General features: G+C 47.0%; 53 protein-coding genes, 1 pseudogene and 1 riboswitch (2 of these 55 only partly in view). Of the genes and pseudogenes, 42 read left to right on the top strand and 12 right to left on the bottom strand.

Translation table 11 applies throughout. The features are described 5' to 3' along the window. The 11 genes from secA to ACXAD6_RS14335 all read left to right on the top strand — a co-directional run. Positions 1–1,318, top strand: partial view of a preprotein translocase subunit SecA gene (gene secA, locus ACXAD6_RS14385; protein WP_474969446.1) — the 3' portion only. 1,196 nt of this gene lie to the left of the window's left edge; only the last 1,318 of its 2,514 coding nucleotides appear in the window; its start codon lies beyond the left edge, outside the window; the stop codon is at positions 1,316–1,318. Positions 1,319–1,388: 70 nt separating this feature from the next. After that, a protein-coding gene (gene prfB / locus ACXAD6_RS14380; RefSeq protein WP_474969445.1) for a peptide chain release factor 2 occupies positions 1,389–2,493 on the top strand; the annotation gives its coding sequence in 2 pieces (ribosomal slippage) (positions 1,389–1,460 and positions 1,462–2,493; 1,104 coding nt in all). 117 nt (positions 2,494–2,610) lie between these two features. Further along, the gene (gene galU / locus ACXAD6_RS14375) at positions 2,611–3,486 is read left to right on the top strand and encodes a UTP--glucose-1-phosphate uridylyltransferase GalU (RefSeq protein ID WP_474969444.1); all 876 of its coding nucleotides are present in this window, start codon (positions 2,611–2,613) and stop codon (positions 3,484–3,486) included. Positions 3,487–3,745: 259 nt separating this feature from the next. After that, on the top strand, positions 3,746–4,561 hold the full coding sequence (locus ACXAD6_RS14370; RefSeq protein WP_474970433.1) for a YitT family protein: 816 nt from the start codon (positions 3,746–3,748) through the stop codon (positions 4,559–4,561). Between the two features lie 50 nt (positions 4,562–4,611). Further along, on the top strand, positions 4,612–4,974 hold the full coding sequence (gene cccB / locus ACXAD6_RS14365; protein WP_474969443.1) for a cytochrome c551: 363 nt from the start codon (positions 4,612–4,614) through the stop codon (positions 4,972–4,974). A gap of 152 nt (positions 4,975–5,126) precedes the next feature. Beyond that, a complete protein-coding gene (gene ftsE / locus ACXAD6_RS14360) occupies positions 5,127–5,813 on the top strand; it encodes a cell division ATP-binding protein FtsE (protein ID WP_474969442.1) in 687 nt (228 codons plus the stop codon). Between the two features lie 198 nt (positions 5,814–6,011). Next, positions 6,012–7,511, top strand: coding sequence for a S41 family peptidase (locus tag ACXAD6_RS14355; RefSeq protein ID WP_474969441.1), 1,500 nt, complete (start codon positions 6,012–6,014; stop codon positions 7,509–7,511). 181 nt (positions 7,512–7,692) lie between these two features. Beyond that, positions 7,693–8,802 carry a PDZ domain-containing protein gene (locus ACXAD6_RS14350; RefSeq protein WP_474969440.1) on the top strand — a complete coding sequence of 370 codons (1,110 nt, stop codon included), beginning with the start codon at positions 7,693–7,695 and terminating at the stop codon, positions 8,800–8,802. 361 nt (positions 8,803–9,163) lie between these two features. After that, on the top strand, positions 9,164–10,642 hold the full coding sequence (locus tag ACXAD6_RS14345) for an Lsa family ABC-F type ribosomal protection protein (RefSeq protein WP_474969439.1): 1,479 nt from the start codon (positions 9,164–9,166) through the stop codon (positions 10,640–10,642). A 101-nt stretch (positions 10,643–10,743) separates the two neighbouring features. Next, positions 10,744–11,265, top strand: a complete 522-nt coding sequence (locus ACXAD6_RS14340; protein WP_474969437.1) for a hypothetical protein — start codon at positions 10,744–10,746, stop codon at positions 11,263–11,265. A 69-nt stretch (positions 11,266–11,334) separates the two neighbouring features. Beyond that, complete coding sequence (locus tag ACXAD6_RS14335; RefSeq protein ID WP_474969436.1) at positions 11,335–11,508, top strand: hypothetical protein; 174 nt, start codon at positions 11,335–11,337, stop codon at positions 11,506–11,508. Between the two features lie 469 nt (positions 11,509–11,977). Here the strand turns inward: ACXAD6_RS14335 and ACXAD6_RS14330 are convergent, their stop codons facing one another. Together ACXAD6_RS14330 and ACXAD6_RS14325 are read right to left on the bottom strand one after the other, a co-directional pair. Continuing rightward, positions 11,978–13,123: a hypothetical protein gene (locus tag ACXAD6_RS14330; protein ID WP_474969434.1), complete on the bottom strand. Its 1,146-nt coding sequence runs from the start codon at positions 13,121–13,123 to the stop codon at positions 11,978–11,980. After that, complete coding sequence (locus tag ACXAD6_RS14325; RefSeq protein WP_474969433.1) at positions 13,116–13,652, bottom strand: sigma-70 family RNA polymerase sigma factor; 537 nt, start codon at positions 13,650–13,652, stop codon at positions 13,116–13,118. The genes ACXAD6_RS14330 and ACXAD6_RS14325 overlap by 8 nt, the downstream gene beginning before the upstream one ends. A gap of 455 nt (positions 13,653–14,107) precedes the next feature. Between ACXAD6_RS14325 and ACXAD6_RS14320 the strand changes: the two genes are divergently transcribed. Beyond that, positions 14,108–15,259 (top strand): S1C family serine protease, encoded by a 1,152-nt coding sequence (locus ACXAD6_RS14320; RefSeq protein ID WP_474969432.1) that lies wholly within the window; start codon positions 14,108–14,110, stop codon positions 15,257–15,259. A gap of 18 nt (positions 15,260–15,277) precedes the next feature. Next, positions 15,278–16,147, top strand: a complete 870-nt coding sequence (locus ACXAD6_RS14315) for a peptidylprolyl isomerase (RefSeq protein ID WP_474969431.1) — start codon at positions 15,278–15,280, stop codon at positions 16,145–16,147. Between the two features lie 19 nt (positions 16,148–16,166). Here ACXAD6_RS14315 and ACXAD6_RS14310 read toward each other — a convergent pair whose 3' ends face one another. Then, positions 16,167–16,940: an alpha/beta hydrolase gene (locus tag ACXAD6_RS14310; RefSeq protein ID WP_474969430.1), complete on the bottom strand. Its 774-nt coding sequence runs from the start codon at positions 16,938–16,940 to the stop codon at positions 16,167–16,169. A gap of 199 nt (positions 16,941–17,139) precedes the next feature. Here ACXAD6_RS14310 and ACXAD6_RS14305 point away from each other — a divergent pair, with 199 nt between their 5' ends. Together ACXAD6_RS14305 and ACXAD6_RS14300 are read left to right on the top strand one after the other, a co-directional pair. Next, positions 17,140–17,556 carry a hypothetical protein gene (locus ACXAD6_RS14305; RefSeq protein WP_474969429.1) on the top strand — a complete coding sequence of 139 codons (417 nt, stop codon included), beginning with the start codon at positions 17,140–17,142 and terminating at the stop codon, positions 17,554–17,556. A gap of 209 nt (positions 17,557–17,765) precedes the next feature. Next, on the top strand, positions 17,766–18,191 hold the full coding sequence (locus ACXAD6_RS14300; RefSeq protein ID WP_474969428.1) for a hypothetical protein: 426 nt from the start codon (positions 17,766–17,768) through the stop codon (positions 18,189–18,191). Here ACXAD6_RS14300 and ACXAD6_RS14295 read toward each other — a convergent pair. Next, complete coding sequence (locus ACXAD6_RS14295; protein WP_474969427.1) at positions 18,147–18,641, bottom strand: GNAT family N-acetyltransferase; 495 nt, start codon at positions 18,639–18,641, stop codon at positions 18,147–18,149. The two genes, ACXAD6_RS14300 and ACXAD6_RS14295, sit on opposite strands and share 45 nt — an antisense overlap. A gap of 103 nt (positions 18,642–18,744) precedes the next feature. Then, a riboswitch (TPP riboswitch) is annotated at positions 18,745–18,851 on the top strand. Between the two features lie 79 nt (positions 18,852–18,930). On the opposite strand from ACXAD6_RS14295, the gene ACXAD6_RS14290 reads away from it, so the two are divergent. From ACXAD6_RS14290 to ACXAD6_RS14275, 4 genes are all read left to right on the top strand, one after another. Then, positions 18,931–20,217, top strand: a complete 1,287-nt coding sequence (locus ACXAD6_RS14290) for an acetylornithine deacetylase (RefSeq protein ID WP_474969426.1) — start codon at positions 18,931–18,933, stop codon at positions 20,215–20,217. Continuing rightward, entirely contained in the window at positions 20,217–20,903 is a 687-nt protein-coding gene (gene tenA / locus ACXAD6_RS14285) for a thiaminase II (protein WP_474969425.1), read from the top strand. Before ACXAD6_RS14290 ends, tenA begins: the two co-directional genes overlap by 1 nt. 554 nt (positions 20,904–21,457) lie before the next feature. Continuing rightward, positions 21,458–23,401, top strand: coding sequence for a BglG family transcription antiterminator (locus tag ACXAD6_RS14280; protein WP_474969424.1), 1,944 nt, complete (start codon positions 21,458–21,460; stop codon positions 23,399–23,401). 87 nt (positions 23,402–23,488) lie between these two features. Then, the gene (locus ACXAD6_RS14275) at positions 23,489–25,447 is read left to right on the top strand and encodes a fructose-specific PTS transporter subunit EIIC (RefSeq protein ID WP_474969422.1); all 1,959 of its coding nucleotides are present in this window, start codon (positions 23,489–23,491) and stop codon (positions 25,445–25,447) included. Between the two features lie 29 nt (positions 25,448–25,476). Here the strand turns inward: ACXAD6_RS14275 and manA are convergent, their stop codons facing one another. Next, on the bottom strand, positions 25,477–26,436 hold the full coding sequence (manA, locus tag ACXAD6_RS14270; RefSeq protein ID WP_474969421.1) for a mannose-6-phosphate isomerase, class I: 960 nt from the start codon (positions 26,434–26,436) through the stop codon (positions 25,477–25,479). 164 nt (positions 26,437–26,600) lie between these two features. Here manA and ACXAD6_RS14265 point away from each other — a divergent pair, with 164 nt between their 5' ends. Beyond that, positions 26,601–27,095 carry a PH domain-containing protein gene (locus tag ACXAD6_RS14265; RefSeq protein ID WP_474969420.1) on the top strand — a complete coding sequence of 165 codons (495 nt, stop codon included), beginning with the start codon at positions 26,601–26,603 and terminating at the stop codon, positions 27,093–27,095. Then, positions 27,092–28,642 (top strand): PH domain-containing protein, encoded by a 1,551-nt coding sequence (locus ACXAD6_RS14260; RefSeq protein ID WP_474969419.1) that lies wholly within the window; start codon positions 27,092–27,094, stop codon positions 28,640–28,642. Before ACXAD6_RS14265 ends, ACXAD6_RS14260 begins: the two co-directional genes overlap by 4 nt. 36 nt (positions 28,643–28,678) lie before the next feature. Here the strand turns inward: ACXAD6_RS14260 and ACXAD6_RS14255 are convergent, their stop codons facing one another. Beyond that, the gene (locus ACXAD6_RS14255) at positions 28,679–29,440 is read right to left on the bottom strand and encodes an SDR family NAD(P)-dependent oxidoreductase (RefSeq protein ID WP_474969418.1); all 762 of its coding nucleotides are present in this window, start codon (positions 29,438–29,440) and stop codon (positions 28,679–28,681) included. Positions 29,441–29,532: 92 nt separating this feature from the next. Between ACXAD6_RS14255 and ACXAD6_RS14250 the strand changes: the two genes are divergently transcribed. The 7 genes from ACXAD6_RS14250 (at position 29,533) to ACXAD6_RS14220 (ending at position 32,488) form a co-directional block, all read left to right on the top strand. Next, entirely contained in the window at positions 29,533–29,898 is a 366-nt protein-coding gene (locus ACXAD6_RS14250; protein ID WP_474969417.1) for a MerR family transcriptional regulator, read from the top strand. A 108-nt stretch (positions 29,899–30,006) separates the two neighbouring features. Beyond that, a complete protein-coding gene (locus ACXAD6_RS14245; protein WP_027956271.1) occupies positions 30,007–30,213 on the top strand; it encodes a helix-turn-helix transcriptional regulator in 207 nt (68 codons plus the stop codon). Next, complete coding sequence (locus ACXAD6_RS14240) at positions 30,213–30,590, top strand: permease (RefSeq protein ID WP_474969416.1); 378 nt, start codon at positions 30,213–30,215, stop codon at positions 30,588–30,590. The genes ACXAD6_RS14245 and ACXAD6_RS14240 overlap by 1 nt, the downstream gene beginning before the upstream one ends. 19 nt (positions 30,591–30,609) lie before the next feature. Then, positions 30,610–30,780 carry a hypothetical protein gene (locus ACXAD6_RS14235; protein WP_474969415.1) on the top strand — a complete coding sequence of 57 codons (171 nt, stop codon included), beginning with the start codon at positions 30,610–30,612 and terminating at the stop codon, positions 30,778–30,780. A gap of 150 nt (positions 30,781–30,930) precedes the next feature. Continuing rightward, positions 30,931–31,086 carry a hypothetical protein gene (locus tag ACXAD6_RS14230; protein WP_474969414.1) on the top strand — a complete coding sequence of 52 codons (156 nt, stop codon included), beginning with the start codon at positions 30,931–30,933 and terminating at the stop codon, positions 31,084–31,086. A gap of 140 nt (positions 31,087–31,226) precedes the next feature. Beyond that, complete coding sequence (locus ACXAD6_RS14225; protein ID WP_206933477.1) at positions 31,227–31,664, top strand: OsmC family protein; 438 nt, start codon at positions 31,227–31,229, stop codon at positions 31,662–31,664. A 206-nt stretch (positions 31,665–31,870) separates the two neighbouring features. After that, positions 31,871–32,488, top strand: a complete 618-nt coding sequence (locus ACXAD6_RS14220; RefSeq protein WP_474969413.1) for a YczE/YyaS/YitT family protein — start codon at positions 31,871–31,873, stop codon at positions 32,486–32,488. A 357-nt stretch (positions 32,489–32,845) separates the two neighbouring features. On the opposite strand, the gene ACXAD6_RS14215 is transcribed toward ACXAD6_RS14220, so the two are convergent. Together ACXAD6_RS14215 and ACXAD6_RS14210 are read right to left on the bottom strand one after the other, a co-directional pair. Then, positions 32,846–33,928 (bottom strand): MFS transporter, encoded by a 1,083-nt coding sequence (locus ACXAD6_RS14215; RefSeq protein ID WP_474969412.1) that lies wholly within the window; start codon positions 33,926–33,928, stop codon positions 32,846–32,848. Positions 33,929–34,122: 194 nt separating this feature from the next. Next, a complete protein-coding gene (locus tag ACXAD6_RS14210) occupies positions 34,123–34,674 on the bottom strand; it encodes a TetR/AcrR family transcriptional regulator (protein ID WP_474969411.1) in 552 nt (183 codons plus the stop codon). Between the two features lie 444 nt (positions 34,675–35,118). Here ACXAD6_RS14210 and ACXAD6_RS14205 point away from each other — a divergent pair. Then, a pseudogene (locus ACXAD6_RS14205) lies at positions 35,119–35,256 on the top strand (transposase); the annotation flags it as partial. 252 nt (positions 35,257–35,508) lie between these two features. On the opposite strand, the gene ACXAD6_RS14200 reads toward ACXAD6_RS14205, so the two are convergent. Next, the gene (locus tag ACXAD6_RS14200; RefSeq protein ID WP_474969410.1) at positions 35,509–36,972 is read right to left on the bottom strand and encodes an alkaline phosphatase; all 1,464 of its coding nucleotides are present in this window, start codon (positions 36,970–36,972) and stop codon (positions 35,509–35,511) included. A gap of 729 nt (positions 36,973–37,701) precedes the next feature. Between ACXAD6_RS14200 and ACXAD6_RS14195 the strand changes: the two genes are divergently transcribed. After that, positions 37,702–37,986, top strand: a complete 285-nt coding sequence (locus ACXAD6_RS14195) for a hypothetical protein (RefSeq protein ID WP_474969409.1) — start codon at positions 37,702–37,704, stop codon at positions 37,984–37,986. A 143-nt stretch (positions 37,987–38,129) separates the two neighbouring features. On the opposite strand, the gene ACXAD6_RS14190 is transcribed toward ACXAD6_RS14195, so the two are convergent. Beyond that, on the bottom strand, positions 38,130–38,813 hold the full coding sequence (locus ACXAD6_RS14190; protein WP_474969408.1) for a Crp/Fnr family transcriptional regulator: 684 nt from the start codon (positions 38,811–38,813) through the stop codon (positions 38,130–38,132). 186 nt (positions 38,814–38,999) lie between these two features. On the opposite strand from ACXAD6_RS14190, the gene ACXAD6_RS14185 reads away from it, so the two are divergent. The 3 genes from ACXAD6_RS14185 (at position 39,000) to ACXAD6_RS14175 (ending at position 42,923) form a co-directional block, all read left to right on the top strand. After that, a complete protein-coding gene (locus ACXAD6_RS14185) occupies positions 39,000–39,563 on the top strand; it encodes a TetR/AcrR family transcriptional regulator (protein WP_474969407.1) in 564 nt (187 codons plus the stop codon). 293 nt (positions 39,564–39,856) lie between these two features. Next, positions 39,857–40,696, top strand: a complete 840-nt coding sequence (locus ACXAD6_RS14180; protein WP_027956280.1) for an ABC transporter ATP-binding protein — start codon at positions 39,857–39,859, stop codon at positions 40,694–40,696. Between the two features lie 154 nt (positions 40,697–40,850). Beyond that, complete coding sequence (locus ACXAD6_RS14175) at positions 40,851–42,923, top strand: PAS domain S-box protein (protein WP_474969406.1); 2,073 nt, start codon at positions 40,851–40,853, stop codon at positions 42,921–42,923. Between the two features lie 25 nt (positions 42,924–42,948). On the opposite strand, the gene ACXAD6_RS14170 is transcribed toward ACXAD6_RS14175, so the two are convergent. Continuing rightward, positions 42,949–43,596, bottom strand: a complete 648-nt coding sequence (locus ACXAD6_RS14170; RefSeq protein ID WP_027956282.1) for a haloacid dehalogenase type II — start codon at positions 43,594–43,596, stop codon at positions 42,949–42,951. Between the two features lie 85 nt (positions 43,597–43,681). Here ACXAD6_RS14170 and ACXAD6_RS14165 point away from each other — a divergent pair, with 85 nt between their 5' ends. Both ACXAD6_RS14165 and ACXAD6_RS14160 read left to right on the top strand, forming a co-directional pair. Continuing rightward, positions 43,682–44,236, top strand: coding sequence for a metal-dependent hydrolase (locus ACXAD6_RS14165; RefSeq protein ID WP_474969405.1), 555 nt, complete (start codon positions 43,682–43,684; stop codon positions 44,234–44,236). Between the two features lie 104 nt (positions 44,237–44,340). Beyond that, positions 44,341–45,231 carry a COX15/CtaA family protein gene (locus ACXAD6_RS14160; RefSeq protein ID WP_027956284.1) on the top strand — a complete coding sequence of 297 codons (891 nt, stop codon included), beginning with the start codon at positions 44,341–44,343 and terminating at the stop codon, positions 45,229–45,231. A 42-nt stretch (positions 45,232–45,273) separates the two neighbouring features. Here the strand turns inward: ACXAD6_RS14160 and ACXAD6_RS14155 are convergent, their stop codons facing one another. After that, complete coding sequence (locus ACXAD6_RS14155; protein WP_474969404.1) at positions 45,274–48,477, bottom strand: DEAD/DEAH box helicase; 3,204 nt, start codon at positions 48,475–48,477, stop codon at positions 45,274–45,276. A 261-nt stretch (positions 48,478–48,738) separates the two neighbouring features. Here ACXAD6_RS14155 and ACXAD6_RS14150 point away from each other — a divergent pair, with 261 nt between their 5' ends. The 7 genes from ACXAD6_RS14150 to ACXAD6_RS14120 all read left to right on the top strand — a co-directional run. Continuing rightward, positions 48,739–50,328 carry a peptide chain release factor 3 gene (locus ACXAD6_RS14150; RefSeq protein ID WP_474969403.1) on the top strand — a complete coding sequence of 530 codons (1,590 nt, stop codon included), beginning with the start codon at positions 48,739–48,741 and terminating at the stop codon, positions 50,326–50,328. Positions 50,329–50,503: 175 nt separating this feature from the next. Then, positions 50,504–52,483, top strand: coding sequence for an excinuclease ABC subunit UvrB (uvrB, locus tag ACXAD6_RS14145; protein WP_474969402.1), 1,980 nt, complete (start codon positions 50,504–50,506; stop codon positions 52,481–52,483). 6 nt (positions 52,484–52,489) lie between these two features. Further along, positions 52,490–55,366 (top strand): excinuclease ABC subunit UvrA, encoded by a 2,877-nt coding sequence (uvrA, locus tag ACXAD6_RS14140; protein ID WP_474969401.1) that lies wholly within the window; start codon positions 52,490–52,492, stop codon positions 55,364–55,366. Positions 55,367–55,432: 66 nt separating this feature from the next. Beyond that, on the top strand, positions 55,433–55,804 hold the full coding sequence (locus tag ACXAD6_RS14135; protein WP_027956289.1) for a YojF family protein: 372 nt from the start codon (positions 55,433–55,435) through the stop codon (positions 55,802–55,804). After that, positions 55,797–56,450, top strand: a complete 654-nt coding sequence (gene bshB2, locus ACXAD6_RS14130; protein WP_474969400.1) for a bacillithiol biosynthesis deacetylase BshB2 — start codon at positions 55,797–55,799, stop codon at positions 56,448–56,450. Before ACXAD6_RS14135 ends, bshB2 begins: the two co-directional genes overlap by 8 nt. Before the next feature lie 104 nt (positions 56,451–56,554). Further along, the gene (locus ACXAD6_RS14125; protein ID WP_474969399.1) at positions 56,555–57,583 is read left to right on the top strand and encodes a DUF4097 family beta strand repeat-containing protein; all 1,029 of its coding nucleotides are present in this window, start codon (positions 56,555–56,557) and stop codon (positions 57,581–57,583) included. A gap of 26 nt (positions 57,584–57,609) precedes the next feature. Continuing rightward, a protein-coding gene (locus ACXAD6_RS14120) for a phage holin family protein (protein ID WP_474969398.1) crosses the window boundary here: on the top strand, positions 57,610–57,671 show its 5' end (the start). It continues 295 nt past the right edge of the window; only the first 62 of its 357 coding nucleotides appear in the window; the start codon lies at positions 57,610–57,612; its stop codon lies off the right edge, out of view.

Below are 57,671 nucleotides of genomic sequence, written 5' to 3'. Positions count from 1 at the left end.
TCAGCGCGATGATAAAGCCGACCTCGTTTACAAAACGATGGACGGGAAGTTCAAGGCGGTTGTTGAGGATATCAAAAACCGTCATGAAAACGGCCAGCCCGTGCTTGTCGGTACGGTAGCAGTGGAAACGTCTGAAATCATCTCCCGCTATCTGACAAAAGCAGGCGTGCCGCATAATGTCCTGAACGCGAAAAACCACTTCCGTGAAGCGGAAATCATCGAAAACGCCGGACAGAAGGGTGCCGTAACGATTGCGACCAACATGGCCGGTCGTGGTACAGATATCAAGCTCGGTGACGGCGTAACAGAAGTCGGCGGCCTGGCGGTCATTGGTACCGAGCGTCACGAATCACGCCGGATCGATAACCAGCTGCGTGGTCGTGCCGGACGTCAGGGGGATCCGGGGATGTCCCAGTTCTACCTGGCGACAGATGATGAACTGATGCGCCGCTTCGCCTCCGACAACATCCGTAACATGATGGACCGTCTCGGTATGGACGATTCCCAGCCGATTGAGAGTAAAATGATCTCCCGTGCAGTGGAATCGGCGCAGAAACGTGTAGAAGGGAACAACTTCGATGCTCGTAAGACGATCCTTTCCTACGATGATGTGCTCCGTCAGCAGCGTGAAGTAATCTACAAGCAGCGTTATGAAGTGCTCACATCTGAAAATCTTCGTGAAATCATCGAAGGGATGATCGATCGTACGGTGGCTCAAACCGTTGATGTCCATACGAGTGAAGAGGAAGATGAAAACTGGGAGCTTGAGAGCGTTGTCGATTATCTTCGTGCCAACCTGCTCTTTGAAGGTGACGTCACCGTTGAAGACTTGAAAGGAAAAGATCCGGAAGAAATGAAGGAGCTTATCCTGGCTAAAGTGAAGGAACGTTATGACGAGAAGGAAGAAGAGCTGACACCGGAGCAGATGCGTGAGTTCGAAAAAGTCATCCTGCTTCGCACGGTCGACCAGAAATGGATGGACCACATCGATCAGATGGACCAGCTCCGGCAGGGGATTCACCTGCGTGCATACGGGCAGAACGATCCGCTTCGGGAATATAACTTCGAAGGCTTCCGTATGTTTGAACAGATGGTGGCAAGCATCGATGAGGAAGTGGCCCGTTATGTCATGAAGGCGCAGATCCGCAGCAACCTGCAGCGCCAGGAAGTGGCGAAAGGTGCAACAGCCGTTTCCGGCGGGGAAGAAAGCAAGGAATCGAAAAAGAAAAATCCTTACGTAAGAAAAGACACCGTCGGCCGCAATGACCCTTGTCCTTGCGGAAGCGGCAAGAAGTATAAAAATTGCCATGGTAAATAACCAGTGGGACACTCTCTTTTTACAGAGAGTGTCTTCCCTTGTGTTTAGAATAATAGAGGAGTGATTCAACATGGATATGGCAGAAATCCGTCATGAATTAGATAAAACAGCTGAGAAATTAGCGGACTTCAGGGGGTCTCTTTGACGTCGATCAAAGAAAAACCCGCATTGCTGAACTAGAAGAACAGATGACAGAGCCGGGCTTCTGGGATGACCAGAGTACCGCGCAGAAGGTCATTGATGAAGTGAACGGCCTGAAAGGTCTCGTTCACACATTGGAAGAGCATGAGGAAACACATGAGAATCTGGAAGTTTCCTATGAGCTTGTCAAAGAAGAAGAGGACGAAGAGCTTCTGGAGGACCTCGTTCAGGAAGTGCAGAAGCTGTCGAACGACTTGAACCAGTTTGAGCTGAACATCCTGCTCAGTGAGCCGTACGACAAGAACAACGCGATTCTCGAACTGCACCCGGGTGCCGGTGGTACAGAGTCTCAGGACTGGGCGAGCATGCTGCTTCGTATGTATACACGCTGGGCAGAGAAGAAAGGTTTCTCTGTGCAGACGATGGATTACCTACCCGGCGATGAAGCGGGCGTGAAGAGTGTGACCCTGCTTATTAAAGGTCACAACGCCTACGGCTACCTGAAAGCGGAAAAAGGCGTGCACCGTCTCGTCCGTATTTCCCCGTTCGACTCTTCCGGCCGTCGTCACACGTCATTCGTATCGTGTGAAGTGATGCCGGAGTTCAACGATGAAATCGAGATTGATGTACGCACAGAAGATCTGAAAATCGATACGTATCGTGCCAGTGGTGCCGGTGGTCAGCACGTCAACACCACAGACTCTGCGGTTCGTATTACGCACACACCGACAAACACGGTTGTAACGTGTCAGTCGGAGCGTTCTCAGATTAAGAACCGTGACCAGGCGATGAAGATGTTGAAGGCGAAGCTGTACCAGCTTGAAATCGAGCGTCAGCAGCAGGAACTTGACGACATCCGCGGCGAGCAGAAGGAAATCGGCTGGGGAAGCCAGATCCGCTCCTATGTGTTCCACCCGTACTCCATGGTCAAAGACCACCGTACGAATGAAGAAGTCGGAAACACGCAGGGCGTCATGGACGGCGGCCTTGATAAATTTATCGATGCCTACCTGCGCTCGCAGATGGACGGTTAATAACAAAGACTCTCACTTTGCTGTGAGGGTCTTTTTTTGTGTGGGGAACAGCTGTCCAATCGATGCCGTTTCTGCTAGTATAAAAGGGCATACATAATTTGGAGGAGGCGTCACGACATGAAGGTGAAAAAAGCGATCATTCCCGCCGCCGGTCTTGGAACGAGGTTCCTTCCGGCTACAAAGGCGATGCCGAAGGAAATGCTTCCGATTGTTGATAAGCCGACCATACAGTACATTGTCGAAGAAGCGATCCAGTCGGGGATCGAAGATATTATCATCGTTACCGGGAAAGGGAAAAGGGCGATTGAAGACCATTTTGACCATGCTTTTGAGCTGGAGGATAACCTTTATAAAAAAGGGAAGATCGATCTGCTTGAAGAAGTACAGCAGTCCGCAGAAGTGGATATCCACTACATCCGTCAGAAAGAGCCGAAGGGCCTCGGCCATGCCGTCTGGTGTGCCCGGAAGTTTATCGGGCATGAACCTTTTGCGGTCCTCCTCGGGGATGATATTGTCCGCTCCGATGAACCGTGTCTGAAACAGCTGATCGATCAGTATGAAGAGACGCAGTCGTCTGTGATCGGTGTGAAGCAGGTGCCGGAAGATGAGACAGACCGCTACGGCATTATCGCTCCGAAGGATCAGCAGGGCCGCCGCTATGAAGTCGAACATTTTGTCGAAAAGCCGGCGGTAGAGGACGCTCCGTCCAACCTGGCCATCATCGGCCGCTACGTATTCACGCCGGAAATTATGGACCTGTTGGAAACACAGGAGACAGGAGCCGGTGGGGAAATCCAGCTGACTGATGCGATAGAACGCCTCAACCTCGATCAGCCGGTGTACGGCTATGAGTTCAAGGGAGACCGCTATGATGTCGGAGATCAGCTTGGATTCATAAAAACGACGCTTGCCATTGCGATGGAAAGAGACAACATGCGCGAGGATGTGCTCGAACTGCTTGCGGAAGTGATGGAAAAGCAGGAATCCAGATAAGAGATATGAAGAGAGCCTAATCCAGGGCTCTCTTCTTTTCTGCTCCTGCATAGATCGTATCATCAGGTGAACACTAAAAAGGGCGTCAGGCCGCTCCTTTACCGTGTTAATACGTTATTCCGCTCTTATTTACACCCTCTGAATGGAATGGTATACTCCATACGGTTTTAGAAGTACGTATACATAGGGAGAGTTGAACATCATGATGATGGCTAAAAAATACCGCAGGGAGCCGGTGCCGCCGGCCCTTCGTCATACGATGGATTACGGTCTCGTCATTCTCGGGTCCTTTTTTGTAGCAATCGCTTTTAACTTGTTTTTACTTCCCAATAACGTTGCTTCCGGAGGCGTTGCGGGGATCAGTACGATCACCAAAGGCGTCTTCGGCTGGGAGCCGGGCGTCGTCCAGTGGGTGCTGAACATTCCCCTGTTTATTATGGGCTGGCTGATCCTTGGGAAAAATTTCGGCTTCAAATCGTTAGTGGGGACGGTCGTTCTTCCGTTTTTCGTTCTTTTAACGAGCTCGATGGATGCGGCAACCCCTGATCCGCTTCTCGGGGCTATTTTTGGAGGGATGGGTGTCGGCCTCGGTCTCGGCATTGTATTCCGTGGACGGGCGTCTACGGGGGGCATCGATCTTGCCGCTCAGGTCATCCATAAGTTCACGCATCTTCCGCTCGGCATCTGCGTGGCGATGCTGGACGGACTGATTGTGATCACGTCCGCGTTCGTATTTTCGCTTGAGGAAGGGTTGTATGCCTTGATCGGTCTTTTCGTCACAAGCCGTACCATCGATTTTGTCCAGGTCGGATTGAATACATCGAAAAACGTGATGATCATCACAGAAGAAGTGGACGAGGTCCGTGATGAGATCTTCCGGCAGATTGACCGCGGCGTAACCGTTCTTAGCGGTGCCGGCGGGTACACTGAACGCGAGCGGCGCGTCGTAATGTGTGTCGTTCAGCAGAATGAATTCATCAAATTGACACAAACGGTCAAGACCGTCGACCCGGGGGCTTTTGTCGTCGCAATGAATGCCACAGAGGTGCTCGGAGAGGGTTTCAAAACGACTTGACTCGGTTATACTTACATTATATTTCTATAAAATACCAGGGGGGATGACATGTGAAAAAACTTTGGCTGGCTATGATGCTGGGACTTATCCTTATTCTCGCTGCCTGCGGAGGCGGGGAAGAATCATCCGATGAAGGTACGAACGAAGAAACGACAGAAGAATCATCCGACAGCAGCTCGGAAGATACGGTCGATGCAGCAGCGGCAGAGGAAGTTTACCAGAGTAACTGTGCGACCTGCCATGGCGGAGATCTTGAAGGTGCAATGGGGCCCGCGTTAACGGAAGTCGGCGGTAAATATTCTGCAGATGAAATCGTAAATATCATCAAAAACGGGAAAGGCCAGATGCCTTCCCAAGGCGTCTCTGATGAAGACGCCCAGCTTGTTGCCGGTTGGCTGGCAGCTAAAAAATAATCCAAGAAACGTCCGGTGTATTCAGCCGGGCGTTTTGTTTTGATAAAGAAATGTAATAATTTCTTAGCTAAAAAGACGGCTGTTTAATGTTATAATGATGGTGTTTGTAACAAGATCTGGCTAATAATAATAAAGATTAAGGTGATACATGTATGATACAGATGCAAGGGGTTTATAAAACCTATCGGAACGGAGTGACCGCACTGAACGGTCTTGACGTGCAGATTGATCAGGGTGAATTCGTTTATATCGTCGGGCCGAGCGGAGCAGGAAAATCGACGTTCACCAAATTGATTTACCGTGAGGAAAAACCGACGAACGGAACGGTTTTGATCAACGATATCAACACGTCCACGATGAAGCAGCGCCGCATTCCGATGCTGCGCCGGAAGATTGGTGTCGTTTATCAGGACTTCCGCCTGCTTCCGACCTTGACCGTATATGAAAATGTGGCCTTTGCGCTCGAGGTCATCGAAGAAGATACGGCCAACATCCGCCGCCGTGTTATGGACGTTCTTGACCAGGTGCATTTGAAAAATAAAGCCCGTTTTCTTCCGGATGAGCTTTCCGGCGGGGAGCAGCAGCGTGTTTCCATCGCACGGGCGATGGTGAACCATCCGAAAATTCTGATCGCTGACGAGCCGACCGGTAACCTTGACCCGGATACGTCATGGGAGATCATGCACATTCTTGAGGAAATCAATACAGGCGGTACGACCGTCCTGATGGCAACGCACAGCAGAGAGATTGTCAACACGATTCGTAAGCGTGTCATTGCCATTGAAGACGGCATGATTGTCCGCGATCAGGCGCAGGGCGACTACGGCTACGAAATGTAATGAAAAGAGACTGTCTCACGAGCGGGGCAGTCTTTTGTTTTTCTATTCTGATAGACCGATAGATTTCCCACCATGAAATAGACATGCAGAAAGATTGGCGTGCATACGTTAATATCAGGCTGTATGACATTTACGTTGCAGGAGCTTTTTTGCTAGTATAGAAGCAATAAGGAAATCCATTATAGAAGGGTGAATGCGATGAATATAAAACCGCGGTACGTAGTGCTTTTTCTAGCGCTTGCGGTACTTTTGGGAGCTGCCGGCTCTTATATCGGCCTAGAGTATTTCGGAAGCGGCTCCAAGGAACAATCGCAGTCGGAGCAGTACGCCAATACCGAAGCGGAGAACTTTGGTAGTTTAACAGAGGAACAGCAGAAAGAAGTCATAGAAAACATGGGTGGCGACGCTGACCTGAAGAAGGTCGAACAGGCGTATTCTGTCATTGAGGAGAACTACTTGGAGGACGTGGACAAGCAGACCCTCGTGGAAGGCGCCATTCAAGGCATGCTGGATACACTGGAAGATCCGTACAGTGTCTACATGGACCAGGAAACGATGGAGCAGTTCAACCAGACCATTGAATCCAGCTTCCAGGGCATCGGAGCTGAAGTGAGCATGGTGAACGATAAAGTGACCATCGTAGCGCCGATTAAGGGCTCACCTGCCGAGGAGGCTGGCTTGAAGCCGAACGATCAGATTTTAACCGTTGATGGGGAAAGTGTCGAAGGGCTTGACTTGTACGAAGCTGTCCTGAAAATCCGCGGTGAGAAAGGGACGGAAGTGACACTTGAAGTGGAACGTCCCGGCGTCAGCGAACCGCTCAACATCGACATCACCCGTGATGATATTCCGCTGGAGACCGTCTATTCTGATATGAAAACGGTCGACGGTAAAAAAGCAGGCGTGATTGAAATTACATCCTTCTCAGAGAAGACCTCTGATGAATTCCATAATGCGCTTGAGAAACTGGAAAGTGACGGCATGGAAGGACTCGTCATTGATGTCCGCGGAAACCCGGGCGGATTGTTTACCGACGTCCAGGAAATCCTGAAGGAATTCATTCCGAAGGACAAGCCGATCGTGCAGGTGGAAGACCGCAGCGGTGAGAAAACGGAGTATTATTCAGAAATTACCGAGAAAAAAGAGTATCCGGTCACGGTCTTGATGGATGAAGGAAGTGCATCAGCTTCTGAAATTCTGGCCGCTACGATGAATGAAGCCGGCGGTTATGATCTTGTCGGAACGAAAAGTTTCGGAAAAGGAACCGTCCAGCAGGCCATCCCGATGGGCGATGGCAGCACGATCAAGCTGACGCTGTTCAAGTGGCTCACACCGGAAGGCAACTGGATTCATGAAAAAGGGATAGAGCCGACGGTTGAAGTGAAGCAGCCGCAGTACTTCTATACGAACCCTGTGGATATTGAAGATACGCTCACTTATAACGACAACAATGAAAAAGTGAAAAACGTACAGGAAATGCTGAAAGGTCTTGGACATGATCCCGGCCGTACGGATGGCTACTTCAGTAAAGAGACCGAAAAAGCTGTGAAAGCTTTCCAGAAAGATGCCGACCTTGAATCCACGGGAGAAGTGGATGAAAAAACCGGTGGGAAGCTGGAAGAAGCAATCATTGAACAAGTGAGAGACGAAGCCAACGATAAGCAGATGGACAAAGCGGTGGAGGTCTTGTTTGAATAAGCAGGATTCTGCCGATTCATGACGAAATATATCCGTAGTCGATGACTGCGGATTTTTTCGTACGATCAGACCTGTTGGTGAAGTGTTGGAAAGGAGAATCGTGTTGGGCGCTTGGTTTATGGAAATTCTTCAAGGAACGGGCAGACTGTTTTTGCTGCCTTTTTTATACATTGCTCTCATCATGAGTGTGATAGTATCAGCAAATCGAATCAAAAAAGAGAGGCGCATGTTCGGAACACGGGTATTCGACCGTTTTTCTGAATGGAAAGGGACGTGGAGTGTGTCGCTTCTCACAGGACTCGTCATCAGTATCATCGGTGTAGGGGCTGGGCTGACCGTCTCCTACCCGTTTCTTTTTCTCACAGCAGCCATTCTGCTGTTTGTGAGTCTGACTGGACGGCTGTTGTGGTATTCTCCCGCCTACACGCTGGGGGTACCAGGGCTTGTCCTTTTACTGCTGCCGTTGCTGCCGGAAAACTGGAAATCCCACCCTTGGATGGAGACAATGTTCGATACCTCCCTACCGATGGTGGCGCTGCTGTTGAGCCTCCTGCTGGTCAGAGAGGGGTTACTGCTGCTGAAAACTTCCCCTTCTCATACGTACCCGGAGCGGACAAAAGGACGGAGGGGCCTGTGGATCGGGCAGCATAGAGGAAAACGAATGACCGTTGTTCCGTTCTTTTCCCTTATTCCGGGAGGCTTGATTGAACCGTTCGCTTCCTGGTGGCCGGTCATTCCTGTCGGTGGCGACACGTACGGCGTTATTCTCATTCCTTTCGTTCTCGGGGCGGAGTGGCTCGTACGCGGCCAGTCCCCGGAAATGGCGTCCAAAACGATCGGTCGTCATACGTTCTTATTGGCTTTCTTCCTTACTATGCTGGCTGTAGGGAGCTTTTTCTTAGAAATTCTTTCGATTGTCGTATTTGCGCTTGCCTTGATCGGGCGGGAATGGATTTATCTCCGCCACCGGTCAAGAGAGGGTAAGCCCCCGTTCTTCACATCGACGCCAAAAGGGGTTCGGATCCTTGGCGTGATTCCTGAGAGCCCGGCTGATCAGATGGGCCTGTTCCCTGGTGAGCTTATTGAACGGGTGAACAGCATCCCGGTCCGTACCGAGAATCAATTTTATGAAGCCCTTCAAAACACAGGCGCGTTCACGAAAATTGAAGTGCGCGATGAATGGGGCGAAAACCGTTATGTGCAGCGGGCGATGTATGAAGGAGAGCATTATGAGCTCGGTCTTGTATTCGTAGAACCGCCCACACATGAAAGTTCGGTCGGGTTCTTTTGATACGAAATAAGAAACATTGGTATGATTGATTGTGTTTGAAAAAAAGAAGTGGTACGATGGAAAAACAGAAAGGACTGATGATGCCAAATGATTAACTAATCTATATTTTATTAAAGTGTATGATTTCGAATACCACTAAAATATAGGATTAGTCTATTCATTTATAAAAATCAGTCGTGACCTCCATGTGCTGTTTTCTATTGGCATATTTGTTGGTTTATCATGATGTACGTTGACTAATCCTTCCAATTATTATTGGGAGGATTTTTTATTCCTCTCATAGTTGGTTACCTTTCATCATCTATTTCCCTCGTCTGTACGGAAGTAGATGTGTGTTTGAATATGTAAAGGAGGAATAAAGATGTCGATGATTCAAGTGCAGCACCTGACCTTTTCCTATCCAAGCAGCTTTGACAATATTTTTGAGAATGTAAGCTTTCAAATCGATACCGATTGGAAACTCGGCTTTATTGGTCGCAACGGAAGAGGGAAGACAACCTTCATGAACCTCCTGTTAGGAAATTACGAGTATAGCGGTCAAATCATTTCCTCTGTGGAATTTAATTATTTTCCTACGCCGGTTCCTGATAAAAGGAAAGCCACCCATGAAGTATTGGAAGAGATTTGTCCACAAGCAGAAGACTGGGAGTTCTTTCGCGAAATCTCGTTGTTGGATGTGGACGCCGGGGTTATGTACCGTTCGTTTGATACGTTATCCAATGGGGAGCAGACAAAGGTGCTGCTTGCGGCGCTTTTCCTGAATGAGGGGCAGTTTTTATTAATTGATGAGCCGACCAACCACTTGGATATAGAGGGAAGAAAAATGGTTGCTCATTATCTGAATAAGAAAAAAGGCTTTATTTTAATTTCCCATGATCGAAACTTTGTCGATGGATGTGTGGATCATATCTTATCGATCAACAAAGCGGACATCGAGGTTCAGAACGGGAATTACTCTTCATGGAAGCTGAACTTTGACCGTCAGCAGGAACTGGAGGACGCGGTCAATGAACGGCTTAAGAAAGATATAAGCAGGCTGAGAAAATCATCAAAGCGCTCAGCCGGCTGGTCTCATAAAAAAGAAGCTTCCAAAAATGGCACGACCAACTCTGGTTCTAAAATTGATAAAGGATATGTCGGCCATAAAGCAGCTAAAATGATGAAGCGTTCAAAAAACATAGAAGCCAGGCAGCAGAAAGCCTTGGAAGAGAAGGAAACACTCCTGAAAAATGTGGAGTCCAGCGAGTCATTAAAATTAGAGCCGTTGAAATTTAAGTCGAAGGAACTTCTTCGTGTTGAAGAGCTAACCGTGATGTATAACGATGCCAAAGTCAATCAACCGGTTAGTTTCACTGTTGAGCAGGGGGACCGAGTCGTGTTCGATGGTAAAAATGGTACAGGGAAAAGCAGTATTTTAAAGCTGATCTTAGGAGAACCCATCCATCACTCGGGAACCATCACATCAAATGCAGGACTGATCATCTCCTATGTGAAGCAGGATGCTTCTGATTTAAAGGGGAGTTTATCCAGTTTTATAGAAGAAAACCATATCAACGAGCCGTTATTTAAGGCCATTTTACGTAAGATGGATTTTGAACGGGTGCAATTTGAAAAAGATCTATCCACTTATTCGGAAGGTCAAAAAAAGAAACTGCTCGTAGCCAGAAGTTTGTGTGAAAGAGCTCATGTATACATCTGGGATGAGCCCTTGAATTTTATTGATATGTATTCCCGTATGCAGATTGAAGATCTTATTGAAAGGTTTCAACCTACCATGCTTTTTGTGGAGCATGATCAAGCATTTAAGGAGAGAGTGGCGACAAAAACCATCTCTTTATAGCCGTGCTCAACAGCCGGAATTCCATTGTGGATCAGTCAGGCGGTTACTCTATCAAAGTAACCGCCATATCATTGAGTTTTAGAGATTTCAGAGGTGTTACCATGATAAAAGTATTAAAAAAACTTTCTGTCGTCCTGATTTCAGCAGGGGCGGTATTTTATATGGGAACTGTTGCGAAGTACAATATAGGACATAGTGAGGAAGACGTTCAAAAAGTTCTGTCACACAAATGGAAAGAGAAGGAACATTATCATTCCAGTGGAACTCCGGAGCAGGTGAAAATAACCAAGCTTGGTGACAGTAATAAGTCGATCGTTACGTTTATGCTGAATGGAAACATGGATTATGCTCTTCTTGAAGAAGGTTGGACCGGCAGCTACCATTTGGAAAAGCTGGAGCTTGGAACAGAATTCATTGCGTATAAAGGTATCGAAACGAATGAGGGTTCTTATGGGGTGGTATTTGGGAAGCTGTTTGGAAGAGATATTGGTGAAATCCACGCCCATATCAAAAAAACAGGGCACCAGTTTTCTATGGATATATCGGGGGTTGAATCATTTGTCCGTTATGAAAAACTGCCTGGCAGAAAGGCGTATCGTTATCCTGCGCACTTAACTTATTAGGAACATCAACAGGAGCAGACGGAGTTGTATTAGCTTTAATTGCTCCGGGTTTCTTTTCCTTTAGCTTAGTTGAGCAGAGCAAGCGGATTTGAAAGCATTGGGTTCCTTGCTGGTTGGGAAGAATTGAGGGATGTAAATGTAATTATGGAGATGGTATCCAGGTTCTGTGATCTGCCAGTTTTTATCGGGGTGTGTGGAACAAGTTTCTTTGGAAGAGAAGTTCAAAGAGACCATGAACAATAATGAAAATACTCCGTAAACCTTGTTCATTGGTCAACTCATAATCAGCCACTTTAAAAAATCAATTGAAATGGGGAATGAGGAAATGAAGCAATCATTACATACATTAGGTTCCATCATTCTTTTTGTCGGAGTAGTGCTGTTCATTCTAAGGCTTCAATCAGGCATACATCTCCTTTACACCCCTTATCTCTTTTGTATTACAGGGGCGGGGTTCCTGGCTTTTTCTGCGGTTGCAGCGAAAGAAGAAGCGAGTCTTTTGTGCAGGGTAGGCTTGCACAAGTATGAGAAAATCGGCTGGGATGATGAAATAAAGTCCAGGACAGTGTATCAGTGCCAGAGATGTGGAAGGAAGAAGAAAGTGTTCAGGGCTGTCTAAATCTGTGTTACGTCAGTATATTATAATAACACCTGCCTCATCATGAACTGAGACAGGTGTTATTGTTTTCGTTTAACGTGTTCTTTTAATTTCTTACCAACGCACGTCAATTCCTTCAAACTGCAGCTCTTCATATTCCGGAACTACGGCGGGATCGACCCTGACGATGGTCAGTGATGGTAGCTTCAGGATATCTTCAGCTGTCCCCCGGAAGGAAGAATTAATTAAGTTTAAATACTGCACATGCTGCATGCCTTCAGAGACCTGGCTCAAATCAGTGACTGTAGAACCGATGAAAGTGACTTGTTCCAGGGTCGGTACCTCCTTTAACAATTCACCTGGGATAAGAGCCTGATTCAATTTTAGTACTTTCAAGGATTTCATGGCCTTGAAGTCATCAGGATCAGCATCGACACGAAATGTTTCGGTCAAATGGGAGGCATTGATAGTTAATTCTTCAAGATCCATTAAGTCGCCTTTGGTAAGAGTGTCTGGTTCTTTATCTAAAGAACGAGCAATGGACCGTAACAGGAGACCCTGCATAGAAACAGGTTCATCAGCCCCCACGACTTTTACAAATTCTCTTTGGTTTCTATTTATGTTGTATTTTTCTTTCGTCAGGGATTTCCCGTCCGTGGACAGGTAAGTCAATTCAGCTGATAGGAAGACATTGTATTCATCATTCCATTGAACAACCAGAAACAAATCGAATTCACTGTTTCGGTACGCTTCCTTGGGAGGGGGCAAATGACTCGAATAGGATGTATCCGGCGCCTCAGCATCTGGTGAGAAAACGAAGGATATTCTTTCTGCTCCTTCTTCTTGAGATACTTTTATTTCCTTCCCGTTGAGTTTTTGGACGATTTCTCTTATCTGTTTTTCTTTCGTCTGACTAATGACAACCTCTTTTATTCTTTCAATCTTTGTATCAAGATCCGGAGTTGTTTCTTCGATTATTTTTTCTTCCTTTTCCTCTTCCGTCTCCGGCCCTTCTATGAATCTTTCTTCATCAGGAGAAGCCGGAGACTGCAGCGGGTTTCCTGAAGTGAAAAAGTAAAGGGATCCGGCCAGCATTAGTAATGCTGTCATCACTGTCAACAACTTGGGGAAGACCTGCTGCAACCAAGGTGAACGGCTTTTTTGTTTGTTGGCGTAAAAGCGGCGCCGATCTTTACTCGTGAATAGTGGTTTTTCACTGATTTGATCATCTATCGCTTTTTTTATCCTCTTTTTATTCAAGAGTCAGTCCCTCCTCGTTGACTTGTTGTTTTAACAATTGACGAGCCCGCTGCATGCGTGTTTTAACTGTGGACAAGGCCGTATCGGTAACATCCGCGATTTCCCTCTGCGTCATATTCTGTTGGAAGGTTAAAATCATCACTTCCCGATATTTCACGGGCAGATTCAGGATAGCTTCCGCAATTTCGTCCCATTCTTCTCTTTGTATAACCGTCTCTTCCAGATGTTCAGGATCTTTTTTATCCAGCCATTGATCTTTTACAATTTTGATCCGGTGTATAGGAGAGCGTAAATAGTCTTTGCACCGATTGATAGTAATCCTCATGACCCAGGTCTTTAACTGGGACTGCCCGTGGAATTGATCCCACTTCCGATAAATGAGAATGAGCACGTCTTGAAAAATGTCGTCGGTGGTGTGGTGATTTTTCACATAGGTATAAATGGTTCGTTTCATCACTTCTCCATAGTGAGTCATAATGTATTCGATGACTTCATCACGTGAGAAGTGTACTTGTGTCTGACCGGTCACTAGCCTCTCTCCCTTCTCATAGATTAGACGTTCGGTAATCTGTGAGGGTCTCACAATACAGGAATATTTTTGCAGGGTAAATCTATGGAAGAAAGGAAGGAAATCAAATCATGAATTTAGACATACCAAATTGGACAATCATTCTCTCCGTCGTGTTCCTCTGCCTCTGTTTTTACTTCACTCTATCATTTATTGAAAGCATACAGGACGGGGAGAATCGTGTAGTCAAACAATCAAAATCAGCGGCTGTCCTTTGTTTTGCTGCAGCATTTTTAATCCCTGTATGTGTGAGTTTTATTAACGGGTGATATTTTCCTCGTCAGAATTGAAACCAAGCCCTCACTTCTCCCAAAGGTGAGGGCTGTTTTTTTATGTCCAATGATTTACACTCTGACATCCTCCTGACACATTCAAGACTTATAGTGTAATCAGTTCAAAGGAAATGAGGGAGCGGAATGAGTGAACCGAAGACATCACTTTTAAAAGTAACCGGCATCGCCTTATCCTCAGGGATTTTAGGGGCAGCACTTACATTAGGAACCGTGTCTCAAATGGAAGAACTGCCGAATACATCTGAAACGGCCAGCGCGCCTCAAGAGGCAGTGGAGGCTGAGACAGAACCATTATCCACAACGTCTGCGTCTACAGCGGATGTTGCAGAACAGGCCTCGGAAGCGATTGTCGGTGTCGTAAACTTGACGAACCAGCAGACGCCGTTTGCTTCGGGAGAGGATGTGACAGAGGCGGGTACAGGCTCCGGTGTCATTTATAAGGTGGAGGACGATGCCGCCTATATTGTGACGAACAACCATGTGATTGAAGGGGCATCGGAAGTGGACATCTCCCTTTTTGACGGGGAGACCACCTCCGCGGAAGTCATTGGCGCCGATGCGCTTACGGATATTGCCGTTTTGAAAATAGAAGGAAGCTTTGATATCGAACCACTGGCCTTCGGCGACTCCGATTCCATCCGTGCAGGCGAGGATGTCCTTGCAATCGGGAACCCGCTCGGCCTGGACTTATCCCGGACGGTCACCCAGGGGATTGTCAGTGCGGTCGACCGGACGATTTCTGTAACGACGTCTGCTGGAGAGTGGGATCTTGATGTCATACAGACCGATGCCGCCATCAGTCCAGGGAACAGCGGGGGTGCGTTAATCAATGCCTCAGGTGAGTTGATCGGAATCAACAGCTTGAAAATGGCGGATGCCGATGCGGAAGGGCTTGGCTTTGCAATTCCAAGTAATGATGTGGAAACACTGATTGCGGACATGAGTGAAGATGGTCAGGTGGACCGCTCCTACCTCGGCGTGGGTGTCGTCGGCGTCAATGAGGCGCCTGCCCAGTACCGGACGTCACTGCCGGAAGGAACCGAAGAAGGCGTCATTGTCGCCTCTGTCGATGAAACATCAGCCGCTGCTAAAGCAGGCCTGCAGGTTGACGATGTGATGACTTCTATCGATGGAGTGGCAGTCTCAGACAGCACGGACCTGAGAAAATATTTATATACAGAAACAAACGCAGGCGACACCGTCGTCGTGGAATTTTACCGAAATGGAACTTCGCAGACGGTGAAGGTGACCCTTACGGAACAAATCAATGAGTAGAATAGGAGTTTTGAAAAGATGAATAAAAAAATGCTGCTGGGAGGAGTGGTGGCGGTTTCCGCTGTCCTCCTGATTATTTTGAGCCTGAGTATGGATCCGAAGGAAAGTGTAGCTTCCGTGAACGGAGAAGTAATTGAAAAGGAGGAGCTGTACGATACGCTGGTGGAACAGTACGGTCAGGAAACGCTGGATACGCTGATTACCAACAAAATCGTTGAACTGGAAACAGAAGACAATGACATTACGGTGAGCCAGGAAGCTGTGGAGGAAGAACTGGCTATGTACTATGATCAGTACGGTGGTGAGGAAGCCTTCCAGTCCACTCTTGAAGCAAGCGGGATGACGATTGCGGACGTAGAGAAGGATATTGAAGATTACTTAGCTGTTGATCTGCTGCTTGCTGAGAGAATTTCCATCACTGATGAAGAGAAGGAAACGTATTTTGAAGAGAACAAGAAAAGCTACAATCAACCTGAGCAGGTAAGTGCTAGACACATCCTGACTGAGACCGAGGAAGAAGCGGAGGAGGTATTATCAAAACTGGACGAGGGCGAGGCGTTTGAGGATCTGGTGGCCGAATATTCCATCGATGATACGACAGTGGCCTCCGGAGGCGATCTAGGGGCGTTCAGTGAAGGTGAAATGGTCGAAGCCTTTGAGGAGGCCGCTTTTTCCATGGAAGTTGGGGACATCAGTGATATCGTTGAGACGGAGTACGGCTATCACATCATTGAAGTGACCGACCATACCGAAGCGCAGGATGCAGTTTATGATGAAGTCGAAGAGGAAATTGGTGAGACGTTATACCAATCCAAAGTCAGTGAAGAGTACGACCTTTGGATGCAGGAAAAAATGGAGGAGTACGATATTGAAAACACTCTGGAGTAAATAAGAAAAGGCCAGCCATTTACGGGCTGACCTTTTTTCGATGATTGATGGAGGAGCGCGTCTCCAGATAGGAAAGCAGCGCTTCGATGATTTGATCCTTATCGTAGTCCATCGAGGCGACGTGGTAGGAATTCTCCAAGACGTATTTCGATACATTGTGGGAAGAGACTTTTCTAAGGATGTAATCGGTATTCTCCGGTGGAACGACGTTGTCAACGCTGGACACCAAACAGGTGAGTGGACATCGAATGCCGGATAATTTTCTTCTGACGACCTTCATATACTTCAACAGTTCCTGGTAAGCGGTCAACGGTGTCTGGGTATAGGTGATCTCCACCGCACCGGGGTCTTTGATGTCAGGCTTTCCTTCCTCTATATAAAAGGGCTCGGACGCTTGTTCCAGATGGGAGAACGCCGGGATATACATAGCTGGGTTGATTAACGCTATGCCGGAAATGCCGGGGTATTGAGCAGCGAGGTCCAGAGTCAGCGTGCCTCCCATTGACTGTCCGATGACGAACACTTCCCTGCACCGGGAGTACAACTGCAGATAAGCGGCTTCGATTTCCATATACCAATCGGAGAACGAGCAGGAAGCCAGATCTTTATAGTGCGTTCCGTGACCTGGAAGTCGTGGCACCGATACGGTATAACCTTGATCCGCCAGCCCTTCTGCCACCTCTCTCAGACTCTGGGGCGTTCCTAAAAAGCCATGACAGAGCAGTACCCCTGTATCATTTCCTTCAAAAAACAACGATTCCGCACCATCAATAACCGGATAGGCTTCCTTCATCATGTTTCCCTCCATCTTCATTCACTGGTCGTTCGATAAAAATCTATTAGTGCTATTAAAATACAATAATTCCGATAAGTCAACTATGTTATATAAGCTGATCCATTCGATCAACGCTTTCCTTCCATGTGAAATGGATTTTTCAAGGGCCATCCAGGAATGCTAGAATAGCAGAGAAAGTGTAAAAGGGGGCTTGTTATTGAAGGGAATCCTATTGGTGCTTTTATCTGTTTTAATCCTGACAGCGTGTCAAAGTGAAAGGGAATGGTCCTTCTCTGAAATTGGGAAAAAGGATCTTCCAGGGGACGCGTTGTCCTATTTTCAAACGGTAAAAAATAGACATGGAAATCATATGTTCCAAGACGGAGATCAGAATACGGTGTATATCTATTTGAACGGAACAAAACAGGGCGAAGGGGCGGAATATTATACATCCTTCGAGGTCCGGGCAGAAGAAGATACGCTGAACCTGTTATACAAGACAGAGGCCGGCGCTGGTGGTTCGGTTAAATCCGAACGCTTCTACAGAGTCGACGGTTATCAAAGTTATGAGATCCTGAGGATTTATGAAAACGGAAAAGAAGCCGCCTTTGAGACCATATCTCTGGGTGGATAATTTTCTCTATCCCTATAGAAAAAGGACTCTCCTCCTCTCATTGCCTTACCCTGATCCATAGGCGTCGCCAACGCCTATACTGCAATCTGGTCATGTGGTGAGGTCTTGAGGAAGTTGAAGCCTGCGGGAACAGAACAGACCCACCCATAACCGGAACCTGCGCTTCTTTTACCTACATAAATAAAACAACATGAAAGTGAGCTTGTACGATGCGGAAAATTTTTGCTGCCTTAATCAGCAGTTTTGTAACAGCTTTATTGGTTTCTATTTATCTCACATCGGATTACAGCAATCTGGTAGGAAACTTATATTTTAATTTAGTCAACATCTATTTGGGGCATGCTGTGTTTGCCCTCCCCCTATCCTTGATAGCCGATCGTTTAAGCAGTCAGCTGTCGTTGGGACGCTTTTTTATTGAGTGGGGCCTGTATCTTTTAATTGGACCACTTCTAGCTGTGTTATTGGCTGTCTTTACGATGTTCTTAAGCTTGTATCTCATACCGATCAGTTTCATTTTTCCAATCACCTACACGCTCGTTAAAAAAATTCCTGCTGCTTTCCTGAAGAGGAGTCTGACAGCGGCTGTCCTCTTATCCGTTGCGGTCATCATGGCTATGTATTACAGTATCCGTTAGTTTCAGGGTCATAAATAAGCTGTTCGGGTCTTCCTTGTAGCCGGCGAAAGGACCACAGAAAACAAACCCGAAGTTCTTATACAGCTGGACAGCCGGATGGAACGCCTCTTGAGACCCGGTTTCTATAAAGAGCTGTGTATACCCTCGGGCGCTGGGTTCATTTATGATGTGTTGGAGCAATCTGTGGGCGACGCCTCGTCTTAAATGGGAAGAGGCCGTTCTCATCGACTTGATTTCTCCGTGCGCCGGATGGAGTTCTTTCAACGCTCCCATTCCTGCCAGCTCTCCCTTTTCCCAGGCTGTCCAAAAGGTCACGCCGGGCTGCTTTAATTTTTCTATATCCAATGCGTGGATGCTTTCTGGCGGGGAGTGCAGGGTCATATTGAAAAGGTGTTCCTTTATGAATGCTTGTACTTCATCGCTTGTTAAATCATCGTTTTTGATGTCCATCCATTGCCTCCTGTTTTATACGTCCTCCATCTACATTTCGCGTTTAAACGGGACTTGTCCTTTCCGGCCCCCTGTGTTGTAATGAAAATAACAGTTTTATAGCATGTTTCACTAGGGGAGCCCTGATGACGGGGCTGAGAAAAGCAGAAGCTTTGACCCTTACAACCTGATCTGGCTCATACCAGCGGAGGGAAGTGAAGCGGTCGATGATTGATCTTTTCTTACATGATGATCAAGCCCGCTCCTTCTCTCGAAGGGGCGGGCTTTTTATATGGAAGGAGAGAGTACGATGATTCAGTTAGAGGAATTGCTGCAGAGAGTGGAGGAAAAGGAAGAGGAGATGCACCAGCTTCTAGGGGACTTGGTCGCCTTTCCGACGTTAAGCCCTCCAGCCCGAAATGCGTCGGAAGCACAACAGTACATAGAAAAGTATTTAAGCCGGATGGATTTTGAAATAGACACGTGGGAACTGTACCCCGGCGATCCGATTGTCGTCGGAACGAAAAAAGGAACCGACCGGGAACACAGCAGAAGTCTCATCTTAAACGGTCATATTGATGTGGCCGCTCTGGATGACGGCGAAAAGTGGGAGCATGATCCTTTCACGCTCACGATTCAAGGCGACCGGCTTTATGGCCGAGGGACAGCGGATATGAAAGGTGGAATGGCGGCTGTTCTGTTTGCACTCAAACTGCTCCATGAAGCGGGAATCGAGCCGACCGGCGATCTTCATGTGCAGTCCGTCGTCGGTGAAGAGGTCGGAGAAGCAGGAACAAAATCCTGTGGAGAAAGAGGGTATTATGCCGATTTAGCCATCGTATCCGATACAAGTAACTGCGCCATTCAAGGGCAGGGGGGCGTTATTACCGGATGGGTAATGGTTGAAAGCCCGGAAAACTTCCACGATGCGGAACGCCGTTCGCTCATTCACGCCGGTGGAGGAAGATACGGAGCGGGGGCGATTGAAAAAATGATGAAAATCATCCAGTCGCTGCAGGAATTGGAGCAGCACTGGGCGGTGACGAAATCGAGTCCAGGCTTTCCACCTGGATCGACGACAATCAATCCGGCTGTGATTGAAGGTGGAAGGCATGCCGCTTTTATCGCCGACCGCTGTGCTTTATGGATTACCGTGCACTATTATCCAGAAGAGCATTATGAAGATGTGATCGAAGAAATTGAAGCACATGTCCGTGCTGCCGCCCAGGCCGATCCATGGCTGAAAAACCATGCCCCTCAATTCAAATGGGGAGGAACGTCCATGATCGAGGAGCGCGGAGAAATCTTCCCCGCCTTTTCTGTCGATCCTGCCCATCCAGGGGTACAGCAGCTTCAACAGGCCCATAAAATCATCCATGGTACGCCGGCGGAAATGTCCATGTCTCCGACTGTGACGGATGGAGGGTGGCTCTCAGAAGCAGGGATCCCGACCATTCTCTACGGCCCCGGCACGCTGGATCAGGCGCATGCGGTGAATGAGTCGCTGGACCGGGGACAGCTGTTGGATTATACGAAAACAATGATGGCTTTTTTATACAATTGGTTTCAACAAGCAGATGACAAGGAGGAAGCGTAATGTTTACAGACCGTTTATACGAAAGTGCCCGTCCGATTTGGGAGGCCTACCTCGATCATCCATTCGTCAAAGGGATTGGGGACGGCACGCTCGAGCTTGAGAAATTCCAATTTTTCATGCGCCAGGATTATTTGTACTTGATTGATTACTGCCGCGTGTTTGCTTTTGGTTCCGTTAAGGCGAAAAGCCTGGATACGATGACGATGTTCTCTGAACTGCTTCATTCCACTTTAAGTGAGGAAATGGAGCTGCACCGGAACTATGCGGAACGGATCGGCATCAGTCGGGAGGAGCTGGAGGAAACGAAACCTTCTGCCACCCTCCTCGCCTATACGAGCTATATGCTGAACAAGGCAAATCAAGGATCAGAGGCTGAGGTGGCGGCCTGTGTGCTGGCCTGCACATGGAGCTACAACGTGATCGGCCTTCACCTTGCCGAACAAAATCAAGGAGAAAAGCACGAGTTTTACGGCGATTGGATTGAGATGTATGCGTCCGAAGAATTTTCTGAGCTTGCTTCCACACTGAAAAAATTAATCAACGAGCTGGCTGACGGACTTCCGGAAAGGGAAAAAGCTCACCTCGAAGAGATCTTTATTCATACGAGTAAGCTGGAGTATATGTTCTGGGAGATGGCGTGGAAACAAAAAATGTGGGTCGAGGAAGAGAGCTTTTTGAATACCTGAACACCCCTCTCCTCTTTTGAAAAGAGTTTAGACGCACTCAACTGCCTATCTGCCATGTGGATGACCACGATCCGCTTATCGGTGGATGCTTGCCGTGGGCCCGGCCTTAGCTAACTTGGACAGGAAGATCACCTGTCCAAGTGGATCTTCGGCTCGTGCTGATCCCACAGGCGTCACCACCGAACGCTCCTCGTGACATCCGCAGATTTCCTCTGACAAGATAAGTTATCCAACTTGGAATAAGGTTAATCAAGAGTAAAACGTTCCAGGACTTAAAGAGGTATATGATAACGCTGTTCTTTGGATAAAAGGCTGTTCACTAAGTATTTGTCTTCAAATCCCCTATGGATTTTCAATGGAACAAGATAAATGGTTACCTTTCATACATCCATTAAAAAAATGCGGATAATCTTTTCCGAAGACCACCCTCTCCTAAATGGAGAGGGTTTTGTCATTAATGTCGAAAGTAGTCAAAATGTCACGAACGAGGTAGAATGAAAGGTAGACGATCCCTTTCAATCCATTTGAAAAAAGAGGCAAAGGAGAACATACCTATGAAGGAAATCCAACAGCAGATCCTCCACTATTTTACCGGGATGCCGAACACGTTCATCCCGACAGGTAAGATTGCGGAGTCTCTCGGATACTCAGATAAAGCCATTCGGAATCATCTGCCGGCCGTTCAGGATTATTTGGACGAGCAGGGACGGACGGGTGTCATTGAGAAAAAAGCCGGCCGCGGGGTGCGGCTTGCGATTAAAGAAGCTGACAACGCCCTGTTGATCGACCATCTCCATCATTCCTTTCCTCAAAATGAAGCGCAGGATCGTTCCCTCCGGACGAAAATCGCCTTTGCCCTGTTGTCCGCCCCACGCCCGGTCACCATCCAGAAGCTGCGGAAAGACTACTACCTTTCCCATACCGGTGTCCGAAATATTCTGGATGAAATCGAAACATGGCTGCACCCTTATCATCTGGAAATGGTCCGCAAGCAGAAAATCGGCGTATATATTTCCGGAGAGGAAAAACAGATCCGTCAGGCCGTGACAGGACTTTCTTCACTGGAAGGCCCCGCTGAAGATGTAACAAAGGTTCTTTTTGATTCCTTCTTCATACGGACGATTCAGCACGAATTGGCAGCCCTTCAGGAAAAACATCAGGTCGACTTCACTGATGCAGCCCTCGAATCCCTGCTTCTCCATACCGCTTTTATGATTAAGAGGGTTCAGCTTGGTCAGATCATTTCGCTGCCGGAAGAAGATGTCCAGTCGATCCGGACCCACGAAGAATTTCCGTGGGCGGAAGAAATGTGTAATCGTCTGGAGCGTGTTTTTGCGATGACGTTCCCAAGGGAGGAAGTCCTCTATTTGACCATGCATCTGAGAAGTGCGAAAACTCATGCGGCATCCAGGGAAGGTCTTACACCGGAGCTTCCCGAAGAAATTTCCAACATCATCGACTGGCTGGTGACAGAAGCATCGGCCCAGACCGGGTACCGTTTTGAAGAAGACGAAGTCCTGCGTGATCATTTATTTGTACATCTGAAAACGACGCTGGCCCGCCTTTCCTACGGGTTGTCCATCTCCAATCCCTTACTGATGACCATCAAGAAAAAGTATCCATACCTTTTTGATACGCTTGTCTGGATTTTAGACCAGCACAAGGAAGAGCTTCTCTACCCGATTCCGGAAGAGGAGGCCGCCTATTTAGTGCTGCATTTCCAGGCGGCTCTGGAAAGGAAGGCAACCGTGAAAAAGGAAAAAGTGGAAGTGGTGATCGTCTGTCATATGGGGATGGGACTTTCTCAGCTGCTGGCAGCACGGATGGAAAAGCTGTTTCCAGATATCCATATTCACGGCAGTATTGCGGCGCACCGGCTGCGCTCGTTCACAAAAGAGCATCGTGTAGACGGGATTATCTCTACAGTACCGATTGAAGAATTGGACATTCCTGCTGTCGTCGTTTCGCCGTTATTTGAAGCGGACGATCAGTCGCATGTAAAAAGTCTCATCAAGCAGCTGGAGCAGGGGAGAACCTCTGATAGAAAAAGGGGAAAAGAATCCGTTCTCCTTCAGAACATGTCGCCTTTTCTCATTCAAACGGGGCAGTCCGGGGTGTCTAAATATGAAGTGATCGAGGAACTCTCCCGCCTGCTTATGAAAAAAGGGTATGTGAAAGAAGGTTATCCTCAATCCTGTCTGCACCGGGAATATTTGTCTTCTACAGCCATTGGCGGCGGAATCGCCATCCCTCATGGCCGGGCGGAAGATGTGCACAGCTCCGCCATAGCAGTGGCCGCCTTTCCTGAACCTGTGGAGTGGGATGGTGAGCTGGTGCATGTCGTCCTGCTTCTTGCGATGAACTATGAAAACACACAGGAAGCCCGGCAGTTGTTCAGGGAAATCCACACGTTAACGTCAAACCCTTCATTCGTAAAACAGCTGGCTGAACAGCAAGATGCCGCAACATTTATGAATGCGCTTTACAATAATCCATAAGTACCACAGCCTGTGGAAGATATAAAAATTATTCCTCCCTTATTGTTTGCTACAGTATAAGTAAGCGATAACAAGAGGAGGAAGCTTATGAAGATTCTAGCGATTACATCATGTCCCAACGGCATCGCCCATACGTACATGGCGGCAGAAAACCTGCAGAAGGCGGCCGATGCGATGGGCATCGATATAAAGATTGAAACCCAGGGGTCCATCGGGGTGGAAAATGAATTTACGCAGGCAGACATCGATGCAGCTGACGGGGTGATTATTGCGGCTGATAAAACAGTCAATAAAGAGCGGTTTGTCGGCAAGCCACTTGTAGCTGTCGGTGTCCAGCAGGGGATTAACACTCCTGAAAGATTGATTCAGCGGATTATTGATGGTCAGGCATCCGTCCATGAAGAAAGCGGTCAACGCTCCAATGAAGATGCTGGAAACGCATCCGGTGGGAAAGGGCAGAATGCCTTTTACCGCCACTTGATGAACGGGGTTTCCTACATGATTCCGTTTATCGTCATCGGAGGACTGTTGATTGCCATTTCGCTCACACTTGGCGGCACATCTACACCGGAAGGCATTCAAATTCCGGAAGATTCCTTCTGGAAGACGATTGAAAACATTGGTGCTGCATCGTTCAGCTTCATGGTACCGATCCTGGCTGGTTTTATCGCCATGAGTATTGCAGACCGTCCGGGTCTTGCGCCGGGGATGGTTGGCGGGTACATTGCCATGAACGGAAGCTTTTACGGCAGTGAAGCCGGAGCTGGCTTCCTTGGAGGAATCATAGCTGGTTTCCTTGCAGGTTACATTGCCCTGTGGATTAAGAAAATCAAAGTCCCGAGTGTTGTCCAGCCGATTATGCCGATCATTGTCATCCCGGTGCTTGCTTCCCTTGCCGTCGGATTGATTTTCGTAACGATCGTAGGTGCACCGGTCGCCCAGATTTTTGAGTCGTTGACAACGTGGCTGCAGGATATGCAGGGAACAAGCTCCATTCTGCTTGCTTTAATCTTAGGCGGCATGATTGCCTTTGATATGGGGGGACCTGTCAACAAGGTCGCCTTCCTGTTCGGATCAGCCATGATTGCAGAAGGAAACTATGAAATTATGGGTCCGATTGCCGTCGCGATCGCCGTTCCGCCGATCGGTATGGGGATCGCTACCTTCTTGAACCGCCGGAAGTTTGCGGCAACGGAAGTGGAAACAGGAAAGGCATCCTTTACGATGGGGCTTTTTGGAATTACAGAAGGAGCCATCCCATTTGCTGCGCAGGATCCCTTCCGTGTCATCCCGAGTAACATGATCGGTGCCATGGTCGGAGCTGTTATCGCCATGATGAGCGGAGTAGGTGACCGTGTTGCCCATGGCGGACCGATTGTCGGTGTGCTTGGAGCTGTGGATAACGTCCTCATGTTCTTCGTCGCCATTATCGTTGGTAGTTTTGTAACAGCGATTACCGTGAACCTTTTGAAAAAAGAAGCAGCTGTAGAACCTGCATTGGCGGGAGTGCCGACGCAGCCAGCAGCAGAGGAAACGGTGAAAGAGGAAAAACCGGCCGTGAAAGAACAGCCGCAGCCGGAAGAGGAAAACGCAGACCTTCATTCGCTCACGAATAAAAACCTGATCCAAGTGAACGTAAAGGCAGAATCAAAGGAACAGACCATTGATGAGTTGATTGATCTTCTAGCAGCAGAGAATGTCTTGACGTCCCGCACCGATGTTAAAGAGGCGATTTTACAACGCGAAGCGGAAGGATCCACAGGCATCGGAATGAACATAGCCATTCCGCATGCCAAATCGACCGCTGTGAAAGAACCACGAGTCGCCTTCGGAGTGAAAAGGGATGGTGTCGACTGGAACAGCCTTGATGGCACAGAAGCCAAGCTGATTTTCATGATTGTTGTACCGAAGGAAAGTGAAGGAACGCAGCACCTGAAAATTCTACAGATGCTGTCCAGAAAATTAATGGATGATCATTACAGGGAACAGCTTTTACAGGTCACATCAACCGATGAAGCCTATCAGTTATTAAAAGAAGTCAAATAAAAATCAGAGGGCCTGAGGCCCTCTGATTTTTATTTTGGATAAGAAACAATGGCTTTTGCCGTTCCTTCCAGTTTGAAGTTTTCCAACCCGTAAGGAAGAATAACATGATCGCCTTTTTTCAGGAGCTGTGTGTCTGTTCCTGTGAAAGTCACTTCGCCCTCCAGGATGGTAGCCAGCAGATAATCGGCCGGTTTACTGCTTTCATAGGCACCATTGAGATCGAGATGGAAGACTGTGAAAAAATCATTTTCCGTCAGAGTGGTAATCGAAAGGTCCTGGTCCTGCTTATAAGAAAAATCATTTTCCTGTTTTTCATCTGGAATTGTTGTGACCTCGACGGCTTTATCTAAATGAAGCTCACGCGTCTGATTCTGGTCATCCCGGCGGTCATAATCGTACACGCGGTAGGTGGTATCGGAGTTCTGCTGGGTTTCAAGAATCACAATACCTTCTCCAATGGCGTGAATCGTGCCGGCGGGGACGAAGAAGAAATCGCCTGGTTTGACAGGTACGCGGCGCAGAAGCCCATCCCAGTCTCCTTTTTCAATATAATCCTCAAGCTCCCCGCGCGTTTTTGCATGGTGACCGAGAACGATTTCAGAGTCTTCCTTACAGTCCACAATGTACCAGCACTCTGTTTTTCCATAGGCTTCATTATCTTCAAGTACATGGGCCTGGGCGTCATTGGGGTGCACCTGCACAGATAGATCATCATTGGCATCCAGAAGCTTAATCAAGAGCGGGAAGGCCTTCTCATCGTTGTCTTCATTGAACAATTCTTTTTTATGTTCCTTCCAGGCGTCCATCAGTGTCCAGCCTGCCAACGGTCCGTTCGTAATCGTGGAGGATCCGCTCGGATGGGAGGCGATTCCCCAGCATTCACCTGTGTGGTCACTTGGAATATCGTAATCAAAATTCGTATGTAGAGAACTGCCGCCCCACACTTTTTCCTTAAAGATCGGGGATAGTCGTATTAAATCTGTATACATAGCCAAACTCCTTTATCTGTGTGATAGAGTAAACCGCTTACGTAAATCGACTAAATTATATCAAATATTTCCTTGTAGAGACAGGCTTTTGAAAAAGAGTGAAACGAAAAAGAGTCTTCATCGTATAGGAAGATAAAGGAAAATAGTGAAGGAGTGTCTGCCTTATGCAAGTGACGATGGAACCCCCATTACAGCGGTTATCCAAGGACAGTATAAAAGTGTGGATATGGAAGGAAATTATTGAGAATATCATCGGAACAGTTGTGCTGGTCCTCTTGTTTATTCTGGACCGCGTGTTTTCCTGGCCGGTCTGGACCGGGTGGGTTCTGTACGGTCTTGTTGGTTTAACAGCAGCAGGGATGGTCTGGGCTTTTTTTAAAGTGAACTTATTACATAAGCACTGGCGGTACGGAATGAATGAAGACTTCCTTTATTTAAGGTCAGGGGCCTTAAAAGAAGAATACAAGGTCATTCCGATGACGAAGATCCAGTCTGTTTCTACGAATGAAGGACCTCTGCTGAAAAAATATGACCTCTCTTCTGTGGAAGTCAGTACCATTGGACGCATGCACGTCATTCCTGCTCTACCTAAGGCAGAGGCAGAAAAACTGCGGCAGCAGATTGCTCTATACTCCAATGTAGAGGAGGAAGATGAATGATAGGGAAAGGTAGAAGCAGATATCATCCGAAGGCCATGCTTCATGATTACATCCATCTGATCAAGACGAGTGTCCCTTTGTTTTTTCTGTTTTTTGTATTAAAGGTGGATTCAAGCGCATGGTTGTTCACCTATGGCCGGTATGTCCTGCCAGCAGCTGTTACCTTTTCCGCTCTCTATATTCCGGTCAAGTGGTATGCAAAAACGTATGAGATTCTCCCTTCGGCAATTGTTGTATCATCGAAACTTCTTACAACATCGACAAGTACGATTCCTTATTCAAAAATTCAGCAGGTGAAAAGAAAGACGACATGGGTGCATCGGTTGACCGGAATGACCTCCCTTACTTTGGAAACAAGTTCAGAAGGTCGTGACGGCACCATCCGATTTGATGTTTTAAGACCATCGGAGGCGTTATCCATTGAACAGCACGTACAGCAGGAACAAGCAGCTGTTGAATTTGAAACGTCCCAAGGAGAGGGGGTTTTTTCCGAGGATCTCAGTCATCAGGAGGAAATAGAGCGAGTGGAATCGGAAGAACCCGCTGGGCAACCGGTGCCGAGGGGATCGACTGGGGAGAAAACAATTCATTATACACCGACGAAGAAGGATATCATGAAGGCCTCCCTTGTGTCTCTCAGTTTTCTTACGGTTGTGCCGTTTGCAGGGTCGTGGCTTTCCAATGCGGAGGATCTGCATTTTGAAAACCAGGTGAACGGGCTGTTCGAGAGCATTTTATCGTCGATCTGGATGATTACAGGAGCGCTTGCCTTCCTGGCCGCTGCAGGATTTGTAATTGGAATCGTACGTACATATAAGAAGTATGGGAAGTTTGAATTGGCTTCAACATCAGAAAGGATCTTGATAACAAAAGGAGCCTGGGAGCAGGATTACCTTTCTGTGGAGAAGGAAAACGTGCAGGCCGTCTTAATTGAGCAGTCCCTCATGAAACGGCTTCTCGGTTTTGCTTCATTAAAACTGGTCATTGCCGGTGAAAAGGAAGGGGAGGAAGTAACATCCCTGTATCCATTTCTACCACTGAAGCGTGCCTATAGTCTCGTTCATGAAATGCTTCCGAAATATCGTGTGCTCAAGAATATGGAAAAGCTGCCCCGTCAGTCCCTTTATATCCGTCTGCTTCGTCCCAGCTGGTTATGGATAGCAGCAACGGCGGGGTTGTATATCTTTAAACCAGCGCCTTTTCATATCGATCTGCCGTGGTGGGCGTTCTCAACAGGTCTTTTCATTGTCATTATCCTGTCCCGCATCCAAGGGTATCTTCACACCCGTTTCCAAATGGATGACACGTTCATCCAAACCCAGACAGGCGGATTCACAAAGACGCTGTATCTTTCTAAGCGAAGTAAAGTGATCGAAGTGGAAGTATCCCGGGACTATTTCCAGCAGAAATCAGGGCTCGCTTCGCTTACCTTAATCAACCGTGCTGCCCCTGTGCGTGAAACGGTCGTGCAAGATGTGCCGGCAGCATTCGCTGAACGTTTGAAGGTATGGTATACCCATAGAGATCATAAAAGAAGAGCTTCTTAAAAAAAGCCCCCTGCTTTTATAACAGGGGGCTTGTCCTTATTTGCGTGTTCTACGCGCGTAGGGATAAATTGGATCCTTCAATTGGAATTCATAGGTCTCACCATCGACGATACCGACGACTTTGTCGCTGTCATACAGGTCGAGCATGAACTGGGCCATTTCTTTTGCTGTGTGGAACTGTGGAATATTTCCTTCATAGTCGAAGTTTTCGGTGTCCATGGAACGGTCGGCGAATTCGGTTTCTGTTGCAGCCGGTGCAAGGACTTTTGCCTGCATCTTCGCTCCTTTGTCCTCAAGCTCCTGCGCCATACCTTCTGTGAAGGCACTTACGAAGAATTTCGTTGCACAATAGGTCACAGCATCCGCTACAATCGTATAGCCTCCGCCGGAAGAAACGTTGATCAGCTGCGTTCCTTCGACATCTGCATAATCCCGGGCATACAAGGATGAAAGAATCGTAAGGGCTTCGTTGTTCAAGCGGAGCATGGATTCAATTTTAGGAAGCTTCTGTTCTCCAACCGCTGCAAAGTTTCCAAAGCCGGCATTGTTGATGAAGGTCTCAATGTCGAGGTCTTTCAGGCTTTCATAAAAGCTGTAAACATTTTCTGAAATGGATAAGTCAACTTCACGGATAATCACATCCAAATCCGGGTTGATGTCATGGACTTCTTTTTTCAACTGTTCCAGCTGCTCTGTTCTGCGGGCGGCGATGACGAGGTTTTTTCCTCGTCCTGCGAAAACCAGTGCCGATTCATAACCAATACCTGAGCTTGCTCCTGTAATGACCGTATATTTCATGATTGATCCCTCCAATAATTTTAGTACACTGTTATTGTAGACCTTAGAGAGAACTCTAAGTCAAATCATAACTGTAAAGGTGGAGGAAGCCGATGTATACCATCAGTGAAACGGCCGAAAAACTCGGCATGAGTGCTCATACTCTACGCTACTATGAAAAAGAAGGCATTATTGCCCCGCATCGAAATGAAGCAGGAGTCAGGGAATTCGATGAGCAGCACATCCTATGGCTGCAGTTCGTAAAAAAAATGCGTGAAACACAGATGCCTGTGACGCAGATCAAAGAATATACCAAGCTGTTTCAGGAAGGTGAGCACACAGCCGGAGACAGGCTGAAGCTTCTTGAAGAACATCAGCAGTACATTAAGAGCCAGATTGAAACCTTAAAGGCGACGGATGACATGCTGACGAAAAAGGTTGCCGCTTATAAGGAAGCGATGAAAGGTGTATTGAATTAATGTTGTAAGCAGGTCCGGCAAATGCCGGATTTTTTTAATCACTATTGTAAAGGTTCCTTGACGTTAAGTTCCCTTTACAATAAAATGGGGATAATTGGAGGTGGAGGTGTGGAAAACCGGCTGGCTGAATTTAGAAAAAAACATGGATGGTCACAGGACAAACTCGCAGAAAAGCTTCATGTGTCGAGACAGACGATTATTTCCATAGAAAAAAACAGGTATTCTCCTTCCCTCCCTCTCGCTTTTGAGATCTCGCGAACGTTTGGTGTTTCTATTGAAGATATTTTCATTTACCGCGAAGGAGGACGAGAATAATGGATCATTATCCAAGGACATTCATCGTTTTAGGATCACTGCTCGGGGCTATGGGACTTTCTTTACTGATCATTGGACTGCTGGCTGACGGGGCTGTACAGGGGCATTCTTTTTCGATGCTCTCTTTATCGGTGCTTGCCTTCTGCATGAGTTATTTGTACCCACAGTTTAAGCAGAAGGATGAACGGATGAAGTCCATTCGTCAGAAAGCTGTTTCTTATGCCTTTACGGCCGGCATCGGGTATATGTTAGTCTTTTCCCTTTTAGCTGAGATGAATGTCCTGACGATGGACGTGTCCAGCGTTCTTTCGCTGATTATTGCCTTGAGTATGACGACCTTGTTCCTGCTGCTTGTTTTCCTGGCACGTAAATATTGAAGCAAAAGGAGAGGATCTCATGAGCTGGTTTTTTCCTGTTGTGTTTTTAATCACATTTGGCATCAGCTATTATATTTTGAAAAAGGAAACGACGAATGGATCTCTATCAAAAAAAGGCTTCTACCAAATCACAGTTTTCCTGCTTTTTATTTTCCTCTTGGCGTTCAGTGTCGCTGCCTGGGGAGCATGATCATTTTTCCCGGACCGGCACACGTGGATTCCGCTTCTTTTGTGTAAGACAGCTTACACTTCTGAGCGCAGTGGTAGTGGATCGATCTCTCCCGTGTTACATTGGATTTGTCTTCAAGAGAAGACCCAAGACCACGAAAAAGGTGTTGGTATGATCAAGTGGATGTTGTCCAAGATCACGAAGAAAGCCCATGCTTCGCAAAAGCTGACTCAGAGAGGATCGGAGAAAGAAGACCAGCTCCAGGCTTCTCTAAAAGTAGAAGGCTGTGTTCGTGGTTGTGATCCAGGCTGGTGCTGCCCCGGTTAAACCAGGAAAGTGTAAGCTGTCTTATGAATGTGAAGCAGGAATGTTGCACAGATTTGATACAACTGATATATTTTTCTGTACCAACCGGTTGGTCTAACTATCACTTATAAAAAAAGAAAGATTCGAGAGGAGAATGATCCATGGCTAAAATGAACGAAAAAATCACAGCAGTATCTAAAGGTATGAAAACAGAAGGTGTTTCCGGAGAGCATAAGGTTGTCATTGATGAACCTGCAAAAATGGGAGGAACCGACGAAGGTGCCAACCCACTTGCAACCCTTCTTGTATCTCTTGCAGGGTGTGAAAACGCGATTGCAAACTTCGTAGCCAAAGAAATGGAGTTCGATCTTCAAGGCATCGATTTCGAAATTGACGGAGAACTGGATCCCCGCGGTATGATGGGAGAAGAAGGCGTCCGCCCTTACTTCCAGAAAATCACCGTAAACGCGACTGTTCACACAAGTGAATCAGAAGAGCGTCTGGCTCAATTCCAAGAAACGATTGATTCCCGCTGCCCTGTGTATACAACACTAAAAGCGGCTGACGTTGAAATGATCCCGAACTGGGTTAAAGCATAAATATTTTTCCAACACCCTTTAAGTGTCATCTTAAAGGGTGTTTATTTTTGTAAGGCGGGTTACAGGTGGAGACAGACCGTCCCTGTATACTGAAGGCTTGGGAGAAAGGGACATACCTTTTCAAGAAAGGCATTTTTATTGAATGCATCGGAAAGTCCTGTTACTGTTTAAAGGCTTATTCAGAATGAAAAAGGAGGGACAAGTGTATGAAGCAGTTATTCTTATATGTGTTCGGTATACTCATCTCGAGCCTGGGCATTGCGTTTTTTATTAAAGCGGATGTTGGGGTTGGCACGACAGACAGTGTCGCGGTAGGCTTGTCCTCCCATATACCAATTAGTGTAGGTGTAGGAATGATGACAGTCCATGTAACGGTAATTCTTTTAAATAGTATTCTTGGAAAGACGATCCCATCCTTATTTGTATTTATTCCAATTGTTCTGAGAGGGGTAACCCTCGACTTGTGGAATTTCCTTCTTATAGATTTCCAGCTGGAGTCGCTCGCCTTAAGATGGGGACTCTTATTCGTTGGAATTGCTTTCATGGGAATTGGCATTGGCTCATATCTGCACACGAATCTCCCTAAAATCCCTGTTGATGAACTTATGCAAACATTGATGAAGAAAGATGGACTCTCTCTTAGAGTAAACCGAAATCTCTATGAATTTTCCTTGCTTGTCATCGGGTTCCTGCTTGGGGGGCCAATTGGAATCGGAACGTTCGTTATCTCGTTCTTACTAGGTCCATCCATTCAATTCTTCTATGAACGATGGAATGATCTGCTATCACCTACAAATGAACGACAATACGCAAGTACTTCCTAACTGCTGAAGAGTCAATTCTAATGAGAATTGACTTTTTCTTTAGAAACAGAACGGACTCCATTTCAAAGGGATAAGAGTGTTAAGGCAATTATACCTCCATGGAGAGTGTAGTTCTTCATGGAAGTCCTACCTATGCTTCAAGACAAGAGGGGCGTTCGTTATTTAAAATCCCAACACACAAAAAAGCTTCCATTAAATTGGAAGCTTTTTGCTATGCATATCATTATGAACTTAGCAGGGGGATTTTTTAAATCTAGTTTTCCAGTCATATACCGCATTCATTTTCTTTTAATGTTATAGATTTCAACGAAGAAAAGATCCGAATTTTTCTATGATCTGTCATGGCGGAAGTCTGCTCTAGGCTGTCCGTAAAGAAGATCCTGCGATAGAGATAGCTCCAAATACTGCGAACGTCACAGCATAACCAACCCATTCAATCATACTGCCTGCAAGGATAGACCCTATCACTTGGCCAAAGGAAAGCATAATGAAAGGTAAACCTATACCTAAAGAAGCATTACTCTCAAATACACGGATTCCCCAGACGATAAGCAAGCCACATATAAACAAGTTAGAGGTGCCGAATAACGCAGCTGCTCCTAATATCATAGGAATGCTGTCAGATGCCCAGGTGAGTAGAAACGAAGCTCCTCCCATCATCATAGCAAATAGGGTATAACTGGATTGGAGCCCGATCCGTTCGATAACGGTGCCGCCTAAACCACTGGTTATACCGAAGAGTCCGATCGTGACCCAGAATAGAGATAATACGAGGGTACTGAATTCACCGCTGCTTTCTATGAAACTCCTGGAGAAAGTCCAAAAACATGCACTTGAAATCCCCATTAGAACAGCCGCGGTGATGATCGATGTAGCTCCTTTTAATCCTTTTGCCGATAATATCCCGCGTTGAACCTTTAAGGAATCGTCAGGTTTTGGGATAATCCGATAATTCCACCATAAAACGAGTAAAGCAATAAGAGCATAGAGTAAGTAAGTGTATCGCCAATGAAGCGGCAGCAGAAGGGCGCCAACTCCTGTGGCGACGATACCTAGACTAGTACCGGAGTTTATCCATGTATTGGCTTTTCCTTGTAAGGGTACCTTTATCCAATGAGCAATAGCTGATCCGTACGGAGGAGACACGAGCCCTGTACTTCCCCCGGCCAGGAGAACGCCTGCCGCAAGCATCCATTCGTTTAAGGAAGCGCTGATCATCAGCATACCACTAACAGCAAAACCACCCGCCAGCATAATCATAGGTTTAGGCCCTTTATTAGTTGTCAGGACAGTAGAATAAACAATGGTAAAACAAAAGGCAAGGTAAAATAGAGAAGAAATGATACCGGAAAGTGTATCGGACATTTGAAAGGAATGGGAAATGTTGGGGAGCAACAATCCGAAACTGTACCTTGCTAATCCATAAGTTACTGCAATCATAGTTACGCCTGGAAAGACGAGTCTCGTGAAATTCATAAGCTGTGATACTCCTTTGTTTCTATACTTTAGATAGAACGTTCTTTCTATCTAAGTTACAAGTATTGATCCAGACAAGCTGTATGTTTTTACCATGGACTCTTCTTTATGGGGCAAGGATTTACTTATAGAAAAAACGGTATCCGAAAGGATGCCGTTTACGTTAGGAAATGGGATTGAAGAGCTTTTGTCATGGTAACTGCATGATCAGTGGCTTGTGTAGGATCTGTAATCTGGGCCATGGATGTAGCCCCTTCAATAATAAGAAGAAATTCATAAGCAAAGTTCTTCTCATCTTTGATATTGCTGTGAATGGCAAGTGTCTCGAAATACTCAAGGACTCTTGATTTATGCTTTTTGGCAATATCTGCTATGTTCTTGTCTGTATCCTGATATACTTCAATGGCACGCAGGAACATACAACCTTGAGGGGATACTTCTTTTAAGAATGCTCCATGTAATTGGGCAATCCGTACAAATGTCTCGTTAGAATAGTCCTCGGATGCAGAACAAATGTATGCCCAGTACCGCTCTTCACGGTTTTTGACAGCCTCTTCTACAAGCTTGTTCTTAGAGGAAAAGTGATTATACAACGTCATCGTCGCAACATTTGCTTCATCAACAATTTGTTTTAAACCAACTCCATGAAATCCATAAGTATAGAAGAGTTGTTCGGCAGTATTTAATACTTGTTTGCGCTTCTCACTCAATGGTTAAGCAAACCTCCTTTAGATAGAACGTTCATTCTATTGTCAACGTAGCATCTATAATAGTAGAAGTCAAAGTAAACAGGAGCGGTTTCCTGATTTCTATGGGTTTCTATTTAGAATTAAGCGATCAGAGCTGGCTCTATATCTAAAAAGGCAAGGTAAGAATGCTTCAATGTAAAAACTAACCATTCCTTCATCCTTTTCTAATACATCCACATTTTCGAAGCCGATTGTAACAGTCTGTAGAAACAGTTCGTCATAGTATGTCATGTTGAGAGGGCACGTTCCGCTTATCGGTGGATGCCTGCCGCGGGAACGGCCTCTGCTGACTTGGTCAAGAAGACCACTGGACCAAGTGGATCTTCGGCTCGCGCTGTGTCACCACCAAACGCTCCTCGTGACGACGTTAGAATTATAGAGGAAAGAGATTGTGCCCTATGCAGATTCGCAGATTCAAAAGAACGGCACGGGCTGCGTTACTGTCGCTTGCGCGGAAAAGAGAATGTGCGCGAACAAGCGTTACTGACGGCGGCCTGCCAAAACATGAAAAAGATTGCCCTTCACCTATCCAGGGTGAGATAGGTGAAGGAGAGTCTTTTTCGGTGAAGGGCGGGCGAATACCAGGAGACTCCTGCGGAAAAACGGGCGACCCGAGACCCCGCAGTGTGGGTTTTCACGAGGAGGATCGGGCGTTCGTCCGCGGAAAGCGAGTGGTATTCGACCGCACGAACTGCACAAAAAAACTTGCAGAAAAACATGGGGTTTCTCTACAAGCTGATGACAGCCATAGGGCTGTCGTTTTTCTTGTTTTAATCTAAAACTGTACTTCTTATTTTACTTATCCTCTAAATCTACCTTCAGGGCTTCTGCCATAATTTTAGGAAGATCGGTGTTGTCGATCAGGCCGCTGAAGGAATTGGACTGAGGTCCGTAGGCATAAACTGGAATGTCTACACCTGTATGTCCAGTACTGGTCCATCCCACAAGGGCTTTATCACTCACATATTGGTTAATGGCAAGTTTTTGATCTTCAGATTCCTGGATTTTTTGAACATCTTCTTCGGACAAGTCAAATGGTGTATGACTCTCTACGACTTCTTCAACGTTGGAACGATTTTCGTTTAATTCTTCAGCCATGAATGCACCTGTTGCTGTAACCTTTTTTACAAGCTCCGGCCTGGTGTCATACTCGCCATTAGATCCAACGGTCATACCGCCGGTTTCATGGTCACCGGCTATGACTACGAGAGTGTTTCCATCTTCTTCAGCAAATTCCATGGCCTTTTCCACTGCTTGTTCAAATGCTGCTGTATCCTTGAATGCCCAAGTGGGATCATTATCGTGGCCTGCCCAGTCAATTTGGCTGCCTTCAACCATTAGGAAGAACCCATCCTTGTCTTTCTCAAGGAGGTCAATTGCACGTTCGGTCATTTCTGAGAGACTTGGCTGTTCTGTATTTTCACGCTCCAGTTCGGGTTTTAAGGGGCCGTCTGCAAATAAACCTAGAAGCTTTTCCCCTTCTTCTACATCAATATCCTTGCCTTCCATTAAATCGCTGCGCGTTTCCACGTTTTTATAACCTGCTTCCTCCGCTTGCTCTAATAGATTCTCACCTTGCTGTTCGCCGCCTTCAGACGCTGGGAGGAAGAAATCTTTACCTCCACCAAGCATAACATCGACATCGTTATCCAGCATTTGCCTGGCGATTTCAGGCTGATGATCACGTGACTTTACATGGGAGGCAAATGCAGCGGGGGTCGCATGGGTAATCGTAGATGTTGCAACTAACCCTGTTGATTTCCCTTTGTCTTCTGAAGCCTCTAGGATTGTTTTCACTTTATTTCCGTCCTTATCTAAACCTATCGTACCATTGTTCGTTTTAACACTAGCTGCCATTGCTGTTCCGGCAGCAGCGGAGTCGGTTACCCTGGAATCATCTGAATAGGTTTTGTGCAGACCTTTCAAATGTTTATCCCAAACGGCATCTTCCCCCTTATACCATCGGTAGCTTGTAGCGTAATCCGTGTTAAAACCATCAGGAATCATAAAAATCACGTTGTCGACTTTTTCCTGGGGAGGACCCGCTTGGTCGAGGGTTTCTTTTCCGTCCCCTTCCTGCGCATCAGGTTGTTGAACACAGCCAACTCCTGCGCCCAAAATCAAACTTGCACTCATGATAAAAACACCGGCTTTTTTAAACATATGTACACGCCCTTTACTGATGTGATGCATCAACAGTATACCAAGTCCATTCTTCGTTAATTTTAACGAAGGATGAAATTCATTTAAAAATTTCATGTGATGTGTAAATATCAGACATCTTTTGCGCAGGGATTAATCCCTGCACAAAATGTTTTTCTTCCTTTTAGCAGTTCTTATTGTTAGTAATATCAAGACTGAACTTTACCTAGGTGCAGACTTTGGAAGGAATGCTATAGGAGGAAGTAGTGGAGGGATTTTGTAAGTATTACAGGGTAATCTCCATGAGCAGCGCATTCATACAAGCGCATGGGCCTCTTGCAGATTTTTTACAAGGCAGGAGAAAAATAAAACACTCTTAGGAGGAGCGCCCGGTTGTTTATTTTGTTTACGGATAGATGCTATCCTGTGTTTGAATAGTTCCTGAACGTGTCTTAGTAACCCTTCTATAATGTTTCAAGATGAATGAGATACTTATCGGAGATTTGGTTGCAATTTCTAGTTGGGCATAGGTTTGATATGATTGAATGACTATTTATTGTTCATGAGCCATTGGTCAGATAAAGGTACTCGCTAAACTAAGGATTAAATGGAAGAAGTGTTCCAATGAAGAGTTTTTGTAAATACCCCTTGATCATCATTTACATGTTTTTGTTTAGTTATCCAGCAAGTATTTTTGAAGTTCCAAAGAATATCTATTACATACTCATCGGGTTTCCATTACTATTGGGAGGTGTTTTGTTCATACATTTTTTATTTGAAAGGAACTCCTGACTCCATATACATAGGTTGAACATGTTTTTTTCTGTCCTGAGGGGGGGGTTTTAAATGTGGATCCTATTTGCCGTTATATCGATAGTGGCAACAATCATCAACGTATACCTGTATATAGCAGGAAAGGAATATAAGTTTGCTATGGCAGTTGGGTTGTCTTTCACTTCACTAACCCTCTGCGCTGAATACAGTCTTGTATCCCGGTGGGTGGCAGCGGAAGACTGGGCTGCTTTATTAGATGTCGTGCCCGGGATGAAAGAGGCGTTGTGGTCTTTGACAATTGTTTCTATCATACTGAATACAGCACCTGTACTGTTGGAAATGAAAAGGAAAACATAACCTCTTTCCTATCCCTCTTTTAAATGGAAATAGGAAACATTAGTGGCATCTGCCCGATATGAAAAGAGGAACTTCCGAATGGGGGAGTTCCTCTTTTTATTTGAACATCCGCACCGAATGGAATAAAAGGGAATTATTCAGCTTCAAGAGTTTCCATGCAGCAATTCCTCTGTTTTATCCGCATCGATGGAAAGATAGCGGACTTTTTTTATATACCCGTCTTTTTTCAATTGACTCATCATCGCACTGGTCGTCTCTCTGGTGGCTCCGATCATGTTGGCGAGATCCTGGTGGGTGAGTTTCATTTCGATGGTCTGCCAGTTTTTCTTCCGGCGGCCGGTTTTCTGACTCAGCATGAGCAGCAGGTAAAGGAGCCGCTGCTTCACATCACTGAGGGCGATTTTTTCACTCAGGCTGTAAACATCCTTCAATCGTGAGGAGAGAATGTCGATCAGTTTCAGGGCTACGTGCGGATTCTCCTTGATGAAGCTTTCATAGTCCTCATGGCTGAGCGTACAGAGATACGTGTCGGTCATAGCTTCTGCATAGGTTTGATCATCCGTCAGACTGATGGTGGAGGTTTCTCCGAAAATGTTGCCGTCTACTAATATATCCACCGTAAACTGGCGGCCGTCTTCGTTCATGCGGTACAAGCGCACCTGTCCCTTCTTCAAAAGGAAAAGCACGTCCATAGGGTGATCAGGAGAAACAATCACCGTTCCTTTTTTTACGGGGCTCATTTCACTCATTTGATCAATACTCATTAATTCATCCTTGGATAGTTCTTCAAACAAACTGATCTGGGAAAGCAGGGTCAGCTTATCCATTCGTGTTCACCTCATATCTTCCCTGAAATTGAATCATGGTTAAGACAGGGAAATCTTTCTCTATGATAGCAGGATGGCAGAGACCTGGGCAATGTGCGGATCAGAGCATTGTCTGTTGTCCTGCAGGCGTGTTATTATTATACAACTTGACCAACTGGTTGGTATAACTGCAGGAAGGTGAGGCAGATGAGTGAAAAAAAACAACAAATCATAGGGGCAGCCGCTAAGCTGATTCATGCGAAAGGCTATGAGTCGACAAAGCTGAGTGACATTTTGGCAGCGTGCGGGATCGGCAAAGGCCAGTTTTATCATTATTTTACTTCGAAAAGAGAGCTTGGGCTGGCCATAGTCGATCATTATGTGCAGATGTGGCAGGACGAGCTGATTGAAGGCATTCTAAAATCCGGCCGATCCCCAGCGAGGAAAATGGAAGAAATGCTTCAGTGGGCGATTCAGTTTCATGAAACGCCTGAAAAGCTTCACGGTTGTCCGTTTGGAAATCTTGCGCTCGAGATGAGTGAGCATGATGAAGATTTCCGTGTGAAAATCAACCGTATTTTCTCTGACTGGATTGAAGAGCTGACACAGGTGATTGAAGCTCTTCAAGGTGAAAAGCAGGCAAGACAGAAAGCGCGGATGGTTGTCGCTCAGATTGAAGGGGCGATTCTTCTTATGAAGAACAATCAGGACTCCGAGGTTCTCCTTGATATTATTGAAGGCATCCGGCAGGAATATATCAGCAGCTCATAGAGGCTGCGGGTCTCTTTTTAATACATGGAAAATGGGAAACGCCCCCCTCCATGGTTCTTTCGCGATGGAAAAAGGCATACACTTTTCCATGAACCAGATGACAATGATTCTCAAATTCATTGACACACTATACGTAAGCCCATACACTAGATAGTAGGAAAATGATAGTTTTCTAAAAAATTCAACATCTATATATATGAATGAACACGAAGACCTATCTGAACGTTGAATGAGGTCTTTAGATAAAGTAGACGGTGTAAAGGTTTAGTGAGAAAAAAAGGAGAGGTCAGGTCATGGATACCTTATTGGCAAACAATCTCACACTTGGATATGGGGACTCGGTCATTATTGACTCTCTTGATGTGAAAATACCGAAAGGGAAAGTGACGGTCCTGATCGGAGGGAATGGTTGTGGGAAATCGACACTTCTCCGTTCCATGGCACGGCTGTTAAAGCCGAAATCCGGTCAGGTGGTACTCGATCAGAAGGATATTTCCAAAATGAGGACGAAGGACGTGGCCAAGAAGATGGCCATTCTTCCACAAAGTCCAACGACCCCTGAAGGATTAACTGTGTACCAGCTTGTGAAGCAGGGGCGTTATCCTTATCAGGGATTTGCTAAGCGCTGGTCGGATGATGACGAAGAAGCGGTTACGCGTGCGCTCAACGACACGAATCTTATGGAATTGAAGGACCGCTCTGTGGACTCCTTATCCGGAGGACAGCGGCAGCGTGCCTGGATTGCCATGACACTAGCTCAGGATACGGATACGCTCCTTCTTGATGAACCGACGACCTATCTGGATATGACCCATCAGATTGAAATTCTGGATCTTCTTTTCGATTTGAACCAGGATAATGGCCGGACGATTGTGATGGTTCTGCACGATATTAACCTGGCATGCCGGTATGCGGATCATATTATTGCAGTTAAGGATAAGACGGTTTATACACAGGGGCGTCCCGAGGATGTCGTGACCTGTGATATGATGCAGCATGTATTTGAAATGGTCTGTGATGTGAGGGAAGACCCTCTTTTCGGCACCCCGATGTGTATTCCACACGGAAAGGGACGTTGTCTGATTAAACAGGCACAGGCGGAAGCGCAGGCCCAGCAGAAACAAACCGTATAGATTTCAAAGCAGCCGGGAACGTCCGGCTGCTTTTTTTGTGGCTGTTTTTTCTTTGGAACAAGGGGATTAGTTCATTTGAATAGAAGTGTACAGAAGAGACAGTAAAACCTTAGATATATGGAAGATTCATGTATAGGAAACAGGGAGGAATTAGGTGAAACAGATAGAAGAAGCAGAAGGTATGGGAACTATGGAGGGCATCAGCGGTCAAATTCCCTATGATGATCTGCTTCCCATGTTGATGAACGGGATTTCTGATTTTATATTTTTAATGGACGTAGAAGGCCCTCGTCGTTTCAAATACCGGTATATGAACAAGTCAGCTGTAAAGGGTTCCCTGGCCGGTGGCGCAGTGTGGAAAGGAAAATACATAGAAGAAGTACTGGATGAGAATGCAGCACCATCACTTATTGACGCGTACGAGGAAGCCGTTCAGAAAAAGGGTCCGGTTACGTACGAAGATCAGATCATGGTGAACGGGAAGGTGTTCCGGAGTCATTCGGTTCTGACACCAACGCTGAACGAAGAGGGGGACGTGACACATATTCTGGCGGTGACGCGAAACCTTACTGAGGTGATGGAAAAGGAAGAGGCGCTTGGAAGTATGAATGCGGTATACAAATCGTTGATGACAAATACGACGGATGCCGTTATCATCCTGGGTACAGATGGGAGCGTACTGGATGTGAACAAGGCTTTTACGGAGCTTTACGGTTTTTCGAAAGAAGATCTATCTGGAAGCTCCTATCCGTTTGTGCCGGAAGAATTGAGTGATGAAGCATGTGAACTCGTCCAGCAGGCATTGGCAGGACGTGGAACATCGGCCTGGACAACAACCCGGAAATCACGGGATGGTTCGCTGCTGGATGTGGCTGTCAGTGTTTCCCGCATCCAGAATGAAGAAGGGGAAACCATCGGGGTCAGTTCGATCATCCGGAATGTGACAGAGGAGAAGAATGAGGAGCGGAGACGGGAAAGCAGTCGATCACGCTACCGTTCCTTGTTTGAACACAATCCTCAGGCCATTTTAACACTGACCTTCCGCGGTACTATAACCAAAGCGAATCCGGCCAGCCTTGAAATGCTTGAAAAAGAAGGACATGAGGTGCTGCATACGTCCTTTATGGAATTGATTTCCAAAGAACAGGAAGGCGCTGTGCGAAAGGAAATTCATGGTTCATTCTTCGACACCGGCGGTCAGTTCCGGACAGTTGTGGATGTAGGAGGAGAGGAGAAAATCCTCCAGATCTCTTTAGTCCCGATTATCATTCAGAACAAGAAAGAAGGCATCTATGCCATCTTGGATGACATTACGGAAAAAGAAAAAGCTTATGAAGGAATGCGCCAGAGTCAGGAAAGTTTCCGCTTGATCGCTAATTACTCCAATGATTTGATTTCTGTCTTCTCTCCCAAAGGCGCTCTGATCTACGCCTCGCCTTCCCAACAGGAGTTTTTCGGGGAAGATCCTATGAGCTGGTCCAGAGAAAGCCTGATGCAGAAGGTTGAACGTGGAGATCTGAGCCGTCTGACGGACCGTTTTATCAAGAGCTGCCGAACAAAAGAAGGATTCACCATTACAGTGAAGTTGACAAGCTTCAACGGTGAACCTGTCTGGTTTGAGTGCCGCGCAACCCCTGTCATTGATGATGATCATGAAGTCAGTCACATCGTCGTAGTGGCCCGGGACATATCGGAACAGAAAAGTTATGAAGAGAAGTTGGAGAGGTTCGCCTATTATGATTATTTAACTGGTCTTCCCAACCGTCTTCTTTTTGAGGAGAACGTATGGAAAGCTGTTGAAAAGGGGCAGCGGACAGGACAGGCGTTTGCGATTTTATATTTGGATGGCGACGGCTTCAAAGGCATCAACGATCAATATGGCCACGACATGGGTGATGAATTTCTAAGGGAGGTTGGAAAACGGCTCCGTTCCTGTATTCGAGGAGGCGACTCTGTGGCGAGAATCGGCGGGGATGAGTTTTCCGTCCTGGTTGAAGAACTGAAGGACCGCCGTCTGATTCGTGATGTATCGAATAGATTGTTAAATGAGCTTCGTGAACCTTACTATGTCAGAGGAATGGAAATTCGGACGTCTTTTTCCATCGGTGTGGCCTGCTTTCCGGAGGACGGGGAAACGCATGAAGGATTGTTCCGAGCTGCTGATACAGCCTTATACGAAGGTAAAAAGAAAGGGAAAAACCAAGTGCTGTTTTTTGAAGATCTATAGGAAAAGGAGTCCGTAATGGACTCCTTTATTGTGGGATATTTGTCAGGTTATCAATGATATAAGTCGGTTCGATGCCAAGTTCCGGCCACTTTTGTTCCTTCCGGTTCACCCAGGCGGTATGGAACCCGTAGGAAGTGGCTCCAGTGATGTCCCATGGATTGCTGGAGAAGAATAGAATTTCTTCTTTTTTCAGTCCGAGTTTTTCCTGAGCATATGCGTAAGCTTCCGGATGCGGTTTGTACACCTGGACATCATCGGCACTCAGCAGCTGGAAGGTATCGGACAGCTGGTTATTTTCAAGGAGCGGTTCAAGCATGGATGTCGTTCCATTTGAAAAGATGGTGAACGTCTTGTCCGGATGCTTTTCGCTCATAGAAGCAACTTCTTCATAAGGGGAAAGGTGCTGATATTCCTCCATCAGCTCACTCACGACCTCTTCTTTCACTTCCACACCACTTGTGGACAGGGCATCAAGAAGCGCCCATCTTGTAATATCCGTAAAAGGACGGTAATCTTGAATCAGTTGACGGACAAGAAAATAATGAATCTGGTTACTGCGCCATTTCTGACTGATGGCTTCTCCTTTTTCCGGATAGAACTGATGAATTTTTTCCATCACGCTGTGCACGTCAAAGACTGTGCCGTACGCGTCAAAAACGTAAGCTTTATACATAACTTCGACTCCTTTCCATGTTGTATGTTTCCCTCGCGGCTGAAAGGATAAACAATGGTCGAGAGAAGATAAGGGAGATGAACGCATGAACACGTTACACCATGGATACTGGACCTTTTTCGCCACCCGGAAAAAGAAATATACCGGGTGGTTCGTGTTCGGGAGTATCCTTCCAGACATCGTTTATTATGTCATGTTTTTATATTTGAGCGTAAGTAGAAGGGCCTGGGAGGTAGCGGATGATGAGAACCCGATGCGCTCGCTGTTCCGTCTGGTCTACGATCTATTTGAACACCCGGTCGTCTTTATCCTGCGCCAGGCCGGTCATTCTGTTTTCGTCTGGGCAGTGGTTTTTATCGTGCTGCTCGTTTGGAAAGGGAGGAAATTGAACGCATGGACAGCCCTCGCCTATGGGTGGCTCGGGCATATCGTTCTGGACCTGCTCACCCATGTGGAGGATGCTGTGCCGATGTTTTACCCAGTGAGCAGCTACACGTTCCGTGGACCTGTTTCCTATTGGGACGATGACTACCATGCCGCGGCTTTTTCCCTTGTTAATACGACGCTCATCGTCCTCTCACTTCTCTATATGTTCGTGAAAAAAGTGAAGGACAAACGTTCGTTCACAAAAAGTTCATGAGAGTTGGGTGCGCTTTCCTTTATCGAATCCACTGTTTTCATGATATGATTTACATGTAATTCTTCTGTTACATGTCATGATCTAAATAGAGAAAGGGTAAGACGATGAAGAAATTTTCTATTCTTACAACGTTTGTCACGTTCCTCGCCCTTATCCTGGGAAATCTTGTCGTTGCGACAGACTCCGGGGATGCGTGTGGAACGTCATGGCCGTTTTGTAATGACCGGATCATTCCTGATTTCACGGATTATCACGTCATTATCGAATATTCCCACCGGTTGATGGTGCCGCTGCTTATTGTACTGACGGGCCTCAATGCGATAGGAGCCATTTATAAGTACCGAAAAAATAAATCTGTATTTGTTCTCGCTGTTCTCAGCCTGGCGCTGCTCGTTCTTCAGTCCATTATTGGCGGATTGAACGTGCTGCTTGGAACACCGCCTGGATTTACGACCTTTGATGTCACATTCAGCCAGCTTCTTTTAGTCGTCCTTGTGCTGCTGAGCTACAGTCTGCATGAGACGAAAATTGAGCTGGACAGGAGCCGCTGGTCCTCCATTGCGATGAGTTACCGGACGTTTCTGATCGGTTATGGGCTGTATGTCCTGCAGGTGATTTTAGGCGCCTTCTTCAAACACAGCCGTGCCAGCAATGTGATGATGGACATTCCTGCTGTGGAGTATTTGATTACGAGTGAATCCATGGCGAATGCTGTCTACTCGCTTCACTGGGTGGCGACGGTCGTCATTATTGTAGCCGCTGTTTATTTTGTCATTTACGCATCCAGGTTCAAATATCACATCTCGCTGTCGTGGTTGTATTTGATTTCAATCCTGATGAATGCGGCCGTTGGATTCATTATTGTAGTGACAGGGAATGTCGTACTGGCATCCTCCATCCATATGATCATCTCCACGATAACGATGACCATTGGCGCCTGTATCCTTGGCGGGTACTGGTTCAAACTTCAGAAAAAGTCCTTAACGGTAGAATAAAAGCACGAGCGGATGCGTCCGCTCGTGCTTTTTTGTGAGGATTTATTGAAACAGCTGCTGGATTTCTTCTTCGCTCAGCGATGTAAGCATCGATTCTCCAGGCTGGATGATCTGATCGACGAGGTCGCGTTTTTTCTGTTGAAGCTGATAAATCCGCTCCTCGATCGTTCCTTCGGATATCATCCGGATCACCTGGACGACTTTTTCCTGACCGATCCGGTGGGCCCGGCCGGCTGCCTGTTCTTCAATAGCCGGGTTCCACCAAAGATCATAAAGGATGACCGTATCGGCGCCGGTCAGATTGAGTCCGGTCCCACCGGCTTTCAAGGAGATAAAGAAAGCGTCTTTTTCTCCGTTGTTGAAGGCTTCGACCATGTCCATCCGTTTTTCTGATTTTGTACTTCCATCTAAATAGAAGGCATCCAGGCCGTTGTCAGTCAGCTCTTTGTGCATCAGGGTCAGCATGCTGGAAAACTGCGAGAAAATCAGCATCCGGTGGCCGCCGGCTTTCATTTCCTCCGCCAGTTCTTTCAATTGTTCAAGCTTTCCGGACTGTCCTTCGTAATTTTCAAGAAACAGGGCGGGATGACAGCAGATCTGTCTGAGACGTGTAAGACCTGCAAGGATTTCCAGTTTTCCGCGCTGAATCCCTTTCGTTGCGATGGTTTCCTGGATATCGTTTTGGATTCGTTCTAAATAAGCCAGGTACACCTCTTTTTGTTCACGGGTCAGCTCGGAGTATTGAACCGAATCAATTTTGTCCGGAAGTTCATCAAGCACTTCGGTTTTCATCCGTCTCAGAATAAACGGGCGTGTCATTTGTGAGATTTTTGCCGGTTTCAGCTGCGTGAACTTCTTCTTACTTGTAAAGAATCCGGGCATAATGGCGCGGAACAGCGACCACAGTTCCTGCAGCGAGTTTTCGATCGGCGTTCCGCTCAAGGCAAACCGGTGTCTCGCACGCAAGGACCGGACGGAAGAGGCTGTTTTCGTTGATTCGTTTTTGATGGCCTGGGACTCATCAAGGACCATGACATGAAAGTCCTTATCTTCGTAGTGCTTAATATCCTGACGGAGCAGGGGATAAGAGGTGATCCACACATCTTTACCCTCCGCCTGTTCAAAGGCGGCCTGGCGTTCTGAAGGGTCACCGGTCATCACCTGCACCGTGAGGGACGGGGCGAATTTTTCGAGCTCCTTTTTCCAGTTGTAAACAAGGGAGGCTGGAGCGACGATAACAGCTGGAGCGGTTAAGGATCCCTCCTGCTTTTCATCGAGAATGTAAGAGATCGTCTGCAGCGTCTTGCCAAGCCCCATATCGTCAGCGAGGACGCCGCCTAGTCCGTAATGACTGAGCATCTTCATCCACCGGAAACCCGTCAGCTGATACGACCTGAGATCTGCCTGCAGATTCTCGGGTGGATCAATCTCAAAGGACTGGGGGGACCGGAGCCGGGTGACCAGTTCTTCATAACGGTTGCTGCGGTCGGAAAGGTTCGTGTCCAGCGTTTCATCCACCTGCAGGCTTCGTGCAGCGGCAACTTGAAAATGGTTGTCCTCCACATCTCCGGTGGTTAAGTTCAAGTCCTCCACAAGTCGTTGGAAACGCTCAAATGAATCAGAGGTCAAGGACATCAGCGCCCCATCGGATAATCGGTAGTACTTTTTCCGTTCAATGACCGCCTTTAAAGCTTCTGTTACATCGTCCGTACTGATGCCTTCGATGGCAAAGCTGATATCGAGCCAGCTGCCATCGGATTCAAGGTCAATGGACGCCTGCAGTTCATGCTGCTGATCATCAAACAGTGACCGGACCGCTCCGGATAAGAATACGTCACTGTATTTCTTTAAAGAAGGCAGGTATTGATAGAGGAACGTTTCCAATCGATCCTCGTCTTCTAAATACACCATCTCCCCGTCGAATTTAAATTCGGCGGATTCAATAATCTGCATGATGTTCTGTTCTGTCTCAAAGTCGCGTTGAACAATGGTCTGTCCGGGGCGTTCCTTATCATTAAAAGGGTCAATGACAAGGTCGCCGTAATGAAATTTCACATCGATCGTTAATGTCCACTGTTGGAAATCAAGATACACTTCAGCCCTGAGATCTTCCTGGTTGATTTTCTGCTGGGCGGACGTGTCCAGATTCACATCCGCAATCGTTGCCAGTTCCGGCAGGACGTACGAAACGATCCCTTCCATATCATTATGGCTGATCGTATGGCTGCCGTTGGAGTTGTAGGGAAGGATGGAATACAGCGTCCGGATCACTTCCTCCTTTTCCTGAGCGACGGGATAGAAGTTTCCTTCCTTATAAAGCAGGTGGTAATCAGATAAATAATCATAATCCTTTAAATGGTTCATATGCATGTGGAAATGTCCGCGCTCTTCCGATACATAAAACGTTAAATCAGGAAAAGACTCTTCGTAATGGAGTGGACCCGCCTGGCTGCCGCGTTCGATGACCTCCGTCTCCTGCTTTTCAAGCAGGGGCAGAAGCTGGTGGACGAGGGCGGGGGAGATTTTCAAGATTTTCTGTTCAGCGGTATTCCACTGCTGCTCAAAAAACTGCTCCTGCTCATACGCCCTTTGAAGCAGCTGGAATATGGCCTGATCCTCTTCCGAAAACGTATGTTCAGCAGGATCGTACGTAAACGATTTGGTCAGGCGGTAGGGCTGCTGCTTTCGGATGTACTCCAGCAGTTCACGGATATTTTTAATAACGTAGGGGTATTTCTCTCCAAGCTTTAATTCAATCCCGAGGCTGCGTGTGCCGAGAATGGATTGAATATGCAGGGAATATTGAATGCGCAGCGGCTTTTTCGTGTCCATCCCTGTACGGCTTTCCTGTTTTTGACGGAAGGCTTCGAATAGACTGACCGCAAACATCCGGTCCTGGCTTGTCGTCCTGGGCGAACGGTTCCGGCCTTTGTCAGCCAGTTTCGGAGCAAGCTCCTCCAGGGCTCTTTCGCGGATGGCAATCAGTACCGCAGCAATGTGCTTGCACGTATAATAGGTGGAGTAGGCGGCACACTCACACGTGGCCTCCACATCATCATCCTCAAAAAAGAAGACGCGCACCTCATAATCATGAGTGCCCGCAACAACAGCGCGCCAGGAATGGATAGCGCTGTTATGGGAAAGTCCGTACACTTTGCCGGATTCAAAATATTGTTTTCCTCGTGAATAAAAGGCTTCACCGGTAATTTTCTTTATATCTTTCGGTTGTAATAAGTAGCTCTGCATACTTGGCATCCTTACTCTCAGTTTTAGTTTCATTATAACAGGTTTAAGCGGTCCAGGAGAACGCCCCGGCCTTTGGAATCCTGTCCGGGTGATTGATTTTAATGGTTGGTTATGCTAACTTTCAATGTATCATATAAAAAATACGAGGAAGGCGCTTATAAGTCTGAGCGCTTTTTTTATGGAGTGAATCAGATCATGTAGGACGTATATCCTTTCCACCCCATTCATATAGAAATTTTTAATACGACGGAGGATATCACGATGAATGATATACAAAATGAAATGAAAAAACGCCGCACGTTTGCTATTATCTCCCACCCGGACGCCGGTAAAACGACGATGACGGAGAAAATGCTTTTACTGGGTAACTTGATCCGTTCTGCGGGTACAGTCAAAGGGAAAAAAACCGGAAAATTCGCCACATCCGACTGGATGGAAATTGAGAAACAGCGTGGAATTTCCGTAACTTCCAGTGTGATGAACTTCCCTTATAAAGACTATCAAGTCAATATCCTCGACACACCTGGTCACGAAGACTTCAGTGAGGATACGTACCGGACGCTGACAGCCGTAGACAGTGTGGTCATGGTTATTGACGGAACAAAAGGAATCGAAGCGCAGACCTTGAAGCTGTTTAAAGTGTGTAAGATGCGTGGGATTCCGATCTTCACTTTCATTAACAAAATGGACCGGGAAGGCCGCGAGCCGTTTGAACTGATGGAAGAAATCGAAGAAACGCTGAATATCGAAACCTATCCCATGACATGGCCGGCCGGAATGGGCAAGCGTTTCCTTGGTGTGTTTGACCGCCAGAACGAGCAGTTTGTCCAGTACACAGGGAATGAGGAAGAAGAATATATTCCTTATGCTGAACTTGATCAGCATCCTGAGCTGACCGAAAACGCCACGTATAAGGAAGCGGAAGAAGAAATGATGCTTGTGGATGAAGCCGGGGAAGATTTCGATATGGATAAAGTCATGCGCGGTGAACAGACCCCTGTCTTCTTCGGGAGTGCCCTGGCCCCGTTCGGTGTGGAAACATTCTTCAACAGCTTCATTGATATGGCACCGGAGCCTGCGCCAAGGAAGTCGACAGAAGGCGTAGTTTCACCGGATCATGAAGAGTTCTCCGGATTCATCTTTAAAATCCAGGCCAATATGAACCCGCAGCACCGTGACCGTGTAGCTTTCGTGCGTATCTGCTCAGGCAAGTTCGAGCGTGGGATGAACGTGACACTCTCCCGGACAGGGAAAACCTTTAAACTTGCCCAGTCCCAACAGTTTGTTGCTTCCTCAAGAGGAACGGTTGAAGAGGGCTACGCCGGAGATATCATCGGCATTTATGATCCGAACGTCTACCGGATCGGTGACACGATCGTTACAGGGAAATCCAGGTTCCAGTATGATGAACTGCCGCAGTTCCCGCCTGAAATCTTTAAAAAGGTCACCGCAAAAAACGTCATGAAGTCCAAACAGTTCCGTAAAGGGCTCGAGCAGCTCGTGCAGGAAGGAGCGATCCAGCTGTTCAAACGCTATCGCTTTGAGGATTACATCATCGGAGCGGTCGGTGAACTCCAATACGAAGTGTTCGAATACCGCATGAAAAACGAGTACAATGTGGATATTGAATTGACACAGCTCGGGGAAAGGATCCCACGCTGGTTGAATGAGGATCAGGTGGATGAATCATTGTTCGATGAACGGAACATGCTTGCCGAAGACCGGGAAGGCAATCCGCTTGTCCTGTTCAAAAATGACTTCTCCCTCCGTTGGTTCAAAGATAAGAATCCGGATATTGAACTGACCGATTTATTTGAAGTGAACCAGTACAACCAGACATTCGAAAATTAATCAATGAGCACTCTGCGCTGAGCAGAGTGCTTTTTATATGACTGAACATGGGTATAATGAATGGTTAGAAAGATCTTTCGAGCATCCGGAACCGAATGTTTGTTCGATGGATGTTAGAATGATAAACTGATGTGGTAAACTAATGTGTAACTAGTAAGGAACGGAGGTTTTCGTCGTGGATGAGAAGTTTGAGTTAGTTTCGAAATTTTCCCCACAGGGAGATCAGCCGAAAGCCATTGAAAAAATGGTCGAGGGGATCCAGAACGGGAAAAAGCACCAGACACTTCTGGGCGCAACAGGTACCGGAAAAACGTTTACGATGTCCAATGTCATTGCACAGGTGAACAAACCGACCTTAATTATTGCCCATAACAAAACATTGGCTGGACAGCTGTACAGTGAATTCAAGGAATTCTTTCCCAACAATGCTGTCGAGTACTTTGTCAGCTATTATGATTACTATCAGCCGGAAGCGTATGTTCCCTCTTCCGATACCTTCATAGAAAAAGACGCCAGCATCAATGATGAGATTGATAAGCTTCGACACTCGGCTACCTCATCGTTGTTCGAGCGCAATGATGTCATCATCGTTGCCAGTGTCTCCTGCATTTACGGCCTCGGTTCTCCAGAAGAATACCGGAGCCAGGTGCTTTCCGTCCGTTCCGGTATGGAAAAGGACAGAGATCAGCTTCTCCGCGAGCTTGTAGATATTCAATATGCCCGTAACGACATCGATTTCCAACGCGGAACGTTCCGTGTCCGCGGAGATTCTGTAGAAATCATCCCCGCCTCCAGAGAAGAACATGCCATTCGTGTGGAGTTTTTCGGAGATGAGATCGACCGGATTCGTGAGGTGGATGTGCTGACGGGTGAAGTGACAGGTGAACGAGAGCATGTCGCCATCTTCCCGGCTTCCCACTTCGTCACACGTGAAGCAAAATTGAAAAAAGCCATTGCCAACATTGAAGCAGAAATGGAAGCGCGTGTAAAAGAACTGCGTGACCAGGAAAAGCTGCTGGAAGCCCAGCGTCTTGAGCAGCGGACGAACTATGATCTGGAAATGATGAGAGAGATGGGATTCTGTTCCGGTATCGAGAACTACTCCCGTCACTTGACGTTCCGCGAAGAAGGCGCGACACCTTATACGCTGCTTGACTTCTTTCCCGACGATTTCTTAATTATGGTTGATGAGTCGCACGTGACCCTTCCCCAGGTAAGAGGGATGTACAACGGGGACCGTGCCCGTAAGCAGGTGCTGGTTGATCACGGGTTCCGACTTCCATCGGCTCTTGATAACCGGCCGCTCATGTTCCCTGAATTTGAGGAGCATATCAACCGGATCGCTTATGTATCGGCAACACCTGGACCTTATGAGATTGAACATACCCCTGAAATGATCGAACAGATCATCCGGCCGACAGGACTGCTTGATCCTGAAATTGAAGTACGCCCGATCCACGGTCAGATTGATGATCTTGTCGGGGAGATTAATAAGCGGAAAGATGAGGGCGAGCGCGTCCTTGTTACGACCCTGACGAAGAAAATGTCCGAGGATCTGACGGCGTACTTGAAGGACCTCGGGATTAAGGTGGCGTATCTGCATTCGGAGATTAAAACACTGGAGCGTATTGAAATCATCCGTGATCTGCGGGTCGGTAAATACGATGTCATTGTAGGAATCAACCTGCTGCGTGAAGGTCTGGACATTCCTGAAGTGTCACTCGTTACCATTTTGGACGCGGATAAGGAAGGCTTCCTGCGTTCCGACCGCTCTCTGATTCAGACGATCGGCCGTGCTGCACGTAACGAAAAAGGCAGAGTCATCATGTACGCGGATAAAATGACAAAATCCATGCAGTATGCTATCGATGAAACCTACCGCCGTCGTGAAAAACAGATGGCTTACAATGAAGAGCACGGCATTACACCACAGACCATTAAGAAAGAGGTCCGTGATGTGATTAAGGCAACCGCCGTCGCTGAAGAAGATATCAGCTATGAGACAGGCAAGAAGCCTTCAGAAATGACGAAGAAGGAACGTCAGGAAATGATCGACAATATGGAAACAGAAATGAAGCAGGCTGCGCGTGACCTCGACTTTGAACGGGCCGCTGAGCTGCGCGACATTCTGCTGGAATTAAAAGCGGAGGGATGATGGAGTATGCCCAGTAAACATATCAGCGTTCGGGGAGCCCGTGCCCACAATTTAAAAAATATAGATATTGATATCCCGAAGAATAAACTCGTCGTCATGACGGGTTTATCCGGGTCCGGAAAATCATCACTGGCTTTTGATACGATTTATGCGGAAGGACAGCGTCGTTATGTAGAGTCCTTAAGTGCTTATGCCCGTCAGTTTCTCGGACAGATGGACAAGCCGGATGTAGACTCGATTGAAGGTCTGTCGCCGGCCATTTCCATCGATCAGAAAACGACAAGCCGAAATCCGCGTTCCACGGTCGGAACGGTAACGGAGATCTACGACTATCTCCGTCTGTTATTTGCCAGGATCGGACGCCCGACCTGTCCGAACCACGGCATTGAAATCAGTTCCCAGACCGTCCAGCAGATGGTGGATCGTTTGATGGAATATCCGGAGCGCACGAAAATGCAGATTCTTGCCCCGGTCGTTTCCGGTCGTAAGGGTGAGCATGTGAAAGTGTTTGAGCAGCTCCAGAAGGAAGGGTATATCCGCCTTCGTGTCGATGGGGAAATGCGGGAAATTTCCGAGGAAATAAAACTCGAAAAAAACAAAAAGCATTCCATTGAAGTGGTCATCGACCGGATTGTCATTAAAGACAGTGTCGAAGGACGTCTGTCAGATTCGTTGGAAACAGCGTTGAATCTTGGGAATGGGAACACGATTGTCGATGTCATCGGAGAAGAAGAACTTACATTCAGCGAGCATCATGCCTGCCCGATCTGTGGATTCTCCGTCAGTGAACTGGAGCCGAGGATGTTCTCCTTCAACAGTCCGTATGGTGCCTGCAGCCGCTGTGATGGACTCGGCACTCAGCTGGAAGTGGACATTGATCTTGTCATTCCGGACTGGGGACGCTCCCTGAATGAACATGCGATTGCTGCATGGGAACCTCAGAGCTCCCAGTATTACCCGCAGCTTCTGAAAAGCGTAGCGGACCATTACGGCATTGATATGGACAAACCGTTCCGTGATCTTCCAGAAGATCATAAAGAACGTATTCTTTATGGTAGTGGCGATGAAAAAGTCTACTTCCGCTATGAAAATGACTTCGGCAAAGTACGTGAGAACGAAATTTTCTTCGAGGGTGTCATTCCGAACATTTCCCGCCGGTACAGAGAAACGAGTTCCGATTATATCCGTGAACAGATGGAGAAATACATGGCGCAGAAGCCGTGTCCGAAATGTAAAGGCAACCGCTTGAATGAAGAGGCTCTGTCTGTCTTGATCAACGGCAGCCATATTGGTACAACCACTGATTTTTCCGTAACAGAGGCCAAAGAATTTTTTGAGTCTGTGGAACTGACGGAAAAAGAAGAAACGATCGCCCGGATGATTTTGAAGGAAATCTGTGAACGACTCAGCTTCCTTGCCAATGTCGGCCTGGACTATTTAACGCTGTCCCGTTCTGCGGGTACGCTGTCTGGCGGTGAAGCCCAGCGGATCAGGCTGGCGACTCAGATCGGTTCCGCCCTCACCGGCGTTCTTTATGTTCTGGATGAGCCTTCCATCGGTCTGCATCAGCGGGATAATGATCGTCTGATCAATACGCTGAAGCGGATGCGCGACCTGGACAATACTCTGATTGTCGTGGAACACGATGAAGATACCATGCTCGCTGCGGACTACTTGATCGATATCGGACCAGGTGCAGGTGCCCACGGCGGAAATATCGTCACTCAGGGGACACCGAAACAGGTCATGAAAAACCGCAAGTCCCTGACAGGCCAGTATTTATCCGGCCGGCAGTTTATTCCCCTGCCTTCTGAACGGCGGAAATCCGACGGGCGCTCCTTGAAAGTGAAAGGAGCGGAAGAAAACAACCTGAAAAAAGTGAATGCCGATATTCCGCTCGGGGTCTTCACGGCTGTGACAGGAGTTTCCGGGTCGGGGAAAAGTACACTCATCAACGAAATCCTCTATAAGACGCTGTCTATGAAGCTTCATAACGGAAAGCAGAAACCTGGACAGCATAAAGCTGTCGAAGGCATAGAGCACCTGGACAAGGTGATTGATATCGACCAGTCACCAATTGGAAGAACACCAAGATCCAATCCAGCGACCTATACAGGCGTCTTTGATGATATCCGTGATGTGTTTGCACAGACGAATGAAGCGAAAATCCGCGGGTACAAAAAAGGCCGCTTCAGTTTCAACGTCAAGGGTGGACGATGTGAAGCCTGCCGCGGAGACGGAATCATTAAAATTGAAATGCACTTCCTTCCCGATGTCTATGTTCCCTGTGAAGTCTGTGACGGTAAACGGTACAACAGAGAAACGCTGGAAGTGAAGTATAAAAACAAGAGCATCGCCGATGTTCTGGCAATGACGATTGAAGAAGCGCTGGAGTTCTTCGCCAACATTCCGAAAATTAAGCGCAAACTGCAGACGGTTGCCGATGTCGGTCTGGAATATATTAAACTCGGCCAGCCGGCTACCACATTGTCCGGCGGGGAAGCCCAGCGTGTGAAACTGGCGAGTGAACTGCACCGCCGGTCCAACGGAAAATCCTTCTACATTTTGGATGAGCCGACGACCGGTCTTCATGTCGATGATATTTCCCGTCTCCTGAAAGTTCTCCAACGTCTCGTTGATAATGGGGATTCGGTGCTTGTCATTGAACACAACCTTGATGTCATCAAAGAAGCAGATCACATTATTGATCTAGGACCGGAAGGCGGCGGAAATGGCGGACGGATTATTGCAAGTGGCACGCCTGAACACGTCGCTGAGCAGGAGGATTCCTACACAGGGCGGTATTTGAAGCCCGTTCTGGAGAGAGACCGTGAGCGTATGGAAAAGCAGATGGACAGTCGCGAACAAGTGGCCGGCAAGTAGATGTTTTGACGCCCGCCGCCAAATTAAGTATCGTTAACCAAGAATGGTTGGACGGGAGGAATATGAGTGGAATCAATACAACCGAACAAAGTTCAGGATAAAATCAACCAGTTAGCCAATAAAACGGTATACGTGCATTTGGAAACAACCAATGGTGCGTATGCCAGTCACTTCGATGAGAATGCCTATAACGTGGGAGCTTTCATCCGTAATGCGGAAGTTTCTTATCAACACGGAAAAATCGTCAGCACAGGCGGCAGCTACCGTGTAGGTCTTAAACTTGATCTCGGATGGGTGTACGCCGAAGGGCTGAGCGATTATGAAATCGATGAAAAAGGCCGTCTTCTGATGGCGGGGCATGACCGTGAAGGCCGCTTGATGGTCGCTTTGGAAATCAGCGAAACCCCATTTTCACACGGAGCGGATCCTGATGAGTAAAGGGCATGTGGTCGTCATTTTCCCACATCCGGATGATGAGTCCTTTGGTGCTTCCGGCACCATCTCTAAATTCAGGGATGAAGGAGTTCCAGTCACATACCTTTGTGGAACATTGGGGGAAATGGGACGGAATATGGGAAGCCCGGTTTTTGCTAACAGAGAGACGTTGTCCACATTCCGCAGACAGGAATTGAAGGAAGCAGCCAGACAACTCGATATAAAAGTGGAGTTTCTCGGCTACCGCGATAAGACACTTGAATTTGAACCGCGTGATCAGGTAGCGTCTCATTTGAAGAAGAGACTGGAAGAGCTGGAGGCGACGGTGGTCATCACCCATTATCCGGGGTACGCGGTCCATCCGGATCATGATGCTCTCGGAGCCGCAGCGGTCGAGGCCGTCAAATCGATGGAAGAGGCCTCGCGCCCGGATGTATGGATGCACGCCATTTCCAACGGCCATGCGGATGTATTAGGGGAACCGGATATCGTTTATGATATCCGCCCTTATTGGGAAAAGAAGCTTGCAGCCATTCAGGCCCACCTTTCCCAGGCGGACGGAATGATGAGTTTGATCGAAAATCATGATCAGGCCGCTGAACAGCTGGAACGATTGAAAACAGAGCGGTTTTACCGCTGGCACTTTTAAGATAGCAGCCATGGATCAGACCTTACGTCCGATCCATGGTTTTTTGTTTTTGAATCTTTTTTTATGGGAACAACGTACATAGATAGGTAAAGGAGAGTGAATATATGCCGGTAAATGAAGAACGTATGAAAATATTGGAGATGATTGAAAAGGGTACGATCAATGCAGAAGAAGGAGCGAAGCTTTTAAGTGCTCTTGAACGTGAAGGAGAGGAACCGCCGGAGAAGAAAAAGTATGGCATTGTGAACTTTCTTGATGACGCGGTGGATAAAATCAAGAACGCCGACTTTGATCTTGCTTTTGGAGAATCGGTGGAGATTAAAGAGGATTCCCTGCTTGATGCCGGAGACTTGAAGGAAGTGGATCTAATGATTGCCAACGGTTCCCTCCATGTCTACTCCTGGGAGGAGGATCAGGTGAAGGCATCCTCCAGAATGAAAGTGTATCAGGCGGCCACAGAGGAAGAGGCGAAGGAACGTGTGTACGGAGATGTTCAATTCGACATCAAATATGGCCTGCTGCGTTTGGCCAGTCCTTCCAAGAAAATCAAAATGCATACAGATCTTTACTTACCGAAACGCTCCTATGAATTTATTAAAGCTCAGCTTCAGAACGGCTCCCTGCACGCGGAAGGCCTGGAAGGAGAGCATTTCCATTTGAAAACCTCCAACGGTCCTGTGAAAGGGGCCCGCCTGAAAGGGAGAAGCTGCAAAATTTATACAGCCAACGGATTGATCAAGCTTGAAGAAGGCGTGTTCGATCAGTTGGAAGCAGATACGATCAACGGGCCGGTGACCCTCGAAGGGACATTCGGTAAAATTGATGGGTCCTCTGTGAGCGGAGGGATCACCGTAGACCATAAAGGAAGCACAGCGCATACCGCCTTTTTGAAAACGACCGCAGGGGCCATTCAGGTCTCTCTTCCTGTGGAACGTAAAATCGACGGGATTCTGAAAACGAAATTCGGTTCCCTTCAGTGCAGCCTTGATAATTATAAAATCCTGAAAGACCGGAAAGACGTAATGAATAAGACGCTGGAATTCGAAGCGTATGAACAATTTGAAGATGTTTATCATATAGAAGCAGAGACGAAGACTGGTTCAGTGAAGATACAGCCCCCTGTCCAGCTTTAAAACAGTGGGAAAATGAGGTGAATGTTATGAAAAACTGGCTGCTGCATATTCTAGTGAATGCTGTTGCCATTATTGCTGTCGGAGCCCT

Source organism: Halobacillus sp. ABH2_015 (assembly GCF_056158945.1).
This window is presented reverse-complemented; position numbering and strand designations above follow the sequence as displayed.

Coding starts and splice junctions, on each gene's coding strand:
- galU (WP_474969444.1), top strand. CDS start 2,611: ATGAAGGTGAAAAAAGCGATCATTCCCGCCGCCGGTCTTGGAACGAGG.
- ACXAD6_RS14370 (WP_474970433.1), top strand. CDS start 3,746: ATGGATTACGGTCTCGTCATTCTCGGGTCCTTTTTTGTAGCAATCGCT.
- ftsE (WP_474969442.1), top strand. CDS start 5,127: ATGATACAGATGCAAGGGGTTTATAAAACCTATCGGAACGGAGTGACC.
- ACXAD6_RS14355 (WP_474969441.1), top strand. CDS start 6,012: ATGAATATAAAACCGCGGTACGTAGTGCTTTTTCTAGCGCTTGCGGTA.
- ACXAD6_RS14350 (WP_474969440.1), top strand. CDS start 7,693: ATGAGTGTGATAGTATCAGCAAATCGAATCAAAAAAGAGAGGCGCATG.
- ACXAD6_RS14345 (WP_474969439.1), top strand. CDS start 9,164: ATGTCGATGATTCAAGTGCAGCACCTGACCTTTTCCTATCCAAGCAGC.
- ACXAD6_RS14340 (WP_474969437.1), top strand. CDS start 10,744: ATGATAAAAGTATTAAAAAAACTTTCTGTCGTCCTGATTTCAGCAGGG.
- ACXAD6_RS14320 (WP_474969432.1), top strand. CDS start 14,108: ATGAGTGAACCGAAGACATCACTTTTAAAAGTAACCGGCATCGCCTTA.
- ACXAD6_RS14315 (WP_474969431.1), top strand. CDS start 15,278: ATGAATAAAAAAATGCTGCTGGGAGGAGTGGTGGCGGTTTCCGCTGTC.
- ACXAD6_RS14310 (WP_474969430.1), bottom strand. CDS start 16,940: ATGAAGGAAGCCTATCCGGTTATTGATGGTGCGGAATCGTTGTTTTTT.
- ACXAD6_RS14300 (WP_474969428.1), top strand. CDS start 17,766: ATGCGGAAAATTTTTGCTGCCTTAATCAGCAGTTTTGTAACAGCTTTA.
- ACXAD6_RS14295 (WP_474969427.1), bottom strand. CDS start 18,641: ATGGACATCAAAAACGATGATTTAACAAGCGATGAAGTACAAGCATTC.
- ACXAD6_RS14290 (WP_474969426.1), top strand. CDS start 18,931: ATGATTCAGTTAGAGGAATTGCTGCAGAGAGTGGAGGAAAAGGAAGAG.
- tenA (WP_474969425.1), top strand. CDS start 20,217: ATGTTTACAGACCGTTTATACGAAAGTGCCCGTCCGATTTGGGAGGCC.
- ACXAD6_RS14280 (WP_474969424.1), top strand. CDS start 21,458: ATGAAGGAAATCCAACAGCAGATCCTCCACTATTTTACCGGGATGCCG.
- ACXAD6_RS14275 (WP_474969422.1), top strand. CDS start 23,489: ATGAAGATTCTAGCGATTACATCATGTCCCAACGGCATCGCCCATACG.
- manA (WP_474969421.1), bottom strand. CDS start 26,436: ATGTATACAGATTTAATACGACTATCCCCGATCTTTAAGGAAAAAGTG.
- ACXAD6_RS14265 (WP_474969420.1), top strand. CDS start 26,601: ATGCAAGTGACGATGGAACCCCCATTACAGCGGTTATCCAAGGACAGT.
- ACXAD6_RS14260 (WP_474969419.1), top strand. CDS start 27,092: ATGATAGGGAAAGGTAGAAGCAGATATCATCCGAAGGCCATGCTTCAT.
- ACXAD6_RS14255 (WP_474969418.1), bottom strand. CDS start 29,440: ATGAAATATACGGTCATTACAGGAGCAAGCTCAGGTATTGGTTATGAA.
- ACXAD6_RS14250 (WP_474969417.1), top strand. CDS start 29,533: ATGTATACCATCAGTGAAACGGCCGAAAAACTCGGCATGAGTGCTCAT.
- ACXAD6_RS14240 (WP_474969416.1), top strand. CDS start 30,213: ATGGATCATTATCCAAGGACATTCATCGTTTTAGGATCACTGCTCGGG.
- ACXAD6_RS14235 (WP_474969415.1), top strand. CDS start 30,610: ATGAGCTGGTTTTTTCCTGTTGTGTTTTTAATCACATTTGGCATCAGC.
- ACXAD6_RS14230 (WP_474969414.1), top strand. CDS start 30,931: ATGATCAAGTGGATGTTGTCCAAGATCACGAAGAAAGCCCATGCTTCG.
- ACXAD6_RS14225 (WP_206933477.1), top strand. CDS start 31,227: ATGGCTAAAATGAACGAAAAAATCACAGCAGTATCTAAAGGTATGAAA.
- ACXAD6_RS14220 (WP_474969413.1), top strand. CDS start 31,871: ATGAAGCAGTTATTCTTATATGTGTTCGGTATACTCATCTCGAGCCTG.
- ACXAD6_RS14215 (WP_474969412.1), bottom strand. CDS start 33,928: ATGATTGCAGTAACTTATGGATTAGCAAGGTACAGTTTCGGATTGTTG.
- ACXAD6_RS14200 (WP_474969410.1), bottom strand. CDS start 36,972: ATGAAATTTTTAAATGAATTTCATCCTTCGTTAAAATTAACGAAGAAT.
- ACXAD6_RS14195 (WP_474969409.1), top strand. CDS start 37,702: ATGTGGATCCTATTTGCCGTTATATCGATAGTGGCAACAATCATCAAC.
- ACXAD6_RS14190 (WP_474969408.1), bottom strand. CDS start 38,813: ATGGATAAGCTGACCCTGCTTTCCCAGATCAGTTTGTTTGAAGAACTA.
- ACXAD6_RS14185 (WP_474969407.1), top strand. CDS start 39,000: ATGAGTGAAAAAAAACAACAAATCATAGGGGCAGCCGCTAAGCTGATT.
- ACXAD6_RS14180 (WP_027956280.1), top strand. CDS start 39,857: ATGGATACCTTATTGGCAAACAATCTCACACTTGGATATGGGGACTCG.
- ACXAD6_RS14170 (WP_027956282.1), bottom strand. CDS start 43,596: ATGTATAAAGCTTACGTTTTTGACGCGTACGGCACAGTCTTTGACGTG.
- ACXAD6_RS14165 (WP_474969405.1), top strand. CDS start 43,682: ATGAACACGTTACACCATGGATACTGGACCTTTTTCGCCACCCGGAAA.
- ACXAD6_RS14160 (WP_027956284.1), top strand. CDS start 44,341: ATGAAGAAATTTTCTATTCTTACAACGTTTGTCACGTTCCTCGCCCTT.
- ACXAD6_RS14155 (WP_474969404.1), bottom strand. CDS start 48,477: ATGCAGAGCTACTTATTACAACCGAAAGATATAAAGAAAATTACCGGT.
- ACXAD6_RS14150 (WP_474969403.1), top strand. CDS start 48,739: ATGAATGATATACAAAATGAAATGAAAAAACGCCGCACGTTTGCTATT.
- uvrA (WP_474969401.1), top strand. CDS start 52,490: ATGCCCAGTAAACATATCAGCGTTCGGGGAGCCCGTGCCCACAATTTA.
- bshB2 (WP_474969400.1), top strand. CDS start 55,797: ATGAGTAAAGGGCATGTGGTCGTCATTTTCCCACATCCGGATGATGAG.
- ACXAD6_RS14125 (WP_474969399.1), top strand. CDS start 56,555: ATGCCGGTAAATGAAGAACGTATGAAAATATTGGAGATGATTGAAAAG.